This is a genomic window from Pseudaeromonas paramecii (genome assembly GCF_039540575.1).
Lineage (GTDB): Bacteria > Pseudomonadota > Gammaproteobacteria > Enterobacterales > Aeromonadaceae > Pseudaeromonas > Pseudaeromonas paramecii.
Genome location: NZ_BAABFC010000017.1, coordinates 56528 through 113464 on the forward strand (window position 1 = coordinate 56528; position 56937 = coordinate 113464).

The window sequence follows — 56937 nt, forward strand, 5'->3', positions numbered from 1 at the left end:
ATCTCGTCACCGTAGTAGATGAAGGGGGTGCCCGGCAGTGTCATCTGCCAGGTGACGGCCCGACGGATCTTGCTGTCGGCAAAGTTCAGCTCGGAGGCGATCCGGTTGCGATCGTGGTTGCCGATCACCAGGCTATCGGCAAACTCCGGGCTCACCGCGGCATAGTGCTGGCGGATGGGATTGAGGGTCGCCAGCAGATCCTTGGGCAGGCCGGCGGCGGCCGTCACCAGCTCGTTGTACAGGGGGAAATCGAAGGTGGCGTTCATGCCCGCCAGGAAGGGGGCTATCTTGTCGCTGTCCGCCGTACTGTCATAGTTCACCTCGCCGATGATGAAGGCATCGGGCTTGATGGCCTTGACGTGGGCACTGAACTCCTGCCACCAGGCCACCGAGTAGGCATCGTCGCCATCGCCAATGTCCTGGGCCACGTCCAGGCGGAAGCCGTCCACCCCCAGATCCAGCCAGAAGTCGGCCACCTGCTTGATGGCCTCCCGCACCGCTGGCTCGTCATAGTTCAGATCCGGTAGGCCGCTTTGCGGGCCGAAGGAGTAGTAGCAGTAGCGGCCCGGGGCTACCTGGCCCCAGTTGCCATCCAGTGCCTCGTCACCACAGCGGTAGAAGTTCTGGTAGTTGGCGTCGCCGGCCAGCATGGCCTTAAACCAGGGATGTTGATCCGAGGTGTGGTTGACCACCAGATCCGGGATCACCTTGATATGGTGAGCGTGGGCCGCTGCCAACAGCCCCTTGAAGTCCTCCAGGGTGCCATAGTCCGGGTTGATGGCCTGGTAGTCGGTGACGTTGTAACCGTGATAGGTGGGGCTGGGGTTGATGGGCATCAGCCAGAGGGCATCCACCCCCAGATCCGTCAGGTAATCCAGCTTCTCCGTGACGCCGTTGAGATCACCGATGCCATCCCCGTCGCTGTCGTAAAAGCTGCGCACGAAGATCTCATAGCCCACCTTCTGGTGCCAGTCATCGGTGGCCTGGGGCGTGGATGTCTCATTGGCATCGTTACAGCCGCTCAGCAGGGGCAACAGGCCCGACAGCAGGGCACAGGCTTGCATCCATTTTTGCATCTGCATTCTCCATCAGGGAAAGCAATTCCCTTATTTGAGTTGATAAAGATATTGATAAATAAAGATTAAATAAACAGAGTTGGTCATATGTTTAATATAAAGGGAAAGCGCTTTCCTTGACGGGGATTTTTCTCCCGCCAGGATGACTTGTCAATTTATGTCAGGAGAAAATGGCTAAAATGCGATCCTGGCCGCATTTGGATCGGTCATGCGGCGGCGCCGGTGGTGAGGGTTAGCGGCGGCTGCTGGCCCGGGCCTGCAGCGCCATATCCAGCAGCATGATCTGGCTGCGGTGGCCTGGATTGGCCAGTTGCAGGAAGACTTCATGGGCGGCCCGCTGTCCCAGGGCGAAGAGATCTATGTCCAGCACTGAAAGAGGAGGATCGGTCAATTGGGCGTAGGGATAGTTGTCGAAAGAAACCAGACCCAGCTCCGGCCCTATGGCGATCCCCTGGCTACGGGCCGCGGCCAACAGGCCGGCGGCCAAGGGATTGCCCGCCACCAGCAGGGCATCGGGTCTCTGGGGTTGCTGGACTATCTGCTGCCAGAGCGCTGCGCCTTCGGCCACCTCGCCGGCCTGGGCAAAGAGAGCGGGGGTCTGGGGGGCCAGCCCGGCCTCAGCAAGTGCCTGAGTGAAACCCTGCTCCCGCTGCAGGCTGATGCCATCCGCCGGGTGATTGCCGATAAACTGCAGCCGGCGATAGCCCTGCGCCAGCAGATGACGGGTGGCCAGCAGGCCGGCATGCCGGTTGTCCATGTCCACCCAGCTATGGCCTTCGCCGGGTGCCCCTCGGCCTATCACCACGAAGGGCAGCTTAAGCTGGGTAAATTGGCGAATGAAGAAGGGGGCCTGTTCGTCGGCATGCAGTATCACGGCATCCACCTTGCGCTCGGCCACCAGTTGACTCACCGCCTTGCGGTCCTGGGCCAGCCACTGGGTGTTGAGCAGGGTGACGCTGTGCTGCTGCTGGGTACAGGATTGCTCTATGCCGCTTAAGATCTCGAACCGGTAGGGGTTGTGAAACGCATGGTGGCGCCCCAGTCCCATCAGCACGCCTATGCTGTCGCTGCGATTGCGCGCCAGGCCGCGGGCATGCCGGCTGGGATGGTAGTCCAGCTGGCGCATGGCCTCACGCACCCGGGCACGGGTCTGCTCGGAGATCCGCGGGCTGTCGTTCATCACCTTGGAAACGGTGGAGATGGCCACGCCGGCCAGTTGGGCAACATCGTGAATGGTGGCGGCCATCTACTTGCGATCTCTTCCTGGGCTGTCAAAACAGCCCACAGACTACAGCAAGCCCCGGACACTGGGTAGTCCGAGGTACCTAGGTGCCGCCAGCGCTGTGCGCGAGCACAAAAGGTTCCGGTGCTGAACCCAAAAAAGACCCGCCGGCGGGCGGGTCAGGCGTTAACGGCTCGGCTGGTTCAGGCTCCGGCCAGCAGGGCGCGGGCGCGCTCCAGCACCTTATCCAGGGTGAAGCCGAACAGGCCGAGCAGCTCGCCGGCGGGGGCGGACTCGCCGAAGCCGTGCATGCCGATCACCGCCCCATCCAGCCCGGTGTAGCGATCCCAGTAATCCGCCTGGCTGGCCTCGATGGCCAGCCGGGCCCGTACCGCCTTGGGCAGCACCTGCTCGCGGTAGTCTGCCGGCTGGGCATCAAAGCGGCGGGTACAGGGCAGAGAGACCACCTGTACCCGGCGCCCCTCCTCAGCCAGCACCTTGGCCGCCGCCATGGCCAGGCCCACTTCCGAGCCCGTGGCCAGCAGCAACAGCTCCGGCGTCCCCTCACAGCCTTGCAGCACATAGCCGCCCTTGGCCACGTCCGCCAGCTGACTGGCGTCTCTGGCCTGCTGGGGCAGGGCCTGGCGGGAGAAGATCAGCGCCGAGGGGCCGTCGGTCCGCTCTATAGCTGCCTGCCAGGCCACCGCACTCTCCACCTGATCGCAGGGCCGCCAGGTATCCAGGTTGGGGGTGACCCGCAGGGCCGCCAGCTGCTCCACCGGCTGGTGGGTCGGGCCGTCTTCCCCCAGCCCGATAGAGTCATGGGTGTAGACGAAGATCACCCGCTGCTGCATCAGGGCCGCCATGCGCACCGCATTGCGGGCATATTCCATGAACATCAGGAAGGTGCCGCCGTAGGGGATGAAGCCACCGTGCAGTGCCAGACCGTTCATGATGGCGGACATGCCGAACTCCCGCACGCCGTAGTGCAGGTAGTTGCCGGTCGGGGTATCGGCGCTGAAGTCCTGGGCCTGGGCGTGACAGGTGAGGTTGGAGGGGGCCAGATCCGCCGAGCCGCCCAGCAGCTCCGGCAGCAGGGGGGCGAACTGGTTCAGGCAGTTGAGGCTGGCCTGGCGGCTGGCCAGATCCTTGGGATTGGCCTGCAGGGTCTGCAGGTAATCGGCCACGGTGGCGGACCAGTTTTCCGGCAAGGTGCCGGCCTGGCGGCGCAGCAGCTCGGCGGCCAGCTCGGGGTAGGCGCCCTGATAGGCGGCAAACTGAGCCTGCCACTGGGCCTGGGCCGCCTGGCCTTTGGCCTTGGCATCCCAGGCTTGGTAGCACGCCTCCGGGATCACGAAGGGGGCATGGGGCCAGCCGAGCCGCTCACGCACCAGGGCAATCTCGTCCTGGCCCAGGGGCGCGCCGTGGCAGTCGTGGCTGCCGGCCTTGTTGGGGGAGCCGAAGCCGATGGTGGTGCGGCAGCAGATGAGGCTGGGGTGTTCCGCATCCGCCTGGGCCTCGGCAATGGCGGCCGCCAGGGCGTCCGGATCATGGCCGTCGATGGCCGGGATCACCTGCCAGCCGTAGGCGGCGAAGCGGGCGGCCACGTCTTCGTTGAACCAGCCGTCCACCTGGCCGTCGATGGAGATGCCGTTGTCATCCCAGAAGGCGATGAGCTTGCCTAGCCGCCAGGTGCCCGCCAGGGCACAGACCTCGTGGGAGATGCCCTCCATCAGGCAGCCGTCCCCCATGAACACATAGGTGTGGTGGTCGATGATGTCGTGATTGGGGCGGTTGAACTGGGCCGCCAGCATCTTCTCTGCCAGGGCCATGCCCACGGCATTGGCGATGCCCTGTCCCAAGGGGCCCGTGGTGGTCTCCACCCCGGGGGTCAGGCCGAACTCCGGGTGGCCGGCGGTCTTGGAGTGCAGCTGGCGGAAGCGCTTGAGCTCCTCCAGCGGCAGGTCATAGCCCGTCAGGTGCAGCAGGGCGTAGAGCAGCATGGAGCCGTGGCCGTTGGAGAGCACGAAGCGGTCCCGATTCAGCCAGGTGGGATCGGCGGGGTTGTGGCGCAGAAACTGCCGCCACAGCACCTGGGCCATGTCCGCCATGCCCATGGGCGCGCCGGGATGGCCGGAGTTGGCGGCCTGCACGGCGTCCATGGCCAAAAAGCGCAGGGCGTGGGCCAGTTGTGTCTGGTTCATGCGGTCACCTCCTGTCCCAGGCGGGCCAGCAGCAGGGCTTCGAACTTCTCCTGATCCTGGGCGAACAGCCGGATCCCCTCGGCCAGTTTCTCGGTGGCCATGGCGTCCTGGTTGTGCTGCCAGCGGAAGTCCGCCTCGTCCAGCGGCGCCGGGCGGGGGCGCAGGGGCAGATCCGGGCTCAGTCTGGCCTCCAGGGTGCCGGTCTGGGCGGCCAGCAGCTCCAGCAGGGCCGGGCTGATGGTCAGTCGGTCGCAGCCCGCCAGGGCCAGCACCTGTTCGGTACTGCGGAAGCTGGCGCCCATCACCACTGTGTCGTAGCCATGCGCCTTGTAGTAGCGGTAGATGGTGCGCACCGAGTCCACGCCGGGGTCTTCGTCGATGGGGTAGCTTTGGCCCGTCTTGGCCTTGTACCAGTCGAGGATGCGACCGACGAAGGGGGAGATGAGAAACACCCCGGCCTCGGCGCAGGCCCGGGCCTGGGCGAAGCTGAACAGCAGGGTGAGGTTGCAGTTGATGCCCTCTTGCTCCAGCTGGCGGGCGGCCTGGATACCCTCCCAGGTGGCGGCGATCTTGATGAGCACCCGGTTACGGGGCACCCCGGCCTGCTGGTACAGCTCGATGAGCTTGCGGGCCTTCGCCAGGGTGGCCTCCCGGTCGAAGGAGAGGCGGGCGTCCACCTCGGTGGAGATGCGGCCGGGGATCACCCGGCTGATTTCGCAGCCGATGGCCACGATCAGCCGATCGGCGGCGTCGGCGGCCTGTTGCTGCGGGCTGCCGGCCGCGTCCACCTGGGCCAGGGCGCGCTCCAGCAGGGGGGCGTAGTCCGGCAGGCTGACGGCCTTGAGGATCAGGGAGGGGTTGGTGGTGGCGTCCTGGGGCTGGAAGCGACGGATGGCGGGCAGCTCGCCCGTGTCCGCCACGACCGTGGTCAGTGCGCTCAGTTGTTCCAGTAAGCTGCTCACGGTGACTCCTTGTGCAAAAGAGTCCCCGGCCGAAGCCGGGGAGAGGCGGGGATCAATTGAACTTGTAGTAGACGTCGTTCAGGCGGATTTGCTGGCTCAGCTCGGGGATGCGGGTGCCGGCATGGATGTGCAGGCATTCTATGCCCATCAGCTCGGCCCAGCTGCGCAGGGTCTCGGCATCCACCGCCTGGGAGAAGACGGCGTGGTGGGCGGCGCCGGCACGGATCCAGGCCTCGGCTCCCACCTCCAGATCCGGCATCGGCTTCCACAGGGCGCAGGCCACCGGCAGCTTGGGCAGGGACTGGGGCAGATCCACCACGTCCAGATCGTTGACCACCAGGCGGAAGCGGTTGCCCAGGTCGATCAGGCTGGCGTTGACCGCTGGGCCGGCCGGGGCATTGAACAGCAGGCGGGCCGGGTAGGCCTTCTTGCCGATGCCCAGGTACTGGGCATCCAGCACCGGCTTGGCGGCGGCGATGCTGGGGCAGACCTCCAGCATGTGGGCCCCCAGCACCAGCTTGTTGCCCGGCTCCAGGTGGTAGGTGTAGTCCTCCATGAAGGAGGTGCCGCCAGGCAGGCCGGCCCCCATCACCTTGATGGTGCGCAGCAGGGCGGCGGTCTTCCAGTCCCCTTCGGCGCCGAAGCCGAAGCCCTGGGCCATCAGGCGCTGACTGGCCAGCCCAGGCAGCTGGTGCAGGCCGTAGAGATCCTCGAAGGTGGTGGTGAAGGCGCCGAAGCCACCGTCCTGCAGGAAGCGTTTCATGCCCAGCTCCTGACGGGCAGCCTCCACCAGAAACTCCCGCTGGGCGCCGCCCACCTGCACCGCCTCGGTCAGGGTGTAGAGGCTCTCGTACTCGTCCAGCAGGGCATTGACGTCACCCTGAGGCACGGCGTTGATCACCTGCACCAGATCCCCCACCGGGTGGTAGTTCACCTGATAGCCGAAACGGATCTGGGCTTCCACCTTGTCCCCTTCGGTCACCGCCACGTTGCGCATGTTGTCGCCAAAGCGGGCCACCTTCATCTGGCGGCTGTCGGCGATGGCGGCGGCGATGCGCATCCAGCGGCCAATCTTGGCGTGGGCGGCACTGTCCTGCCAGTGGCCCACCACCACGCTGCGGGGAACCCCCAGGCGGGATGCCATGAAGCCGAACTCCCGGCCGCCGTGGGCGGTCTGGTTCAGGTTCATGAAGTCCATGTCGATCTCGCCCCAGGGCAGGTCGCGGTTGTACTGGGTGTGGAACTGCAGCAGTGGCTTGTTGAGCTGGCTCAGGGCCGGGATCCACATCTTGGCCGGGGAGAAGGTGTGCATCCACACCATGACGCCGGCGCAGTTAAGGTCGTGGTTGGCGTCCCGGGCCAGGGCGCTGATCTCGTCATGGGTGGTGCCGGTGGGCTTGAGCACCACCTTCAGCGGCAGGCCGGCCTCCTGGTTCAGGGACTGGGTGATGTGGTGGGCGTGATCCGCCACCTGCCGCAGGGTCTCGGCACCGTACAGGTGCTGGCTGCCTACCAGGAACCACACTTCCAGGGCTTTCATCAATTCCATCGTCTTGTCCTCGTCATTAATCAGGCCGGCTGGCCGTAGTAGGCATGCTTGCCATGTTTGCGCTGGTAGTGTTTCTCCAGCAGGTAATCGGGTAAGGGCTGGGCCTGGGGTGCCAGGCTCAGGGTGATCCAGGCCATGCGGGCCACCTCCTCCAGCACCACGGCGTTGTGCACCGCCTCGTGGGCATCCTTGCCCCAGCTGAAGGGGCCGTGGTTGGCCACCAGGGTGCCGGGCAGGGTGAGGGGGGGGACATCCCCCAGGGTTTCGATGATGACGGTGCCGGTATGGCCCTCGTAATCGGCCTCCACCTCGGCGGGGGTCAGCAGTCGGCTGCAGGGCACGGCGCCGTGAAAGTAGTCCGCCTGGGTGGTGCCCAGCAGCGGGATGGCGCGGCGGGCCTGGGCCCAGGCGGTGGCGTGGGTGGAGTGGGTATGCACTATGCCGCCCAGCTCAGGGAAGCGGCGGTAGAGCGCCAGGTGGGTAGGGGTGTCGGAGGAGGGACGCAGCTCGCCCGCCACCCGGTTGCCCTGCAGATCCAGCACCACCAGATCGCTTATGCGCATCTTGTCGTAGCTGACGCCGCTGGGCTTGATCACCACCAGGCCCTGCTCCTTGTCTATGCCGCTGACATTGCCCCAGGTAAAGGTCACCAGACCATGGCGCGGCAGATCCAGGTTGGCCTCCAGCACGGCCTGCTTGAGGTGGTTAAGCGTCATGTTGGCCTCCGGCGTTGTAGAGGGGCTCGGCGCGATGGGCCCAGCGCAGGTACTCCTGGTAGCGCAGTTCGAACTGAGCGGCGGTGGCCGGCTCCGGCTCATAGGTGTGCGCTATGGGGCTGGCCATGCGGGCCTGGGCGGCGGCGATGCTGGGGTAGATGTCGGCGGCCACCGCGGCAAACAGGGCGGCCCCCAGGGCACAGCACTGATCCGAGGCCACCACCTGGATGGGGCGGTTCATCACGTCGGCACACACCTGCATGACGGTGGGGGACTTGCGGGCGATGCCGCCCAGAGCCACCACCTGGTTGACCTCCACCTGCTGGCTGGTCATGCACTCCATGATGATGCGGGCGCCATAGGCGGTGGCGGCGATGAGGGCACCGAACAGATCAGGTGCGTCCGTGCCCAGGTTCAGGCCCGTGATGGTGCCCTGGAGGCGCTGATTGGCATGGGGGGTGCGGCGGCCGTTGAACCAGTCCAGCACCACCGGCAGCCGATCCAGCTGGCGCTGCTTGGCCCAGGCCTCGGTGAGGGCCGGCAGCAGCTGCTGCTTCTGCTGCTCCAGGGCGGTCTTGAGCTCGGGGAACTGCTCCCCCAGCTGATCCAGCGGCCAGGCCAGCAGCCGCTGATACCAGGCATAGATGTCACCGAAGGCGGATTGACCGGCCTCCAGCCCCACCATGCCCGGCACCACGCTGCCCTCCACCTGGCCGCAGATGCCGCTGATGGCCCGCTCGCCGATGGCCGCCGGGTCGGCGATCAGGATGTCGCAGGTGGAGGTGCCGATGACCTTTACCAGGGTGTTGGGGGCGGCACCGGCACCCACGGCGCCCATGTGGCAGTCAAAGGCGCCACCGGCGATGGTGATGCCCGCCGGCAGCCCCAGTCGGTCGGCCCACTCGGCGGTGAGCTGGCCCACCGCCAGATCCGCCGTCTGGCTGTCCTGAAACAGGGGGTAATCCAGATCCCGGGTCAGCAGGGGATCCAGGGCATTTAGGAAGTCGGCGCCGGGCAGGCCGCCCCAGGCGGGATGCCAGAGGGCCTTGTGGCCGGCGGCGCAGCGGCTGCGCTTGAGGCTGGCGGGGGCCTGGGTGCCGGAGAGCAGGGCCGGGATCCAGTCACACAGCTCCACCCAGTTGCAGGCGGCCTGACGCACGGCGTCATCGGCGCGGCTGACGTGCAGTATCTTGGCCCACCACCATTCGGAGGAGTAGGTGCCGCCGATGAAGCGGCTGTAGTCGGGGAAGCGTCCGCCGTGGCACAGGGCCGTGATGGCCTCGGCCTCCTCGATGGCGGTGTGATCCTTCCACAGCACGAACATGGCGTTGGGGTTGTGCGCGAACTCCTCCCGCAGGGCCAGCACATTGCCCTCGGCATCGATGGGGGCTGGGGTGGATCCCGTGGTGTCCACGCCAATGCCCCGCACCTGGGCCACCTGGTCGGCGGAGAGTTGGCCCAGGGTCTGGCGAACCGCCGACGTCATGGCGTCGATGTAGTCCTGGGGATGGTGGCGAAAGCGGTTGTGTTGCGGGTCGCAATACTTGCCTTGCTGCCAGCGGGGGTAATAGGCCACCTGACTGGCCAGCTCGGTGCCGTCGCTGCAGCGCACCGCCAGGGCGCGAACCGAGTCGCTGCCAAAATCCAGGCCGAGCACTATGGGTGCGGACATGGGGGTCTCCTCATTGAGCCTGATGGAAAGGTTGACAGGACATTAGGAGAAGCCCGCCATCTGGGGTTAGTGCGTGGCTGCTAAAGATATGGATTATTCTGCCTTGTGATTGGAAGCCTGGCCCAGTGCAAAAATCGAGATATGACCAAAATGGCTGAATGCATGGACAAACTGGTTACAAATTTAACCTGTGATCAACCTCCCGCTCCCGTGTTCTGAAACCGTATACAAATTATGCCGTCCGTAAGGTCAACGATGTAACCATGTGTTTTAACGTGCAAAAGTGAGCCGGTACTGATTCGGTATGGCGAGCAGGCCAGATTGGCGCTCACTTCTTGAACATTGAGAGAACAGCTGGAGACGACGAAATGAAAAAAATGGTTAAAAACCTGATAGCTGCTGCACTGGCATTTGGTATGGCAAATTCTGCTTTTTCTGCCGAGAAGCTGAAGCTGGGCTTTTTGGTGAAGCAGCCGGAAGAACCCTGGTTCCAGACCGAGTGGGCGTTTGCCGACAAGGCGGGCCAGGAGATGAACTTCGAGGTGATCAAGATTGCGGTGCCCGATGGTGAGAAGACCCTCAATGCCATCGACTCCCTGGCGGCCAACGGCGCCAAGGGCTTTGTCATCTGTACCCCGGATCCCAAGCTGGGCCCGGCCATCATGGCCAAGGCCAAGAGCCTGGATCTGAAGGTGGTGACGGTGGATGACCAGTTCGTCAATGCCAAGGGCAAGCCCATGGATACCGTGCCCCTGGTGATGATGGCCGCCACCAAGATCGGCGAGCGCCAAGGGGAGGAACTGTACAAGGAGATGACCAAGCGGGGCTGGGATGCGAGCCAGTCCGGCGTGCTGGCCATCACCGCCGATGAGCTGGATACCGCCCGCCGTCGGGTGGATGGCTCCATCAGCGCCCTGAAGGCCGCCGGCTTCCCGGAAGGCCAGATCTACCGGGTGCCCACCAAGAGCAACGACATCCCCGGCGCCCTGGATGCCGCCAACTCCATGCTGGTACAGCACCCCGAGGTGAAGCACTGGCTGGTGGTGGGCATGAATGACAACACGGTACTGGGGGGTGTGCGGGCCACCGAGGGGCAGGGCTTCCAGGCCGAGAACGTCATCGGCATCGGCATCAACGGGGTGGATGCGGTGAACGAACTCTCCAAGTCCAAGGCCACCGGTTTCTACGGCTCCTTGCTGCCCAGCCCGGACGTGCATGGCTACAAGAGCATCCAGATGCTGCATGACTGGGTGGTGAATGGCGCCGAGCCGGCCATGTTCACCGAGGTGACCGACGTGGTGCTCATCACCCGCGACAACTTCAAGGTCGAGCTGCAGAAGAAAGGGCTCTAAGTCCCACCCTAGATCACGGGGCGGGTGACCGCCCCCTTTGGAGAGTAAATCCATGAGTCAGTCAGCCCCCTACCTGGAGTTTTGCGGCATCAGCAAGAGCTTCCCCGGCGTCAAGGCGCTGCAAAACATCAGTTTCGGTTGCCAGCAAGGCACGGTCCACGCCCTGATGGGGGAGAACGGTGCCGGCAAGTCTACCCTGCTGAAGATCCTGAGCGGCTTTCAGCCTCCCACCGAGGGGGCCCTGCGCATCGGCGGCCAGGAGATGGTGTTTGGCAGCACGGGTGACGCCCTGGAGCAGGGCATTGCCATCATCTATCAGGAGTTGCACCTGGTGCCCGAGATGACGGTGGCGGAGAACATCTACCTGGGCCAGTTGCCCTCCCGGCACGGCTTCATCGACAAGGAGAAGCTGTATCAGGATGCCGCCCGCCAGCTGGCGCGGCTGGGCATGGACATTGCCCCGGATACCCCCCTCAAATACCTCTCCCTGGGACAGTGGCAGATGGTGGAAATCGCCAAGGCCCTCTCCCGGGAAGCGCGGATCATCGCCTTCGACGAACCCACCTCCAGCCTGTCGGCCCGGGAGATAGAGCAGCTGTTTCGGGTCATCCGCCAGCTGCGGGACGAAGGCCGGGTGATCCTGTACGTCTCCCACCGCATGGACGAGATCTTCGCCCTGTGCGACGCCATTACCGTGTTCAAGGACGGCCAGTTCGTCCGCACCTTCGATGACATGAACCAGGTGGATCATGAGCTGCTGGTGAAGACCATGGTGGGACGGGAACTCAACGACATCTATGACTACAGCCCGCGGCCCCACGGCGGTGAAGGGCTGGCGGTGCTGGGGCTCAAGGGGCCCGGCATGCGAGCCCCGGTGAGTTTCGCGGTGAAGCGGGGCGAGATCCTGGGCATCTTCGGCCTGGTGGGGGCCGGCCGCAGCGAGCTGATGAAGGTGATCTTCGGTGCCGAGCCCATGACGGACGGGGAGATCCGGGTGTGTGGTGAGACCACACCGATCCGTTCGCCCATCGACGCCATCAACAGCGGCGTCATGCTCTGTACCGAGGACCGCAAGGCCCTGGGCATCATCCCTGGCCACTCGGTGCAGGACAACATCAACATCAGCGCCCGGCGGCACAAGTCGTTCGGCGGCTTCATCATCAACCGCCGCTGGGAGGACGAGAACGCCCTGCGGCGCATCCGCGACATGCGGGTCAAGACCCCCTCGCCCCAGCAGACCATCGCCAACCTCTCCGGCGGCAATCAGCAGAAGGCCATCCTGGGCCGCTGGCTGTCCGAGCAGATGAACGTGATCCTGCTGGACGAGCCCACCCGCGGCATCGATGTGGGGGCCAAGAACGAGATTTACAACGTCATCTACGACCTGGCCAAGTCCGGGGTCGCCGTGGTGATGGTCTCCAGCGAACTGCCGGAAGTGCTGGGGGTGGCGGATCGCATCCTGGTGATGCGGGACGGCGCCGTGGCCGGTGAATTGACCCACGACGAGGCCGACGAGGTCAAGGCGCTGCGCCTGGCCATGCCGGTCAGTCAGTAACAGATCCAAGCAATGAGGACATTCGACATGACACAATCCACTGTAGCAACTCAGGTGCGGGGGCGAGCCCCGGCTGCCAGCGCCGGCAGCACCGTCTCTTCCCTGACGCGGATCTGGGATCAATACGGCATGCTGGTGATCTTCGCCATCCTGTTCGCCCTGGCCGCCCTGACCATCAACAACTTCGCCAGCCTGATCAACATGCGCGGCCTGGGCCTGGCGGTCTCCCTGTCGGGCATGGTGGCCTGCGGCATGCTGTTCTGCCTGGCCGCCGGCGAGTTCGACATGTCGGTGGGCTCCATCGTCGCCTGCTCCGGCGTGGTGTGCGCCGTGGCCATCAACCAGACAGAGAGCGTGACCCTGGGGATCCTCGCCGGCATCACGGTGGGCATCGTCTTTGGTTTCATCAACGGCTTCGTGGTGGCCAAGTTCAAGATCAACGCCCTCATCACCACCCTGGCCACCATGCAGATCGCCCGGGGCATGGGCTACATCATCTCCGACGGCAAGGCGGTGGGCATAGTCGAGGAGAGCTTCTTCGACCTGGGCAACTCCGCCCTCTTCGGCATCCCCACCCCGGTGTGGATCACCCTGGTGTGCTTCATCCTGTTCGGCCTGCTGCTGAACAAGACCACCTTCGGCCGTAACACCCTGTCCATCGGTGGCAACGAGGAGGCGGCCCGCCTGGCGGGGGTCAATGTGGTGGCCACCAAGATCATCATCTTCACCATGACGGGGGCCATCGCCGCCCTGGCCGGGGTGATCCTGGCTTCGCGGATGACCTCGGGCCAGCCCATGACCTCCATCGGCTTCGAGCTCATCGTGATCTCCTCCTGCGTGCTGGGCGGGGTCTCCATGAAGGGGGGCATCGGCAAGATCTCCTACGTCATCGCCGGGGTGCTGATCCTGGGGCTGATGGAGAACGCCATGAACCTGCTGAACATCTCGCCCTTTGCCCAGTATGTGGTGCGGGGCCTCATACTGCTGGCCGCCGTGCTGTTTGACCGCTACAAGCAGGTGCGCAAGGCACGGATCTGATCCGGAACCTGGGAGCTTGGGCCAGCGGGGGTGCTGGCCCCTTTTTGCGATGGAGGCCCGCGGTTGCCACTGGGGGGATCCGGTGGCCCGCCGGACGATTGTGATCCCATTCACCGATTCGATGGGATTTTGTTCGAGAAAACGTATTCAGCGTGGTTACATACGATGGCCCAGACCGATTTCTTCACTCAGACCCTGTTCTCCGTTATGACCAACCTGAAAAAGGAACAACCCAAACAGCTTAACCCCCTGCTGCCTGGTTATGCCTTTGATGTGTTTTTGGTATCCGGGTTGACCCCTATCGAGAAGGGGGGGGCGCTGGACTTCATGATCGACCGTCCCAACGGCATGAAGGGCTACATCATCAACCTGACGGTGCAGGGGGAGGGCCGGGTGTTTTACGGTCCCCATGCCTTCACCGTCAAACCGGGGGATCTGCTGCTGTTTCCGCCCGAGGCGGTGCACTACTACGGCCGCGCCGAGAGCAGCGACAGCTGGTATCACCGCTGGGTCTACTTCCGTCCCCGGGCCTACTGGGCCGACTGGCTCAAGTGGCCGGACGCGGTGCAGAAGGTGGGCCGGCTGTGTCTGAGTGATCCTGCCTGTTTCGAAGAGTTTGACCAGCTGTTTCAGACCATAGAGCTGACCCACAAGCAGGTGCGTCCCATGTCCGAACAGCTGGCCATGAACCAGCTGGAACAGCTGCTGATCCGCTGCTTCGAGCTCAGCTCCCTGGCGGAGCGGGTGCCCATGGATCACCGGGTGCTGGAGGCCTGCCAGATCATGAGCAGTGCCCTGGGGGAGGAGATCAGCATCGAGGGGCTGGCGGAGCGGGTGTTCCTGTCGCCGTCCCGGCTGGCCCACCTGTTCCGGGAGCAGATGGGGGTGAGCATAGTGCGCTGGCGGGAGGATCAGCGGATCATCCGGGCCAAGCAGCTGCTGCACACCACACTGCTGCCCATCGCCGTCATCGCCCAGCAGATTGGCTATGACGATCAACTCTACTTTTCCCGGGTGTTCAAGAAGCGGGTAGGGGTCAGCCCCAGCGAGTACCGCAAGAGCAGCAGCCTGCTCTAGGCGCCCCGGCTGACCCACCAGTCGGGCAGCGCCCCTATGTCCGGGAGGCTGACATCCGGCTGGATGCCGCTGTTGGCCACCGTCTGCGGGCGGTACTTGCCGGTGCGCACCAGTATGCCGGTCAGGCCGCTTTGCTGGGCGCCGTCGATGTCCGAGAAGATGTCATCCCCCACCATGGCCACCTCGCTCGCCGGCAGCTGCAACCTGGCCAGGGCGGCGGCGAAGAAGTCGGGATTGGGCTTGCCAATCACCACTGCCTCACAGGGGGTGGCGTACTCCAGGGCGGCGACGAAGGCGCCGATGTCCAGCATCAGCCCCTGTGGCGTCTGCCAGCTGCGATTCTTGTGAATGGCCACCAGACGCGCCCCCTGCTGCAGGCAGGTAAAGGCGCGGTTGAGCAGGGCATAGTCCCAGACCGGTCCTATGTCGCCGATCAGCAGCGCCTGGGGCGTCTGTTCATCCGATGTGAAGTCCGCCAGATCTGCCAGCACCTGTGGCTTGACCAGGGGCCAGATCCGCGTCAGGCCCTGCTGCCGTAACCAGTGGGCGGCAGCCTGGGGGGCACAGAAGATTTGCTCAGCCCCGATGGCCAGCCCCATGGCCTGCAGGCGCTGGCTCAGGCCGGCGAGACTCTGGGTGGAGGTGTTGGTGACAAACAGGTGGGGGATCTGCTGCGCCTTGAGCCAGGCCAGGGTTGTCTGTGCCCCCGGCAGCACCTGCTCGCCGGTATGCAGTACCCCATCCAGATCCAGTAACAGGCCCTTGAGCATGGGAGACCTCCTTGATGCACAGGCAGGGAACGTCTGTTTGAGTTATCCGGCTCAGCGACGAAAAAATCAACCTCAGGTTGATGGTCTCCGGTGTTATGCGGTGGGTTGGATCCGGCTGGGGAGGGGGCTACCCGGGGCCAGTTCAGCGCTCCAGCTGCGCTCCAGCCGCAGCCGGGCACAGGCCGGGGCCAGGGGCACCGGCAGGCCCCGATCCAGTCGGCAACTGGCTTCGATGGCCAGCTCAATGGCCAGCAGACCCATCCAGACCGGTGGTGGACACAGGGGATGGGGTGGCGCGGGCAGGCGCTGACGCCCCGAGGGATCCGCCAGGTAGTAGCAGAGGGCGCCATCGGGCTGCACCAGGGGCAGTAGGGCGGGCACCCCCAAGCGTTGCGCTTGTATCGCCGCCAGGCGCCAGGCCGGATGGCTGACCGGCAGGCCCAGGATCAGGCGATCCACCTGTCGCAGGGCCGCCTTGAGCAGGGGGGCGCTTAAGGGGCCGGGCAGGCAAGTGAGTTGCACCGGGCCCGCCAGCGGCGGCAAGGGCGGCATCTTCTGGCTGTGCAGCAGGATCAGCTGATGGTAACCGGCGGCCACCGCCTGCTCCACCAGGGGCTGGGCCCACTCATCGGCAATCAGCAACAGGTGGGCACGAGCCGGGCTCTGGACGGCGGGGTCTGTCTGTAGAAAGGCGGGGCACAGGGCGCGGCGACGCTCGGTGATCAGCAGCTGGCAGGGTTGGCTGAGCTGGCCTTGAAAGTAACCGTATTCCCCCAGGCTGTAGAGGGGCAAACCAAAGCGGCGTAGCCGGCGCTGCAGGCGATCCGGCAGCAGCATCAGCAGCCGCTGTATGCCCTGGCGTCGGGCGTATTGTTCCAACTGCTGCACCAGCTGCCGCAGCAGGCGACCATCTCGCACCTGGGGCAACAGGGCCAGCCGGGAGACTTCGGCGCAGCCGCCGGGCAGTTGCCCGGCCATGTGGGGGTGACTGGTGATGGGCAGACCCAGTGGACAACGGCCTTCGCTGATGAGGCGCACGCAAGCAAGCAGGTTGCCCGCCTCATCCTGGGCCACCAGATGGCTGGCATAGTCGTCATAGGCATCCTGCTCCAGCCGGCTGGGGAAGTCCTCGGCATTGAACCAGCCCTTTTCCAGGCAGAAGACCCGGTAGCGCAGTCGGTAGATCTGCTCCAGGGTGTCCGCATCCTCTGCCCAGCGCCATTGAATCGTCACAGCCACCTCTCGTATACGTTCGAAACCAATTGCTCGCCCCCCTTAAGGTAGAACATGGACGGCGGTCCTGTGGCTGCGCCGGGGGAAGTGTGAGCCAATTCGCGCCCCGACGCGGCGTAGGGCATGTTATGCTGCCCTTTCTTGCGTCGGTTACTGGCTGGCGCGACATCCACTCTTATGACACTGGAGCCCCCTATGCAGATCTCCCAAGACATGGTCGTGACCCTTCAATATCGCCTGTTCGATGCCGACGGCCAATTGCTGGATCAGACCCGTGAACCCCTGGCTTACCTGCACGGTGGCTATGGCAATGTGCCGCCCAAGCTGGAGTCCGCCATGTTGGGTAAGCAGGTGGGGGACAAGGTGGAGGTGACCCTGCTGCCGGCCGACTCCTTCGGCGAATATGACGAGTCCCTGGTGCGCGAGGAGCCCAAGACCCTGTTCCCGGCCGAGGTGGCCGAAGGCATGGTGTTCCAGGCCCAGGATCCGCAAAGCGGCCACACCCTATTGTTCCGGGTGGTTTCCCTGACGGATGACCAGGTGACACTGGATGGCAACCATCCCTTCGCCGGCATGACGGTGCGCTTTGAGGTGGAGATCCAGGAGGTGAGAGCCGCCAGCGACGAGGAGAAGGCCCACGGTCACGTGCACGGCGCGCACGGTCATCATCACTGAGATGTCATTGCATCGGTAGGGGGCCAAAGGCCCCCTTTTTCATGCCCGTCGCCTTGGGTCTGACTACACTTCGGTTGGTGTTTCAACCCAGACAGGAGTGACGAAGATGATCAAGTTGGTGGTGGTGTACCACAGCGGCTATGGCCATACCGAGCAGCAAGCCAAGGCGGTGGCCGAGGGCGCCCGGGCTGAGGAGGGGGTGCAGGTGGAGGTGATGAAGATCAGCCCAGAGGGGGATCTGTCGGATGATCAGTGGCAGGCGCTGGGGCAGGCCAAGGCCATCATCTTCGGCTCCCCGACCTACATGGGCTCCGTCTCCTGGCAGTTCAAGAAGTTTGCCGATGCCTCCAGCAAGCCCTGGTTTGGCGAGCAGTGGAAGGACAAGCTGGCGGCGGGCTTTACCAACTCCGCCAGCATGAACGGCGACAAGCTCTCCACCCTGCATTATCTGTTCACCCTGGCCATGCAGCACGGCATGCTGTGGGTGGGGCTGGGCCTGCTGCCGGCCAATCGCCAATCCTCCGGTCGCAACGATCCCAACTGGCTGGGCAGCTTCTGTGGCGCCATGGCCCAGAGCCCATCGGATGTGGGACCCGACGAGGGGCCGCTGCCCGGCGATCTGGCCACCGCCAAGCTGCTGGGGGCCCGGGTGGCCCAGCAGGCCAAGCGGTTGGGCTGATGCCAGCACGATAGACACGGGCCCGCCTTCTGGCGGGCTTTTTCTTGTCTCGCCTGCGCTGGATCATGCCCTGTGAGGTGACGAGTGACTAGAATGCCCGCCTGCAAAAAACGGAGGGCCTATGGAACTGCATCAACAGGTGAACATGCTGGGACAGGATCTGCAGCGCCGCTATGGCGAGAAGATCCACAAGCTCTCCTTGCATGGTGCCTTCACCTGTCCCAACCGGGATGGCACCCTGGGCCGCGGCGGCTGCACCTTCTGCAACGTGGCCTCCTTTGTGGATGAGTCCGCCCAGGTGCTGCCCATCGCCCAGCAGCTGCAGGCCCGCGCCAAGGAGGCGGACCGCGCCCGCCGCTACCTGGCTTATTTTCAGGCCTACACCAGTACCTATGCCGAGGTGGCCTACCTCAAGCAGATGTACGAGGAGGCCCTGGGGGCGGCGGACATGGTGGGGCTGTGTGTCGGCACCCGGCCCGACTGTGTGCCGGATGCGGTGCTGGATCTGCTGGCCGGCTACCAGGCCCAGGGCTTCGAGATCTGGCTGGAGCTGGGGCTGCAAAGTGCCAACGATGCCACCTTGCACCGCATCAACCGGGGTCATGACTACCGGGCCTATGAGAGCGCCGTGCTGCGGGCCCAGGCCCGCGGCCTCAAGATCTGCACCCACCTCATCGTCGGTCTGCCCGGTGAGCAGGCCATGGACAGCCTGGCGACCCTCAAACAGGTGGTGAGCACCGGCACCCAGGGCATCAAGCTGCACCCGCTGCACGTGGTGGCGGGCAGCACCCTGGCCAAGGCCTGGCAGGCCGGGCGGCTGCCGGTGCTGAGCGAAGCGGAGTACGTGGAGGCCGCCTGCGCCATGATTCGTCATACCCCGCCGGAGGTGGTCTATCACAGGGTGTCGGCCGCCGCCCGGGCCCCCACCTTGCTGGCGCCGGCCTGGTGCGAGAACCGTTGGAGCGCCATGGTGGCCATCAGCCGCGCCTTGGCGCAACAGGGGCCGCAGGGCAGCGCCCTGGACCGCCCCTTCGTCTTTACCCCGGTTCCCCGCCGCCAAGCTTGATCCAGCCTCGGCTTTTGCGATAACACCACAGTCAGGTGTCAGGCGGCCTGCTATCATGTCCGCTTTGCCAAGCCTTTCGTTATTGTCGGGATCCGAGCATGAAAACCTGGGCGCAGTATTACGTTAATGGCCTTACCCGGTTAGGCATCATCCGTTTCAGTCTGCTGTTGGCCTCCTTTGTCATCCTGTTGGCGGTGATGATCCAGGTGGGGGTAACGCTGTTGTTACGGGGCACGGTGGAGTTTGTGGATCTGGTGCGCTCCATCTTCTTCGGCCTGCTGGTGACCCCCTGGGCCGCCTACTTTCTGACCGCGGTGGTGGATGAGCTGGAAGACTCCCGTCAGCGGTTGAAGGACATGGTCAACAAGCTGCAGGAGATGCGGGATCGGGACAAGGCGCTCAATGAGCAGCTGCAGCTCAACATCAGCCAGCTGCACCAGCAGATGGATGAGACCCGGCGGGCCGAGATCGCCCAGGAGCGGGCCATGGAGGAGCTGGAGGCGGAGGTGCTGCGCCGGGAGGCCGCCCAGCGCGAGCTGCAATCCCGCGGGGCCCTGTGGCGCTCCTTCATCGATAACTCACCGGATCTGGTTTACTACCGCAACGAGCACGGCCGCTTCTCCGGCTGCAACCGGGCCATGGAGCAGCTGGTGGGCCTGTCCGAGGCCCAGCTCATCGGCATGCTGCCCCATCAGATCTACCCTCGTGAGGTGGCGGAGAAGGTGGTGGAGACCGACCGTCAGGTGCTGGAGAAGAAGGAGGCGGTGACCTACGAGCAGTGGCTCACCTTCCCCAACGGCCGCAAGGCCTGCTTCGAAATTCACAAGCTGCCCTTCTATGACGAGAAGGGCCATCACCTGGGCCTGCTGGGGTTTGGCCGGGACATCACTGAGCACAAGGCCTATCAGGATCAGTTGGAGAAGGCCAGCCGCGACAAGACCAGCTTCATCTCCACCATCAGCCACGAGCTGCGCACCCCGCTCAACGGCGTGGTGGGCTTGAGCCGCATCTTGCTGGATACCGAGCTGACCCCGCTGCAGCGTCAGCACCTGAACACCATCCACCTCAGCGCCGTCACCCTGGGCAACATCTTCAACGACATCATCGACCTGGACAAACTGGACCGGCATCGCCTGGAGATAGCCCCGGCGCCGCTGGACTTGTCCATGTTCCTGCAGGATATCGAGAGCCTGACCCGACTGATGGCCGAGCAGAAGGGGCTCTACCTGCACTTTGATGTGGATGGCGAGATCCCCGAGCGGGTCAACGCCGACGGCACCCGGCTGCGGCAGATCCTGTGGAACCTGGCCGGCAACGCCATCAAGTTCACCGAGCAGGGCGGTATCACCTTGCGCATCCTGTTCCACCCCCCCCAGGATGATCATATCAAGGTGCGCATCGAGGTGGAGGACACCGGCATCGGCATACCGGCCAGCGAGCTGGATAACATCTTCGCCATGTATTACCAGCTCAACGGCGAGAAGCACGCCACCGGCTCCGGCATCGGCCTGGCGGTGACCCGCCAACTGGTGCTGGCCATGGGCGGCGATATCGGGGTGGATAGTGAGCTGGGGCAGGGGGCCTGTTTCTGGGTCGAGCTGGACTTGCCACTGCTGACCGAGCTGCCGATGGAGATAGAGGAGAGCGGCGAGGTGCCGCCTCTCAACATACTGCTGGTGGAGGACGTGGAGCTGAACATCACGGTGGCCACCGCCCTGCTGCACAAGTTCGGCCATGAGACGGTGGCGGCCCGTACCGGCGCCGAGGCCCTGGCCCTGTTCAAGCCAGAGGCGTTTGACCTCTTGCTGCTGGATATTCAGCTGCCGGACATGACCGGCTTTGACATCGCCGATGAGTTGCTGCGGCGGTACGATCGCAAGCAGTTGCCGCCCATGGTGGCCCTGACGGCCAACCTGGTGCGGGACAAAGCAGTGTATGCCGCGCACGGCATCTGCGATGTGATAGGCAAGCCCATGTCGGTGAGCAACCTGGCGGAGACCTTGAGCCAGCTGTTTGCCCCGCGTAAGCCGGCGGAGCCGCTGCCCCCGCCGCCGCCTGCGGGCAACCGGGAGAAGGTGCTGGATCTGACCTTCCTCAACGAATATGCCCAGATGGTGGGCAAGCCGGTGCTGGGCCAGGCGGTGAGCCTGTTCGAGCAGATGCTGCCGGATTACCTGGCTCACCTGGCCACCAATCTCACCGCCAAGGATCAGAAGGGCATCGTCAGCGAGGCCCACAAGCTCAAGAGTGCCGCCGGCGCCATTGGCCTCAAGCGGCTATTTGATCTGGCGCAGCAGGCCCAGAGCCCGGATCTGCCGGCCTGGTGGGAAAATATCGGCGACTGGATCGACACCATCAAGCGCACCGCCCCCAAGGATCTGGCCCTGTTGCAGCAGTGGCTCAAGGAGTAGGCCATGTCCACGAATCCCGCCGCACTGCTGGAGGCCTATGGCCGGCTGATCCGCGCCAGCCGCGACAGCGGTGGTGCCGAGGAAACCCTCTGGGTGGCCACCGAGCGAGACCGGGCGCGGATCGTGCAGAGCTCACCGGTGCGCCGCCTGCAGCAGAAGACCCAGGTGTTTGCCCTGGACGTCAAGGCCTCGGTGCGCAGCCGCCTCACCCACTCCCTGGAGGTGCAGCAGGCCGGCCGCCAGCTGCTGCGGGCCATCGTCGATCGCCAGGCCTGGATGCGGCCCCTGGCCACGCCCTTGCAGGATCTGCTGGAAATGGCCTGTTTGCTGCACGACGTGGGCAATCCGCCCTTCGGCCACTTCGGCGAGGCGGTGTGTCGTCACTGGCTGGCCAGTCACCTGGATAACCTGGCCGGCCAGGCCTTGCCAACGGCACGGTCGGCCCAGTGGCCTGTGCTGCGCGCCGATCTGCTGGCGTTCGACGGCAATGCCCAGAGCCTGCGGCTGGTACACAGCCTGCAGCAGCTGGATCTCACCTACAGCCAGCTGGCGGCGCTGATCAAGTATCCCTATCCCGCCGGGGCAGGCAGCAAGGCCGGTTACTTCTACAGCGAAGCGCCCCTGATGGCGCGACTGCAGCAGGCCCTGGGGCTGCGCGACGGGGTGCGCCATCCCCTGGTCTACCTGATGGAGCTGGCCGACGACATCTCCTACTGCATCGCCGACCTGGAAGATGCGGTGGACCGGCGGCTGCTGAGCCAGGCCCGCCTGCTGGCGCACCTGCAGGACGGCGAGTGCGAGCCTTATCTGGCTGACCTCTTGCATTCCGCCAACCAGGCGCCGGAAGGTTTCTTTCCGGCGTTTCGTCGTCAGCTCACCGAGGAGCTGGTGGTGCTGGCCAGTGAGGGGTTTGTGCAGCAACAATCACAGCTGTTGGCGGGCGAGGCGGTGGCCGGCTTGCTGCGTGACTCTCCGGCGGCCCGGGTGCTGGCGCGCCTCAAGCAGGTGGCGCGCCAGCAGGTGTTCAGCCAGCGTGAGGTGGAGGCGCTGGAGCTGCAGGGGCATGCCGCCATCGGCGGTGTGTTGGATCACTATGCCTGCCTGCTGGCCATGCCGGCGGCCGACTTTGCCGCTTTGGCCCTGGGCGGCGGCGAGCCGGCCCATCCGCTGGCACTACGCTTGTATCACCGGCTGCCGCCGCGCCATCTGGCGGCCTATCGCCGGGCGCTGACCGAGGCGCTGCCGAACTTTGACTGCTCGGCCGAGCAGGAGTGGTATTATCGAGTCCGGCTGATCCTGGATTTTGTCAGCGGCATGACGGATACCTATGTGCTGGAGGAGTACCGGCTGCTGCGAGGTATCTAGCGGAGGCCTGTGATGAAACGACTATGGGGGGCCGGGTGCTTGTATGGGCTCAGCTTGAGCCTGATGGCCAGCCCCTTAAGCGGTGAACGGTTGCAGCCTCACCAGGTGGTGGCCGGGGAGACTTGGGCCAGCCTGGCCCAGGAAAAGCACCTGAGCGTGCTTCGCCTGCAACAACACTACAATGCCGAGTTGGGCTCGCGCGCTCTGCGGGCCGGTGATCTGGTCTGGTTGCCGGTGCGGGCCCGCGGCCCTGTCGATTCCGTGGTGCTAAAGGCACCGCGCCCCGCGCCTCGTCAAGATGCCAGCCGTACGACCATGAAAGAAGCCGGCCGCTATGCCCACAAGCGGGGTTTCGTGCTGGATCCGGATCAGCAGAAGGCCAAGAACGCCAGCGTCAAGTTGATGGATGGCTACATGAGTGAGCTGCTGCAATTCTGGGTGCCGCAGGAAGAGCCATCGGTCAGCTATGTGCAGACCGATTATCAGCTGCCGCTGTTTGGCGCCCTGCCGCATTTCAGCCTGGATGGGGTGGATCCCAGCATCCGCTGGCGCAGCTGGTGGCCGGAGTACGGGGTGCATTATGAGCGCGAGCGACTCTCCAGCAATCTTGGGGTCACTTGGCAGCCTTGGCAGCAAGCGATGGATCTGTGGCGGCTCAACGGTAGTCTGGATTACCAGGTGGAATCTGAGCACCGGCGACTCAGTCTGGGGTCGGCCTGGCAATTGGGGGGCTTGGACCTGGTGGTGAATCGCTATGCGCCCCTGGGACCCGGTCGTTGGGTGGATCAGACCCAGCGTTGGGAGCGCCCGGCGAGCGGTCAGGAGTGGCGACTGAGCGGTCGTTTGCCTTTTTATCCTCATCTGAGTCTGGTGGCCCGTTATTACAGCTGGCAGGGGCAACGTCTGTCACTGTTCGGCAGTGGTGATGGTCATAATGCCGCCGCCGCTACCCAATATGGCTTCACTTACACCCCCATCGACAGCCTGACGTTAAGCTGGCAGCAGGAGCGCAACAGCAAGGGCTGGTTTCATCAGCAGTGGCAACTGGGTGTGAGTCTGCCGCTGGATGGCCGTTGGCAGGCGCTGTTCGAATTTAGCCAGCCGCACATAGAACAGGAGCTCTGCCGCCCCTTCTGGCGGCAGAGCATCATAGCGGTACAGCGCTAGGCCAGACGGCGAAAGCTGCGGTTGCAGAAGCTCTTGCTCACATCCTGGTTGAGCAGCTGCAGCAAGAGAATGGAGCGGCGCTCGCCGTCAGGCTCCTGATAGATGGCCTGCAGCCCGCTGAAGGGGCCTTCCTCGATGGTGACGGTTTCCCCCTGGCGGGGCAGCTGGTTCAGGTGCTCCCGGGCCTCATCGTTATTCTCGTGGCGCATCAGATCGATGATGAGCGGCTGTGGCACCGTCTGCCAGTGCTCGCCATAGGTGATGATGCGGCGCAGACCGCGGGTGGATTTCAGCCGACTGGCGGAAAATTCCTCCAGATCCACGTGCACGAACAGGTAGCAGGGAAACATGGGTTCACTGACTTGGCGGACCTGTCCTCTTACCAACTTTTCCACCTGCACCTGGGGATAGTAGCTGTCCACCCCCTGGTTACGCAGGTGCAGTCTGGCGCGTTCTTCTTCTTTGCATTTGCAATAGGCCAGATACCAGGTACGCATCTTATTATTTATCCCGTGTTGCTCTTTTCCGGCTCGAGTCTAACCGGCAGGCATAAAAAAGGCCACGATTGCCGTGGCCTTGTCACTGTGTCGGGATCCAGTGCGCAGTTTACCAGCCCTTCACCAGACCGCCGTTGAACAGCTTGTAGGCCGCCTGATAGACCTCTTCGCTTTGGTAGGCCTGAACGAACTGTTTGACCTTCTCGTCGTTCTGGTTGTCTTCACGGGCCACGATCAGGTTGACGTAGGGGGAGTCCTTGTCTTCCACGAACAGACCATCCCGATCAGCCTGCAGATCCACCTGGGAGGCGTAGGTGTTGTTGATGATGGCCAGATCCACGTCTTCCAGGGAGCGGGGCAGCTGGGCGGCTTCCAGCTCGACGATCTTCAGTTGCTTGGGGTTGTCCACGATATCCAGCACGGTACCGTTCAATCCCACGTTGTCTTTAAGCTTCAGCAGGCCCTGTTTTTGCAGCAGCAGCAGGGAGCGGCCCAGGTTGGTAGGATCGTTGGGGACGGCCACCTGAGCACCATCGGCCAGCTCGGCCAGGGACTTGATCTTCTTGGAATAGCCGGCGATGGGGTAGACGAAAGTGTTGCCCACTGCCACCAGCTTGAAGCCGCGATCCTTGATCTGGGCGTCCAGGTAGGGCTTGTGCTGGAAGGCGTTGACGTCGATGCTGCCGTCGTTCAGCGCCACGTTGGGGGTGACATAGTCACTGAAGGGCACGATTTCCACTTCCAGGCCGTACTTTTCCTTGGCCACTTGCTTGGCCACTTCCACCACTTGGGCTTCGGCACCGGCGATGGCACCCACCTTGATGTGGTTATCCGCCTTTTGCTCACCGCAACCGCCCAGCAGCAGGGCGCCTAACAGAACGACGGCGGTGGATTTGAATGATATTGCCATGATGACTCCTTGATAGGCGGGCGTAGGCCCTTACAGTGTTAGCGGTGATCGACCCGTTTGACCAGGTATTCCCCCAGGCTTTGGATCAACTGAACCAGGGCGACCAGGATGAGCACAGTGATCAGCATGATGCTGGGATCGAAGCGCTGGTAGCCGTAACGGATGCCTACATCCCCCAGGCCACCGCCACCAATGGCGCCCGCCATGGCTGAATAGTTGACCAGGGTGACTAGGGTGATGGTGATGCTGTTGATGATGCCGGGCAGGGCCTCGGGCAGCAGCACCTTGGTGATGATCTGCCGGGGCAGGGCACCCATGGCCTGGGCGGCCTCCACCAGGCCGGCGGGCACCTCCATCAGGGCACCTTCCACCAGACGGGCGACAAAGGGGACGGCCGCCACCGTCAGGGGCACTATGGCCGCCGTGGTCCCGATACTGGTACCTGTGATCAGCCGCGTCAGGGGGATGATGGCCACCATCAGTATGATGAAGGGCACGGAGCGCCCCAGGTTGACCAGCATGCCCAGCAGCCGGCTCAGCTGAGGCCTCGCCAGCACCTGGCCGGGTTTGGTGATGTGCAGGGCGATGCCCAGTGGCAGGCCCAGCAGTGTGCTGAAGGCTGCCGAGCCCAGCACCATGTAGAGGGTTTCTCCCAGGGATTGCCAGAGCAGATTAATCATGGCTGCGGACATGGCCCAGCACCTCCACTTGAATGTGATGTTCGCGGAAATAGGCAATGGCTTGCTCGGTCTGGCCCGGTTCACCCTGCAGTTCCGCCAGCAGGAAGCCGAACTTGACACCACCGGCGTACTCGATGTCGGCGCTGAGAATGCTCACATCCACGGCAAACTGGCGGCTCACCTGGGAGATGAGCGGGGCGTCCACGCTCTGGCCGGTGAAGCCCAGCCGCAGCAGCGGCTGGCTGCCCGGTGTGGCGTCGGCGCTGAGGCGGCACTGATACTCTTCCGGGATCGGCAGGTGAATGGTGGAGCGGATGAACTCCCGGGCCAGCTCGGTCTGGGCATGGCTGAAGAACCAGGCCACCTCGCCCTGCTCGATCAGCTCCCCATTACTGATGATGGCCACCTTGTCACAGATGCTTTTGACCACCTCCATCTCATGGGTGATGAGCAGTATGGTCAACCCCAGCCGCTGATTGATCTCCTTGAGCAGCGCCAGGATGGACTGGGTGGTCTGGGGATCCAGGGCCGAGGTGGCCTCGTCACACAGCAACACCTTGGGCTCCGGGGCCAGGGCCCGGGCGATGGCCACCCGCTGTTTCTGGCCACCGGAGAGCTCAGACGGGTAAGCCTGGGCTCGGCCTTCCAGCCCCACCAGCTTGAGCAGCTCGGTGACTCGGGCGCGGATCTGGGCCTGGGTCTGACCCGCCAGCTCCAGCGGCAGGGCCACGTTCTGGAACACGGTGCGGGAGGAGAGCAGATTGAAGTGCTGGAAGATCATCCCGATCTTGCGACGGGCCAGGGTCAGCTCCCGCTCACCCAGTTCGGTCAGGGTGATGCCATCCACCACCACACTACCCTGGGTGGGACGTTCCAGCAGGTTGACGCAGCGGATCAAGGTGCTCTTGCCGGCGCCGGAGGCACCGATGACACCAAAGATTTCCCCCTGGTGTACCTGCAGATCCACCGGCTTAAGCGCCTGGACTGCCGAGGCGCCTGCCCCATAGGTCTTGGCGACGGCATTCAGTCTTATCATAGGGTAGGTTCCGATCTATCTAGGGCCGATAAGCAGCAATGGGCCGATAAGCAGCGATGGCGGCCGGTGCGTGTTTATGGCCGATAACTGGCCAGTGGATGCCCAGGCTTACAGCGATAGTCGCTAAAGTATGCCTTGGATGACAGGGGATGATGCTAAGAAGATCACGCCTGGGTGTCAATGGACTTTTTTATGTCTGGATGGCTAAACGGCTCATGTGCGCTGGGGCTGAAACAAACAAGGCGCCTGGTGGCGCCTTGTTTTGGTCGTCGACAGCCTCATGCCGTCTCCAGCGTACCGCAGAAGCGGTAGCCTTCGCCGTGGATGGTGGCGATGATCTCCGGCGTTTCAGTGAAGGACTCAAAATGCTTGCGGATGCGTCGAATGGTCACGTCCACCGTACGGTCGTGGGGCTTGAGTTCGCGGCCGGTCATCTTCATCAGCAGTTCGGCGCGGGTCTGGATCTGGCCCGGATTCTCGCAAAAATGCAGCATGGCGCGGAATTCGGAGCGGGGCAGCCGTATGGTTTCGCCGGCCGGGGTGATCAGCGCCCGGCTATTGATGTCCAGCACCCAGCCGTTGAAGCAATATTGATCCACCTGGGCGCCGTCTTGATTGGCCGCGTCGGAGCGCATGGTGCGGCCCAGCAGGTTGCGGGCACGGATGGTCAGCTCCCGGGGATTGAACGGCTTGGTGATGTAGTCATCGGCACCGATCTCCAGGCCGAGGATCTTGTCCACCTCGTTGTCGCGGCCGGTCAGGAACATCAGGGCCATTTCACCCCGCTCGCGGATTTCCCGGGCCAGCAGCAGGCCGTTTTTGCCCGGCAGGTTGATGTCCATGATCACCAGATCGATGGGATGTTCCTTGAGGGCTTCATGCATCTCTTCGCCATCGTTGGCTTCTTGAACCTGATACCCTTCGGCTTCAAATATACTTTTTAAGGTGTTGCGGGTGACCAGTTCATCTTCGACGATCAAAATCTGCGCTGTATGCATGGCGTTACCCAATTACGAATAATTATGTTGAGCAAATGTTAATGCTTTTTTTAGCCCGCTTTTGCGTGCGTGGCAATCACAACCAGAGGGTAAGAGCATGGGAAGTGGCAAACCCAGACGGGCGTCACGTGAAGCATGCTACATCCGACCCGCTGTTATCATGAGGGGCAAGGAAGGCAGCAAATGTATCAGTTGAGGACAACATCTCAATACATTTGGTACAAAACCATAACACTTTCAGCCGGATGATTGATATTGATCAACCCGCTTTCGGCGGTGGGTTTTTAGGCGGACTCAGAAGCGATAGAGGATACCGAGGTCAAGCTGTTGTTGCGGTTCGCTGCCCGGCAAGCTGCTGGGAGATTGCAGCCGGTAATGGGCCTGTAACTGCAACGCGGGTGTGAAGCCATAGGCTGAGCCCAGTTGCCAGAAGAGGTGACGGTAGGGCGTGCCCTGCAACTGGTGCAGACTGCTGCTGATGGCCAGCCCGAAGGGCAAGGTCACCTCCAACCCCGAGGTCAGGTGATGGGTCAGTGCATCATATCTATGCTGCCAGAACCATTGGGTTTGGATGGGCTGATCGGCCAGCTTTGAGGACGGGGGAGCCAGGTACTCCTGATCATCGGTCCAATACCAGGTTTCTCCCAAGGTGGTCTTGCCCGCGAGATCGGCCGCGTAGATATGGGGAGCCAGACTCAGCATCAGCAGCCAACGCAGCGAGGTTGTTACCATGTTAGCCCTCCGTTCAGTACACCACCGAGGCTAAGCATGACACAGGGGGGACGGCTGTAAAGCCAGCTGTGCAAAAAATGCGCGGCAATCGCCCTGGCACAGGGCACTGGGGCAAGGTAGATTGTCCACCGCAACAAGGGAGGTATTTTTGGATATTTATTTTGTGCTTATGTCGCCAGCCCGAGCGGAAAACGTGGGGGCCGCGGCCCGTGCCATGAAAACCATGGGCTTTAGTCGGCTGCGGGTGGTCAACAGCCTGGTGCATCAGGAGGCGGCGGCTGGTTGGGTGGCCCACGGTGCCCAGGAGATACTTGCAGAAGCAGAGCATTTTGTGGATCTGCCCAGCGCCCTGGCAGACATGGATCTGGTGGTGGCTACCACGGCCCGTCGCCGGGGACATCAGCAGATCTACCTGACGGCCGATGAGCTCAAGGTGCAGTTGCAAGGCAAGCCGGATCTGCGACGGGTGGCCATCTTGTTCGGCTGTGAGGAGTCCGGCCTGTCCAACGAGCAGTTGGCCCAGGCGGATCTGGTCAGTTATCTGCCGCTCAAGGTGGATTACCCCTCCTTGAACCTGGGGCAGGCCATCATGTTGTATGCCTACGAGCTCAGCCGCCTTGCATTGCCCGTCACGGCGCCAAGCGAAGTTATGCCGGCCGAGGCCCAGGTGCGGGCCCTGAAACAGCGAATTTGTGGATTATTTGGTGAGATAGACATTTCACCGGATGAAAAGCTGGCGCAGTGGGTGATATCAGGGGTTCCCTTGCTTAAGCAGCGGGATTTAAACCTTTTGCATCTGTTGTGCAAAGACCTGGAACGGGCCCTGAACCGGGGCGAAGGTTGACAGGGGCGGCCTCATCCGGTATTGCTAAGCGCGTTTACCCACACAGGTTTTGTAACATGCTGTCTTTTGGTACCCGCATCACCACCACCATTACTATTACCGGCACCACCTTGGGTGGTTTCGGGGCGGGCTGATGCACTGACAGTAGGTTCAGTAAATTTCAAAGGCCCGTACCCTACCAGGTACGGGCCTTTTCGTTACAGGGAGAGGTAGTATGCGTGTTCTGAAGTTTGGAGGCTCATCGCTGGCGGATGCCGAGCGTTTCTTGCGGGTGGGCGACATCGTCGTCAACACCCAGCAGCAGGCCCAGGTGGCCCTGGTGCTGTCCGCGCCGGCCAAGGTGACCAATCACCTGGTGGCCCTGGCCGAGCAGACCGGGCAGGGTCTGGACGCCAGCGGTACCTTGGCGGAGATTGAAGGCATCTTCACCCGTCTGATTGCGGGGCTCAAGGCCAAGTATCCGGCGCTGGATGATGCGCAGCTCAAGGCCCGACTGGCCCAGGAGCTGGGTCAGGTGCGTCGCCTGATGGATGGCATACTGCTGCTGGGCCAGTGCCCGGATAACATCCAGGCCAAGATCCTGAGCCGCGGCGAGGCGCTCTCCATCGCCTGCATGGAGCAGTTGCTGAAGACCCGCGGTCATCATGTGGAGCTGATCAATCCGGTCAGCATGCTGCTGGCCGAAGGTGGCTTCCTCGAATCCCACGTCAACATCGATGTTTCTCGCGCCCGCTTCGCCGAGCAGGGCATCAAGCCCGATTGCATCTACCTGATGGCCGGCTTCACCGGCGGCAACGAACAGGGTGAGCTGGTGCTGCTGGGCCGCAACGGTTCCGATTACTCCGCCGCCGTACTGGCCGCCTGTGTGGATGCCGAATGTTGCGAGATCTGGACCGATGTGGACGGTGTCTACAGCTGCGATCCGCGCCTGGTGCCGGATGCCGTGCTGCTTAAGCGCATGTCCTACAAGGAGGCCATGGAGCTCTCCTACTTTGGTGCCAAGGTGCTGCACCCCAGAACCATTGCCCCCATCGCCCGCTTCCATATCCCCTGCCTCATCAAGAACAGCTTCAACCCGCAAGGCGAGGGCACCCTGATCGGTCCCGAGCAGGACGACGAGTACCCGGTGAAGGGCATCTCCGATCTGGGTGGCATCTCTATGATCAACGTCAGCGGCCCGGGCATGAAGGGCATGGTGGGGCTGGCCGGACGCCTGTTCACCACCGTCTCCCGCGCCGGCGTCTCCGTGGTCCTCATCACCCAGTCCTCCTCCGAATACAGCATCAGCTTCTGTATTCACACCTATGATGCCGAGAAGGCACGCAAGGCGCTGGAGCAGGAGTTTGCCCTGGAGATGAAGGCCGGCATGCTGGAGCCCATCGAGATGCGCCACGACCTGGCCATCCTCTCCCTGGTGGGGGACGGCATGCGTACCCTGAAGGGCATCGCCGCCCGCTTCTTCACCTCCCTGGCTCAGGCGGCCATCAATATCGTCGCCATCGCTCAGGGCTCCAGCGAGCGCTCCATCTCCGCCGTGGTGGCTAAACACAAGGTGGCCGAAGGTATCAAGGCCTGCCACCAGAACATCTTCGGCAGCCAGCAGTTCATCGACATCATTCTGGTGGGCCTGGGTGGCGTCGGCGGTGCCTTGCTGGAGCAGATCCGTCGTCAGCAACCCGTGCTGGTGGAGCAGGGTATCGGTCTGCGGGTGGTGGGCCTGGCCAACTCCCGTCAGCTGCTGCTGAACAAGGACGGCATCGACCTGGCTCACTGGCGCGACGAGCTGGGTCAGGCCCAGCAAGCCTTCAGCCTGGAGGCGGTATGCAAGCTGGTGGAGGACAGTCACCTCATCAACCCGGTGATCGTGGACTGTACCTCCAATGAGGAGGTGGCCAGCCAGTATGCCGACTTCCTGGCGGCCGGTTTCCACGTGGTCACCCCCAACAAGAAGGCCAACACCAGCAGCCTGGCCTATTACCGCGAGCTGCGCCGTACGGCCCTCTTGACCCGCCGCAAGTTCCTCTATGAGACCAACGTGGGCGCCGGTCTGCCGGTTATCGAGAACCTGCAGAACCTGATCAAGGCCGGCGACAAGCTCAAGGCCTTTGCCGGCATCCTGTCCGGCTCCCTCTCCTTCATCTTCGGCAAGCTGGATGAGGGCTTGAGCTTCTCTGAGGCCACTCTGATCGCCAAGGGCAACGGCTTCACCGAGCCGGATCCGCGGGATGATCTCAACGGCATGGACGTGGCGCGTAAGCTGCTGATCCTGGCCCGGGAGGCCGGCATGGCGCTGGATCTGTCCGACGTGCAGGTGGAGCAGGCGCTGCCGCCTGGTTTCGATGCCTCCGGCAGTGCCGAGGACTTCCTGGCGCGTCTGCCCGAAGCCGATGCCTGGTTCCGCGAGCGTTGCGCCGAGGCCAAGGCCGAGGGTAAGGTACTGCGCTACGTCGGCACCATCGAAGACGGCCAATGCCGGGTGGCCATCAAGGCCGTGGATGGTAACGACCCCTTGTACAAGGTGAAGGACGGTGAGAACGCCCTGGCCTTCTTCTCCACCTATTATCAGCCGATCCCCCTGGTGCTGCGTGGCTACGGGGCCGGTACCGAAGTAACCGCTGCCGGTGTGTTCGCCGATCTGCTGCGGACCCTGAACTGGAAGCAGGAGGTTTAAGCCATGACAGTGGTGGCATACGCACCCGCCTCAATCGGCAACGTAAGCGTCGGTTTTGACGTACTGGGCGCCGCGCTGGCGCCCATCGACGGCACCCTGCTGGGTGACCGGGTAGAAGTCAGCGCCGCTGAGCAGGCGTTCTCTTTGGGCTGCCAGGGGCGGTTCGCCCACAAGCTGCCTGCCGAGGCAGACAAGAATATCGTCTATGCCTGCTACCAAGGCTATGGCGAGGCCCTGCGCAAGAAGGGGCTGAGTATCAAGCCGCTGCACATGGTGCTGGAGAAGAACCTGCCCATCGGCTCCGGCCTGGGCTCCAGCGCCTCCAGCATAGTGGCCGCTCTGGAAGCGCTGAACGCCTTTCATGACTACGCTCTCGACAAGGATGAGCAACTGCTGCTGATGGGCGAGCTGGAAGGCCGCATCTCCGGCTCAGTCCATTATGACAACGTGGCGCCCTGCTACCTGGGTGGCATCCAGCTGATGGTGGAGGAGGCGGGTATCATCAGCCAGTCCATCCCGGCGTTTGAACACTGGTACTGGGTGGTTTGCTACCCGGGGATCAGCATCAGCACCGCCGAGGCCCGCGCCATTCTGCCGGCCCAATACCGCCGCAGCGACTGCCTGACCTACGGTCGTCGCCTGGCCGCCTTCGTCCATGCCAGTCACAGCGGTCAGGAGGCCCTGGCCGCCGCCGTGCTCAAGGATGTGATCGCCGAACCCTATCGTCAGGCGTTGATCCCGGGCTTTGCCCAGGTGCGCCAGCACGCCGAACTCTCCGGCGCCCTGGCCACCGGTATCTCAGGCTCTGGCCCCACCGTCTTCGTGGCCATGACCGACAAGCAGCAGGCGCTGCGCATGAAGGAGTGGATGGAGCAGCACTTCATCCAGAATCAAGATGGTTTCTGCCATGTCTGTCATATCGACACCCAAGGCACCCAGGTAACAGGACAAGGATTATGAAGTTATACAACATCAAGGACCATACCGAGCAGGTGAGCTTTGCCCAGGCGGTGAAGCAGGGTTTGGGTCGCGGGCAGGGGCTCTTCTTCCCCGAGCAAATCCAGCCCTTCGCCGACATCCATGGCTTGCTGGAGAAACCCTTCGTCGAGCGCTCGGTGGAGATCCTCCATCACCTGATCGGCGATGAGCTGACCAAGGCGCAGCTGGCCCAACTGGTACAGACGGCGTTTGTCTTCCCAGCACCCTTGGTGAAGGTGAGTGACAACCAGTATGCCCTAGAGCTGTTCCATGGTCCGACCCTGGCCTTCAAGGACTTCGGTGGCCGCTTCATGGCCCAGTGCCTGACCGCCTTCAGCCAAGGCGAGAAGATCACCATTCTCACCGCCACCTCCGGCGATACCGGGGCTGCGGTGGCACATGCCTTCTATGGCCTGCCCAACATCGAGGTGGTGATCCTCTATCCCAAGGGCAAGATCAGCCCGCTGCAGGAGAAACTGTTCTGCACCCTGGGCGGCAACATCCGCACCGTGGCGGTGGACGGCGCCTTCGATGACTGCCAGGCCCTGGTGAAACAGGCCTTCGATGACGAGGAGCTCAAGGCGGCCATCGGCCTCAACTCCGCTAACTCCATCAACATCAGCCGACTGCTGGCCCAGGTCTGCTACTACTTCGAGGCGGTGGCCGAGCTGCCGCTGGAGCAGCGTGCCGAGGCGGTGATCGCCGTGCCGTCCGGCAACTTCGGTAACCTGACCGCAGGTCTGATTGCCAAGGCCCTGGGGCTGCCGGTGAAGCGCTTTGTGGTGGCCACCAACGCCAACGATACGGTGCCGCGTTACCTGGCCGCCGGTCAGTGGGATCCCAAGACCACGGTGGCTACTCTGTCCAACGCCATGGATGTCAGCCGTCCCAACAATTGGCCGCGGGTGGAAGAGCTGTTCAAGGTCAAGGGCTGGTCCCTGTCCGAACTGGGCTATGGTGCCCGTGATGATGTGCAGACCGAGGACGCCCTCAAGCGTCTGCATGCCCAGGGTTACCTGTGCGAACCCCATGGCGCCATCGCCTGGGATGTGCTGCAGGCTCAGCTGAGTGACGAGGAAGTGGGTATCTTCCTGTGCACCGCCCATCCTGCCAAGTTCCAGGAAAGCGTGGAGCGGATCCTGGATCTCAAGCTGGAGTTGCCGGCCCCGCTGGCCGAGCGTGCGGATCTGCCGCTGCTCTCCGACAACCTGCCGGTGGACTTTGCCGCCATGCGCCAGTACCTGCTCAAGGCCTAAGCCTGAAGAGGTAGACCCAAACGCCGCTCTAATGAGCGGCGTTTTATTTTGGATAGTGGTTCCATTCGGTGGCCTTTGCTACCCTAGCCAGACTCTTCGTCGTTGAGATTTGCTTATGAGTCATGTTCTTAATGATTTGCTCTCCCTGTTGGCCCTGGAGCCCATCGAAGCGGGCCATTTTCGCGGCCAGAGCCAGGATTTGGGCTTTGGTGCAGTGTTCGGGGGCCAGGTGATGGGGCAGGCTCTCTCAGCTGCCCATCAAACCGTGGAGTCGGATCGCAGTGTTCACTCGCTGCATTGCTATTTCTTGCGGCCCGGTGATGTGCGGCAGCCCATCCTTTACGAGGTGGAGCAGATCCGCGACGGACAGACGGTTTCCACCCGGCGGGTGCAGGCCATTCAGCATGGCAAGCCGATCTTCTACCTCACCGCCTCGTTTCAGGTGGAGGAACCGGGGTTGGAGCATCAGGCACCCATGCCCCAGGTGGCGGGACCGGAGGGGCTTACCTCAGAGCTGGAGTGGATCCATGCCCTGAAGGCGCATATTCCCGATGCACTGCATGACAAGTTCCTGTCCGAAAAGCCCATCGAGATGCGCCCCGTGACCTTCATCAACCCGCTCAAGGCGGCACCCTGCGAGGCCAAGCGCTACGTCTGGTTCAAGGCCAACGGCCAGATGCCGGATGTGTCGGCGGTGCATCGCTATTTGCTGGCCTATGCGTCGGATTTCAATTTCCTACCGACGGCGCTACAACCCCACGGGCTGAGCTTCTTCACGCCCGGTTTGCAGGTGGCGACCATAGATCATGCCATGTGGTTTCATCGCGATTTTCGGCTGGACGACTGGTTGTTGTACGCGGTGGAGTGTCCCACCACCAGTGGTGGGCGCGGGTTGGTGCGGGGCCAGTTCTTCACGCAGGATGGGCGCTTGGTGGCTTCGACCATCCAGGAGGGCGTGGTGCGACAGCGGCCGTTGGGCGCCTGAACCGGGCGGCAGGCAATAAAAAAGCTCGCCGATCGGCGAGCTTTTTTTATCGAAGCTGGGCTTACTTCTTGATACGCATAACCGGGGTTTCACCCACGGTGACCGCGCCGCTCAGCTTGGTCAGGACCTTGATGTCATCCATGTTGGAGATGACCACCGGAGTCAGGGTGGACTTAGCCTTGGCTTCCAGCACCGCCAGATCGAACTCGATGATGGTGTCGCCCTTCTTCACTTGCTGGCCTTCGGCCGCGATGCGAGTGAAACCTTCGCCCTTGAGCTCAACGGTATCGATACCGAAGTGTACAAACAGCTCGATACCGGTATCAGACTCGATAGAGAAGGCGTGGTTGGTTTCGAAAATCTTGCCGATGGTGCCGTCGCAGGGGGCAACCATCTTGTTGCCGGCCGGCTTGATGGCGATGCCATCGCCCACGATCTTCTCGGCAAACACCACATCCGGTACGTCTTCGATCGGTACGATCTCGCCAGACAGAGGTGCGAAGATTTCGATGCCGCCGTTATCACTGCTATCGTCGGACACCAGTTTTTTCAGTTTGTCGAACAAACCCATGGCTTTTGCTCCTGAGAGTTGTTTTTTAGCTGTTTATCCGCAGATATTAACAGACAGCCTTACGCTTAACAAAGTTGTCAATCACGGCTTCTACTTCCGCGATGGTGGCACTGGCCAGCGCCTGTTCGGCCATGGCCTTCACCTCAGCATAGTTGCTGCTGCGGATGATCTGCTTGACGCGCGGGATTGACATGGCACTCATGGAGAATTCGTCCAGCCCCATGCCCAGCAGCAGCAGGGTTGCTCTGTCATCGCCTGCCAGCTCGCCACACATGCCGGTCCACTTGCCTTGGGCATGGGAGGCATCGATGACCTGCTTGATCAGGTTCAGAACAGACGGCGACAGGGGGTTGTACAGGCCGGAGATCAGCTCGTTACCACGGTCTACAGCCAGGGTGTACTGGGTCAGGTCGTTGGTGCCGATGGAGAAGAAGTCCGCTTCTTTGGCCAGGTGATTGGCGATGATGGCAGCCGCGGGGGTTTCAATCATCACGCCCACTTCGATGTTCTCATCGAAGGCATGGCCTTGAGTGCGCAGCTCTTCCTTCAGCTCGGCGATCTCCTGCTTCAGGGCGCGGAGTTCTTCCACAGAGATGATCATGGGGAACATGATGCGCAGCTTGCCATAGGCGGAAGCGCGCAAAATGGCCCGCAGCTGGGTGTGCATGATGTCCTTGCGGTCAAAGAAGATCCGCACGGCACGCCAGCCCAGGAAGGGGTTCATCTCCTTGGGGAACTTCATGTAAGGCAGTTCCTTGTCACCACCTATGTCCATGGTACGGACAATGATGGGGTGATCCGGCATGGATTCAGCCACTTCCTTATAGGCCTGATACTGCTCCTCTTCGGAGGGCAGGGCATCACGGTCCATGAACAGGAATTCGGTACGGTACAGACCAACACCTTCGGCGCCATTGCGATGGGCGCCATCCATGTCCTTGATGGTCCCAATGTTGGAGCACACTTCAACTCGGTGACCATCCAAAGTCACGGCTGGCAGCTCACGCAGCTTGGCCAGTTCCGCCTTTTCATCCTGGTACTTTTGCTGGGCAGACTGCAGCTTGGCCAGCTCTTCCTCGGACGGGTTGATGTACACCTTGTTGTGCAGAGCGTCCAGCACCAGGAAATCCCCGGTTTTGACCAGCTCGGTCACATTGTTGGTGCCCACGATGGCCGGCAATTCCAGGGAGCGCGCCATGATGGAGGTGTGAGAGGTACGACCGCCGATGTCGGTAACGAAACCACGTACATAGTTGAGGTTGATCTGGGCGGTCTCAGAAGGTGTCAGATCCTTGGCTACCAGGATGACTTCTTCATCAATGGTGCTGAGGTTGACGATATCCATGCCCAGGGCATTCTTAACCAGACGCGTACCGATATCACGGAAGTCGGTGGCCCGCTCACGCAGATAGGGATCATCCAGCTCAGCCATCATGGCTGCGTACTGCTCGATCACTTGGTGAATGGCCTTGTCAGCGCTGACCAGTTCATCCCGGATCAGGGACAGGATGTCGCCTTCCAGCTCTTCATCTTCGAGCAACATGATGTGCCCTTCGAAGATGGCTTCCTTCTCTTCACCGAAGGTTTTGCCAGCCATCTCTTTGATGGCATGCAGTTGCTGGGAGGATTTAGTGCGGGCATCGTAGAAACGCGCCACTTCACCGTCGACTTGCGCCGCAGTGATAGGGGTTTGGTTGATAACGATTTCATCTTCTTTCAGAAGAAGGGCCTTCGCAAATGCGATGCCTGGCGATGCCAAGATACCAGTGATCATAGCCGTACCTGCTAGATTGAGAACAACGACAAAGGACGAGATAAAGGAAGAGCTGGAATTATTCCAGCTCAGCCATCAGGGCAACCAGTTTTTCAACGGCTTTCTGGGCGTCGGGGCCGTCAGCCTGGATGGTCACGTTGGTACCCTTGGTCAGCCCCAGGGTCTGCAGCTTGAACAGGCTCTTGGCGCTAGCAGACTTGCCGCCGCTGATGACATTGATGTCGCTTTGAAACTCTTTGGCTTCCTTGACGAACTGGGCAGCCGGACGAGTGTGGAGACCGTTTTCAGCAGTAATGACGACAGATTTCTCAAACATGTGTTCACCCCAATGTTGATGATGACAGTCGTAGTGGTCAGTGCCTTCACCACGACAGCGTTGCGTTAAAAAGCGTCTCTGGTGTCTTGGGTTGGTTTGTGCGATTTGTAAAGTAGTAGGTAATAACCAACCCGCCAGTAGCTCGGGATTATGCCCTGCCAGCCCTAGCGGCAAAAGCGCCCCCCCCCTGTTTGCAACAAAAAATAGCCGGTAGTTACTTTTTGATACGATGGATTCAGCTTTGTTCAGCTTACTGGCCGGATCCTCGTATCCACGCGTCGTTTTATGGGTTTTTTCTACTTAAGAGCCTAGTTCAGATAATAAAAAAAGAGCGCCAACCAGGGGCGCTCTGTTTGCGAGATAAGACACAGTTTCGGATTATTGCTGGTTTTCCTGCTCGGAGAAGATCCCCTGGAACAGGGCGGTAGACAGATACCGCTCGCCAGAGCTGGGCAGGATCACCACTATGGTCTTATCGGCAAATTCCGGCAGCTCGGCAATCCGATTGGCGGCTACCACGGCGGCGCCTGAGCTGATCCCCGCCAGTATGCCTTCTTCTTCCATCAGACGACGGGCCATGGCGATGGCGTCATCGCTGGCGACTTGCTCGACGCGATCCAGCAGGCTCAAATCCAGATTGCCCGGGATAAATCCGGCACCGATGCCCTGGATCTTGTGTGGGCCAGGCTTGATCTCCTCGCCGGCCAGTTTTTGGCTGATGACTGGAGACTCTTTGGGTTCTACCGCCACGCTGGTGATGGCTTTGCCCTGGATCTGCTTGATGTAGCGCGAAACACCCGTGATGGTACCGCCGGTGCCGACACCTGCGACTATCACATCGACTTCGCCGTCTGTGTCTTCCCAGATCTCCGGACCCGTGGTCTTGACATGGATTTCCGGGTTGGCCGGGTTTTCGAACTGTTGCAGCAGCAGGTAGCGTTCTGGGTTGGCGTCACGAATTTCCTCCGCCTTGGCCACGGCACCTTTCATGCCCAATGCGGCCTCGGTCAGCACCAAGTTGGCACCCAGCGCCTTGAGCAGCTTGCGGCGTTCCAGACTCATGGAGGCCGGCATGGTCAGGGTGATGGGGTAACCGCGAGAGGCCGCTACGAAGGCCAACGCAATACCGGTGTTGCCGCTGGTGGGTTCAATGATTTCCTTGCCCGGACCCAGCAGGCCTTTTTGCTCGGCATCCCAAATCATGTTGGCACCGATACGGCATTTGACGCTGAAGCTGGGGTTACGGCTTTCGACCTTGGCCAACACGCGGCCCTTGCTGACACGGTTGAGTTTGACCAGTGGGGTATGGCCTATGGTCAAGGAGTTGTCTTCGTAGATCTTGCTCATGACTCGCTGTCCCTTTCATCTCGTCGGTTGATGTTTGTTAGATTAATCATAAAAACACCAAGAGGAAGTGACTTTTTGTTATATCAATATGTAATTGCAGACTATACCAGCCTGAATTCCGCCCCCTTGCGAAAAAGTCTCAATTGACTCAGCATGTCCATCTTGGTGACTTGTGGCCAACGGCCTCCTTTCCATTCAATGGCTCAGGGGCGGATTTGCTAACACAGATGTTGTCAGCATGGTGAAACGGCGCTGCTACAGGCAAAATAGCGCCAATCTATCCCTGTGATGGGGATTGGCGTAGATGGAGAACTTAAGATGCGTGTTTGGATGCAGTCGCTGACGTGTTTTGTGCTGCCTGTGATGATGCTGTGCTCGGGTAGCGCGGTGGCTAGCCAGGCGGCGGTGAGCGAGACCCGCCCGCAGCCGGCACTGGCCATGCCGCTGCCGTCGATCGCGGAGCGGGAGGAGCTGGCACAGCAACTGCTGGAGCTGGCGTTGGCCGATGTGCATCCCAAGTTCAATCAGCTGTGGTTGCAACTGGTTTCGGGGCAGCATGGTCAGGATGCCCAATGGTATGCCGATCTGTACGGCGTCATGGCCCAGTTTCGCCGCCAGTGGCACGGGATCGATTGGCAGCGGCGGGAGCGTCTCGAGCTGACCGGGCTGGATTTAACCGTCAACCCCGACGATCTGGCGCGATACCAAAGGGCACTGCAGGCTGGGCAATTGACACCCCTGCTGGATGAGAGCCAGCCCCAGGTTGCCAATTACCAGGCCATGCGAACTAATCTGCTGCGTCTGCTGGACATGGCCAGGCAAGGGGCTTGGCCGGTCACCGCAGGTAAAACCTTGCATCCTGATGAAGCGGACACCCTGGTACCGCAGCTCAAGTATCTACTGGCGCGTACCGGTGATTTGCCCTCAGCCGATCAAGATATTCTCTACGATGCCGCGACGGTGGAGGCGGTGAAGGCATTTCAGCGTCGCCACGGTCTGGCGGTGGATGGCGTGGTGGGGAATCACACCTGGTTCTGGCTCAACGTCAAGCCCCAGGAGCGTGCCGTGATCCTGGCGCGAACCCTGCTGCGGCGTGACATGGGGCCATTGAGTTATCCTCGCTACATTCTGGTTAACCTGCCGGAATACCGGCTGCGTCTGTTGCAGGACGGGCAGCCGCTGATGACCAGTCGGGTGATTGTCGGTCAGGTCAAGCGCCAGACGCCCATCCTCTCCAGCCAGATCGCCAGTGTGGTGGTGAATCCGGCCTGGCATGTGCCGCGCAGCATTCTCAAGAAGGACATAGTGCCCAAGTTGGCTAGGGATCCGTCCTACCTCGAGAAGGAGCAGTTTGATGTCATTGACTATGAGGGGGCTCAGGTCCCGCCTGACAGCATTCCCTGGGAGCATGCCCTGGCGGCCGGTTTTCCCTATCAGCTGCGGCAGCGGCCAGGGGACCACAACGCCTTGGGGCGCTATAAGTTCTACTTGCCCAATAATGACGATATCTATTTGCACTCCACCTCATCGCCCCGCCTGTTCAATAAAGACAGTCGGGCCATCAGCTCTGGCTGTGTGCGGGTAGAGCAGGCGGCTGAATTGGCTCACCTGCTGTTACAAGGTTCCGCTTGGACCGATGAGCGGTTGGGCAACCTTCTTGAAGAAACCACCACCAAGTGGCTGCCGTTGCGCAACCCTGTGCCGGTGTTTACCGTCTATTGGCGCAGTTGGTTGGATGACCAGGGACAGTTGCAGTTCCGCGATGACATCTATGGCTTTGATGCCGGATCACGGATGGGGGATAGCCAGGTGATGGCCAGCCTGTTGGCGGTGCAAAAAAGTTAACTGTCTCGATTGGCTATCTCAACCTGTGAGTCAGTGCAAAGAAATAACAATTTATGCTGATTATCGGGGCCAATTGAGATTTGTCTGCTACTAAGGGTTTGACATCCCCCCCTGAACCTGTGACTTTCCCCAAGTTGCCTGCCTGTTGTGTGACGGGCGGCTGTGGGCAAATGACGTTCTGGTATGGGGTGAAAGCAGATGGAACAGTGTGATATCAGTAGGCGACGTTTGCTACTGGGCGCCGGTTGCCTGTTGGCGAGCAGCCTGTTGCCGGTGAGTGCCTTGGCCAGCCAGACCGCACCTGTGCGTAAGTTGCGCCTGTACAATCCGCATACCGGCGAGCGTGTCAGTGCGGCCTATTGGGAAAACGGTCATTACGATCACGGTACCCTCAAAGAGTTCAGTCATCTGATGCGCGATTATCGTGCCAATCAGCTGCACAACATAGACCCCAAGCTGTTTGACCAGCTGTTCGAGCTGCAGCGCAAGCTGGGCTCCTCAAAAGACATTCATGTGATCTGCGGGTATCGCTCGCCGCATACCAATGCGGTATTGCGTAGCAAGAGCAAGGGCGTCGCCAAGAAGAGCCTGCATATGACGGGGCAGGCCATCGATCTGGCCATTCCGGGCGTCAACTTGGCGCGTGTTCGCCAAGCGGCCTTGTCCCTCAAAGCGGGGGGCGTGGGTTACTATCCTCGTTCCGGGTTTGTGCATGTGGACACAGGTCAGATACGTCATTGGTAACCAATTGGATAGAACACAAAAGGCGCCGTCGGCGCCTTTTGTGTTCTTCGGGTGGGATTAACGGCCAGACAGCATGCCGTCTCTGTGCTGCTCTACCCACATGAGGGTTGCTCCGCAGACGGCGATGGGCATCACCACCAGATTGAGCAGGGGAACCGTGGTGACCAGAGTCACAACGGCGCCAAAGCCCAATGTGCTGATACGACGCTGCCCCAGCGCTTGGCGCATCGTGTTGAAGGGGATCTTGTGGTTATCGAAGGGGTAATCACAGTACTGGATACTCATCATCCAGGCGCCAAACACAAACCAGAGAACAGGGGCCAGAGTCTGCCCGACCACGGGAATGAAAAACAGCACCAGACAGCCCAACGCTTTGGGCAGGAAGTACTTAAATTTCAGCCACTCCCGTTTGAAGATCCGCGGCAGATCCTTGATGAGTGCCGTCACGCTGGTGTCCGGCAGGGCTTGCCCGGTGAGGTGCTGCTCTACTCGCTCCGCCAGCAGGCCATTGAAGGGGGCGGCAATCCAGTTGGCTAGGGTGCCGAACAAGATGGCGACGCACAGCAAGAGGACCAGGATGGCCAGCGGCCAGAGCAACCAGCTAAGCCAGCTTAGCCAGTGGGGCAGGCCGTTTTCCAGCCAGTGATTGAGATTGCCTATCTGATAAACGGCGGCCCACAGTGCCAGGGAGAAGAGGACGATATTGGCGAGCAAGGGCAGCAAGACGAACTGCCGCAGGCCAGGCTGGACGATCAATTTGGCGCCGGTGAGAAAATAGCCTAGACCGCTTCGGCGGGACAGATTTTGGATCATCTTGATTTCCAATAGATTGGTTGTCAGCCAGATATTACAAACAGCCGTAGGTTTTGGTAAAGTCAGCACTGTTTTGCAACATCCTATTCCCGACTGGGGCAAGGGTCGACGAGCTGGTTCTGGCCGTACCAGACAGTCAGGGCCTGACGTAGTAAGATGTAGCAACTGACTCCCGTTTCGAGCTGTGCTCAAACGTGGACACACTTGGATTGGAATGAGACTCTGCAATGCAGGATTTGCGAATCGTATTAGTCATCATCGGCGCCTTGGCCATTGCCGCCTTGGTGATCCATGGACTCTGGACCAGCCGCAAGAATCGTCGCTCGCCCATCAAGGAGAAACCCTTGGGCAAGATGATGCAGGAGCCCAAGCTGGCTCAGGGCACCAAGGACGTGGATGGTTTTGACCAGGACGGCATCGGCAAGGTTCGCATCATCTCCCGTCGCGGCGAGCCCGTCGGGGCGGCTGATCCCCTGGTGGATGAGGCGCTGCCCGGCCTGAGTGCCGATGAGCGCATCGAGCCCATGGTGGCGGCTGAGCCTGTAGTGGCCGCCATGCCTGAGACACCGCCATCGGTGCAGACTCCGTCTCCCAGTCACCCGAGCCACCACACCGAGTGGCGGCAACCGACCTATGCCCAGTGGCAGGACGTTTACGTCATCAACGTCATGGCTCGCGGTGAACAGCAGATCCCCGGTGTGAAACTGGCCGAGGTGCTCAAGCTGTTGGGCTTCTGCTACGGCGAGATGTCCATCTACCATCGTCATCTGGAGATGAACGGTCAGGGCGAGGTCCTCTTTAGCCTGATCAACATGGTCAAGCCAGGCACCTTCAATCCTGACAGCATGGCGAGCTTCCAGACCCCCGGCATTTCCTTGTTTATGCAATTGCCGGCCAAGGGGCGTGGTTTGGCGCATTTCGAGCTGATGCTGCGGGCGGCGGACAAGCTGGCCAGTGAGCTGGATGGCATTCTCTGTGATCAGGGCCGTCAGCCGCTGACTGAAGACAGTCTGAACCGTTATCGCGATCAGCTGCGCAGTTACGACAGCCATTGAGCCGTGGCCACAAGACAACCTAGGTGCGGCTTGAGGCCGCACTTTTTATTGGTAGCACTCAGATGAACGAGATCCAAGCACGCATTACGGCCCTGCGGGGGCAACTTAGTCGCTGCGAATACGAGTATTACGTGCTGGATGCGCCCTCCTTGCCGGATGCCGAGTACGATCGCCTGTTTCGTGAGCTGGCCATGCTGGAGGCCGCGCATCCGGAATACCTGGATGCCAGCTCCCCCACACAACGGGTGGGGGGCAAGCCTGCCGAGGGTTTTAGCCAGGTCAGTCATGCCATTCCCATGCTGTCACTGGATAACATCTTCGATGATGAGGGGCTGGTGGCCTTCTGTCGGCGGATTGGCGAGCGGCTGGGCAGCCAGGCGCCGTTGACCTTCTGTGCCGAGCCCAAGCTAGATGGACTGGCGGTCAGCCTGCTGTACGAGGAAGGGCGCCTGACACGGGGAGCCACCCGGGGTGACGGCAGCACAGGGGAAGACATCACCCTCAACGTGCGTACCGTGCGGGCGATCCCCTTGCAGCTGCAGGGGGAGGGGTGGCCACGACGGCTGGAGGTGCGGGGCGAAGTCTTCATGCCCAAGGCGGGGTTTGCGGCCTGGAATGCCCAGGCCTTGGCCCAGGGGGGCAAGGTCTTTGCCAATCCGCGTAACGCGGCGGCAGGGAGCCTGCGCCAGCTGGATCCGGCCATCACCGCCAGCCGGCCGTTGGCCTTTTACGCCTACGGTATCGGTCTGTGTGAGCCGGATGAGCTGGGGGGCTCCCATTATCAGCGCCTGCAGCGACTCAAGTCCTGGGGCCTGCCGGTGTGCGATCGGGTGCGGCCTGTGCTGGATGCGGCCGGTTGCCAAGCCTATCACGATGAGATACTGGCTGGCCGTGATGGCTTGCCGTTCGAAATTGATGGCGTGGTGTTCAAGGTGGACGATCTGAGCCAGCAGGCCCAGCTGGGTTTCGTGGCGCGGGCGCCGCGCTGGGCGGTAGCCCACAAGTTCCCAGCCCAGGAGGAGATCACCCAAGTCAAGGACGTGGAGTTTCAGGTCGGTCGTACCGGCGCCATTACGCCCGTGGCCCGACTCGATCCCGTCTTCGTGGGGGGGGTGACCGTCTCCAATGCCACCTTGCACAATGCCGACGAGATAGCCCGGTTAGGCTTGCTGATCGGTGACAGTGTCATCATCCGCCGTGCCGGGGATGTCATACCCCAGATCGTCGCCGTGGTGTTAGAGCAGCGGGATATTGAACAATGTCGGGAGATTCTGTTCCCTGAGGTCTGCCCTGTGTGTGGCTCTGAGGTCGAGCGGCTGCCTGGCGAGGCGGTGACCCGTTGCAGTGGCGGTCTCTACTGCGCCGCCCAGCGCAAGGAGGCCCTGCAGCATTTCGTGGCGCGTCGCGCCATGGACATTGAAGGGCTGGGGGAGAAGCTCATCGACCAGCTGGTTGACCAGGCATTGGTGCACAATCCGGCAGATCTGTTCCGCCTGACGCTTGATGCCTTGCTGGGCCTGGAGCGGATGGGGGAGAAATCGGCCAACAAGTTATTGGCGGCCATCGACCAGGCCCGCCTCACCAGCCTGCCCCGTTTTCTGTTTGCATTGGGGATTCGGGAGGTCGGGGAGGCCACCGCACTGGGGCTGGCCCAACATTTTCGCTCGCTTGAGGCCATTACCGAGGCATCAGTGGAGCAGCTGCTGCAAGTGCCGGATGTGGGGGAGGTGGTGGCCAAGCATGTCTACTACTTCTTCCGGCAACCCCACAATCAGGAGGTGCTGTCGGCCCTGTGTCTGCCCAAAGAGCAAGGCGGCGCGGGGATCCACTGGCCGGCCATGCCGGAGCGGGCGGCCTCAGCCCAACCGCTGGCGGGCAAGACGGTCGTACTGACAGGCACCTTAACTCAGATGAGTCGGGATGAGGCCAAGCAGGCGTTGCAGGCCCTGGGGGCCAAGGTGGCGGGCTCGGTATCGGCCAAGACCAGTGCCGTGGTGGCAGGGGAGGCCGCCGGCTCCAAGCTGGCCAAGGCCCAGGAACTGGGCATTCCCGTGTTTGATGAGGCAACCTTGATTGCCTGGCTGGCGGATCCGGCCAGTGTGGCGTTGTGAGGCGACCAAAATAAAAAAGCGCCGTTGGGCGCTTTTTTTATCGCGGGCGATGGGAGAGCCCCGGCAGAACAGCTGTGGCTTACAGGCTCTGGGTAAAGGTACGGGTGATGACGTCCCGTTGCTGTTCCGGGGTCAGGGCGTTAAAGCGCACGGCATAGCCGGACACGCGAATGGTCAGCTGCGGATACTTTTCCGGATTGGCCACGGCATCTTCCAGGGTTTCACGACGCAGTACATTCACGTTGAGGTGCTGACCACCTTCGAGCTTGGGCTCGAGCTTCACCGGAATTTCGCGGTATTCAATCTGTCCCAGGGTATTGATGGCCACCACCTGATCTTCGGTGTAGTCGCCCTTGGCACACAGGCAACGCGCCTCTTGATTGGCATCGTCCAGCAACCAGAAAGAGTTGACCAGTGCATCGTTGGCCGCTTGAGTGATTTGGATACCCTTAACCATGATAGTGCTCCTATGGATTTGAATGGTGGCGCATCCGGTTTCAGCTATCGACAGCTGGGTCCATACGCCAGGACAAAGATGGCGGCACCTGGGCGCCGTCAATCATGTATCTATGATGCTACATTAGTAAATTTACGAACATGCCGCAAGAGTCAATGGCCACATAAGTCCCATGGAATAGGTCGAATTTATTGATCTAAGTCAATAAATATCCAGTTTCATGATTCTAATCAACTCGCGACATCCATCAGAAATCACCAATCTAGTAATTTTACTACAAATCACGGTTGTGACCTGGGTCCTTGCCTGGGGCTGTCGGTCTGTCTATTCTGTGTGCCATTGTTTTTCTTAGTGAATCCTCTGTTATGACCGTATGGCGTGATGTGATCGGTGTAGAAAAGGCTCAGCCCTATTTTCAGGAGACCCTGGAGTTTGTGCGGCGGGAGCGGGAGCTGGGCAAGGTGATCTACCCGCCGGCGGCGGACGTGTTCAATGCCTTCAAGTTTACCGAGTTCGATCAGGTCAAGGTGGTGATCCTGGGGCAGGATCCCTACCATGGCCCCAATCAGGCGCACGGCCTCTGTTTTTCTGTGCTGCCGGGGGTACCCGCGCCACCCTCCTTGGTGAACATTTATAAGGAGCTGGCACGGGATCTGCCCGATTTTCAGATCCCTAACCACGGTTACCTGGCCAGTTGGGCGCAGCAAGGGGTGCTCTTGCTCAATACTGTGCTGACGGTGGAGGCGGGTAAGGCCCACTCTCATGCCGCCTTGGGCTGGGAGACCTTCACCGATCGCGTGATTGCCGCGTTGGATGCCCAGCGTAGCGGCATCGTCTTTCTGCTGTGGGGGGCCCACGCCCAGAAGAAGGGGCGCATCATCGACCGGCAGCGCCATCATGTGCTGACGGCACCCCATCCCAGCCCCTTGTCAGCCCACCGCGGCTTCATCGGTTGTGGCCACTTCACCCAGGCCAACGCCCTGTTGAGTGCCCAGGGTTTGAGCCCCATCGATTGGCATCTGCCACGGCAGGTGACGGCCCTGTCGGGTTCGTGACCCAGGTTGCGCTTTTTGGCGAGGGCGGCACGCCTCCCAGTCAAGGGCGCTATACTGGCGGGGTGATCACAGAGCCAACGTGAGGAGCCCCCATGCTGGATGGTTTGCACCAAGAACATATCAATATGGCACGCCTGCTGCGTGATGTGCTGAGCTACCTGAGCGAGGTGTCGGACAGGCAGCACCATCCCAAGGAAGACGTCATCTACGACTACTACCTCAAGTATCGCTGTCAGGATCCTGACATGCCCACCCAACTGCTGGAGGAGCACCAGAAGCTGATCACCGCCGGTGCCGAGTTGCGGGAGCTGGTGGAGATGATTCTGATGGATGCGGTGATACCGCAGGATCAGATGGCGGCCAAGCTGGAGCAGTTTATCGTGCTGCAACAGCGACACCTGGATTATGAGGAAAAAGAGGTCTTTCCTTTGCTGCGTCAATCCCTCACCGAGGATGATTGGCGGCACATAGAGCAGAGCTGGCACAACTCCGGCGCCGAAGATCCCCTGTTTGGGCATCAGGTCGCCGAGCGCTACCGGGATCTGTTCGAACGGCTGCAGCACAACCACGACTGAACGGCTGCTTCGCCAGAAGGCAATAAAAAAGCGGCGCCATGGGCGCCGCTTTTTATCTTAGAAATCGAGGTCTCCTGCCAGAACATCGAAGCCGATGTCGATCTCCTGGAGCTCCTTCTTGAGTCGGAACTTCTCCTTGAGGGTTTCAATTTCGCGCCAGCGTCGTTTGCCCGCCGGGGCGCCACGACCGCGTGACTCAGTATCAACAACTACGCTTTCTTCAACATCCAGATCGAACCTTTCCATGGCTCCTCCTTTACCGCTGTGTAGTTATCGAGATGGGATATATCACACTCCTGGCGAGAATAAAATCGCTATAAGACGTCCTCGTGACACTCTTGGAAAAGAAAAATGACAGCCTCGTTCAGGGCTGATTTTTGTCCAGTCGTTGTTGCAGCAGGGACTCCAACTTGAGCTGATCCTGGGCAAACAGCCGGATGCCTTCCGCCAACTTGTCGGTGGCCATGGCATCCTGGTTGAGCTGCCAGCGAAACGCCGCTTCACTCAGGGGCTCGGGCCGAGGCTGGGGGGCGTGCCGAGGTTGCAGTTGACGGGGCAGCGGTTGCTGCAGGTTAGCCAGCTCATCCAGCAGCGCCGGGCTGATGGTGAGACGGTCACAACCAGCCAGGGCCATGATCTGCGCCACACTGCGGAAGCTGGCCCCCATCACTATGGTGGGGTAGCCATGGGACTTGTAGTAGTCGTAGATGCGGCGTACCGATAGCACACCCGGATCCTGCTCGGCCGGATAGTCGCCCTGAGGCTGATGCTGTTTGTACCAATCCAGGATGCGACCGACGAAGGGGGAGATGAGATAAGCGCCGGCTTCAGCGGCCGCCTGCGCCTGGGCGAAACAGAACAGCAATGTCAGGTTGCAGCGGATCCCCTCCCGCTCCAGCACCTCGGCGGCGCGGATTCCCTCCCAGGTGGCGGCCAGCTTGATCAGCACCCGTTCCTTGTCGATGCCGGCGGCCTGATAGCGGGCGATGAGCCGGCGGGCCCGGGCCACGCTGGCCTGGGTATCGAAGGAGAGGCGAGCGTCCACCTCGGTGGAGACGCAACCGGGGATCTGGCGCAGTATCTCGCTGCCCACTAGCACCGCCAGCTGGTCGCAGGCCAGGGCCAGAGTCTCTTGTTCGTGGGGTGCCCCTTGTTGCCGGGCCCAGGCCATCGCCTGCTCCAGCAGCGGGGCACAGCGTTCACTCTGGGCGGCCTTCAGCAGCAGGGAGGGGTTGGTGGTGGCATCTTGGGGGTGAAGGCGGGCGATGGCATCCACATCGCCGGTATCGGCCACCAGGGTGGTCATCTGTTGTAACTGGGATAATACGCTTTGCATCGATAGGTCCTTATGCGCTTGGCTTCCCTCGGGGCTCTCAGTTAACGAATCTTTGACATATAAAGCAAATCCAGCTAACAAATAGGCGGGGGCAAGCGATTTTTTCACCGGCTAAACTGCCTTGGCATACGCTGGGCAGGCGGGGGATCGCCCGCTGTGGTAGAGTCCCTCCCTTAATTGGCCGCCGGGCTCAGGCCAGGTCGGCAACAGCGAACCTAGGATTAGAGGACGCCTGTCAGATGGACAACATCATCAATTTCATCAACGACCTGATGTGGGGCACTGTGCTGGTGTACCTGCTCATCGGTGTCGGTCTCATGTTCACCATTCGCCTGGGCTTTATTCAGTTCCGGCATTTTGGCCACATGTTCAGTGTGCTGCGGCACAGCCGGGTGGCAGATACCTCCGGCATCTCCTCCTTCCAGGCGCTGTGTACTGGCCTGGCGGCGCGGGTGGGGACCGGCAACCTGGCGGGGGTGGCCGTGGCCATCTACCTGGGCGGACCTGGGGCCATCTTCTGGATGTGGATGATCGCCCTCATCGGCATGGCCACCGCCTTCGTGGAGAGCACGCTGGCCCAGCTGTACAAGGTGAGGGATGACAAGGGCATCTATCGGGGCGGGCCGGCCTACTACATGGAGCGGGGCCTGGGGGCGCGCTGGATGGGGGTCATGTTCTCCCTCTTTCTGATCCTGGCCTTTGGTCTGGTGTTCAACGCCGTACAGGCCAACTCCATCAGTGCCGCCATGACCGAAGCCTTCGCCGTGCCGACCTGGGCGACGGGACTGGCCCTGGTGCTGCTCACGGGTCTTATCATCTTCGGCGGTATCCGGGCCATCGCCCGTTTCTCCGAGTTGGTGGTGCCCTTCATGGCGCTGGCCTATATCCTGATGGCCCTGGTGGTGGTGCTGATGCACCTGCCGCAGCTGCCGGGCGTCTTCCTGCTGGTGGTAAAGTCAGCCTTTGGTCTTGAGCAAGCGGGCTCCGGTGCCGTGGGCTATGCCATCTCCCAGGCCATGATGCAGGGCATCAAGCGCGGGCTCTTCTCCAACGAGGCGGGCATGGGCTCGGCGCCCAACACCGCCGCCACCGCCAGCCCCTATCCGCCGCACCCGGCCTCCCAGGGCTATGTACAGATGCTGGGGGTGTTCCTGGATACCCTGGTGATCTGTACCGCCACCGCCGCCATAGTGCTGCTGTCGGATCAGGTACAACCGGGCTCCGGGGTGACGGGCATCGCCCTGACCCAGAAGGCGCTCACCAGCCACATCGGCGGCTTTGGCAATTACTTCATCGCCATCTCGCTGTTCTTCTTCGCCTTCACCTCCATAGTGGCCAACTATGCCTACGCCGAGAACAACCTCATCTTCCTCGAGCACAACCACCTGGCGGGCATGACACTGTTCCGCCTGTTCGTGCTGGGGATGGTGATGTTTGGCGCCGTGGGTGAGCTGCCTCTGGTGTGGGCCATGGCGGACGTCTCCATGGCACTGATGGCGGTGACCAACCTGGTGGCCATCTTGCTGCTCTCCGGGGTGGCCATCAAGCTAGCCAAGGATTACAACCTGCAGCGGGATAGTGGTCGCCTGCCGGTGTTTGATGTCAATAAATTCCCCGAACTCAAGCAGCAGATCGAGCCAGGAATTTGGGATGGTCAAGATAGATAATAATCCGCATCTCAGCAAACAATAAAAAAGAGGCCAAGCGCCTCTTTTTTATTTCCAGTGAAACCTGCCTGTTTTTATATTTCCATTCACTCAGTCATTAAAATAACCTAATTCAAAAATAAAAACAAAATATCAAGTAAAACAGTGATTTGAATTTATCCTCCCGGTCGATCATATATTGAATAAATTCCCATCAGGCCATGGGTTTGATTCTGTGCTGGTGAACGGGTATCATAAAAATAAATCACACCATCAGGAGATTAAAACGGTCACCCCATGCATTCAAGATGTGGGTAATTAAAATTAACAGGAGAGTTTAAATATGGAAATTTTAGGCAAATCGATTTCTGCGGCCATTTTCGATATGGATGGCACCATGCTGGATACCGAGCGACTGCGCTTTGTCATGCTCAAGCAGGCCTCGGCCGAGTTGTCAGGGCAGAGCATGAGCGAAGCCTTGTTGCTGGACTCGCTGGGACTGAGCGCCGTGCGGGCCGAGGCCCTGGCCAAGGCCCTGTATGGCAAGGCCTATCCCTACGCCCAGATCCGTGCCCGGGCCGACGAGCTGGAGCTGGAGTATGTGCGCCAGCATGGCGTACCGGTGAAAGAGGGTTTGATAGACGTGCTCGAGCGGCTCAAGAAAAACGGCATCCTGCTCGCCGTGGCCACCTCCAGCCGACGGGCTATCGCACAGGAATACCTGCAACGGGGCAATCTCAGCAAGTATTTCGATGCGGTGGTCTGTGGTGATGAGGTCAGCCAGGGCAAGCCGGATCCCGAGATCTTTGTCGCCGCCGCCGAGCGGCTGACCTGCCCACCGGAGCAGTGCCTGATGTTCGAGGATTCGCAAAACGGGCTGCGTGCGGCCATCGCAGCCGGCGGTCAGCCGGTGTATATCAAGGACATCAAGGATCCCGATCTGTGTTATCGCCAGCAGGCCCTGTTCGCCGGTGAGACGCTGAATGACTTCCTGGCGGAACTCATGCCGGTGACCCGTCGATACCCCATGCCCCGACTCAACGAGCGCTTTCCCCAGAGTTGCAACCAGCTGAGTGTGGGGATCCACGGCTTCGGTGCCATGGGCGGCGGCTATCTGAGCCAGGTGTTGTCCCATTGGGATGGCTATACCCGCCCGGCGCGCATCATAGGGGTCACCGGCAATGCCTTGCTGCGCAATCTGGTCAACGCCTTCGGCCAGTTCACCGTCAACTACGAGCGCCTGGCCTTCGAGCAGACCATCAAGCGGGTGGAGCTCATCGATGCGGCAGACGAGGCGGCCATCTTAGGCATGTACCGTGCCTGTCCCCTGGTGGCCCTGTGCCTGCCGGAGTCGGCTCTCCGCCAGCAGGCGGATCTGCTGGCCCGTGCGCTGCTGGCCCGTCAGGCGGTGGCTGCCGGGCCCCTGACCCTGCTCATCGTGCTCAACAAGGTGCGTGCCGGCCAGTTTGTCCGGCAACAGATCCAGGAGGCCCTACTGCGCCGGGTCAGCCAGGCCGAGGCAGAGGCGGCGCTGGGGCAGGTCTATTTCTGCGAGACTGTGGTCAACCGCATGGTGTCCCGTCTTTCCAAACGGGCCCTGCTCAAGGCAATCCAGCACCGGCTGGCTCGACTGGATGAGACCCCGGCTCTGCCGGCCCATGCCGACGAATCCACCGGAGCTAGCGGCACGGGGGCATCGCTGAGCCTGCCGGCCATCACGGCCGTGCTGGGGGACCTGTCGGCCATCCAGCAACGGCTCGCCCGCATCAACCTGGTGTTGTTTCACAGCGAGCCGGACATGCCGCTGTACGTGAGCGATGCCAGTCCCCTGCTGGCACGGCTGCGCCAGGTCAGGGTGGTGGCGGACATCGCCAGCCTGCAGGTGATCAAGAACCGCCTGTCCAATGGCACCCACGCCATCCTGGCCTGGTTCGGCAGTCTGCTGGGTTATCAGACCATAGGGCAGGCCATGGGGGATGAGCGGGTGCAGCGCCTGGTGGAGCGCCTGCTGCGGGAGGAGATACAGCCGCTGCTGCGCTCCCGCTGGCCGCAGCATGCCGATTACATGGCGGATTTCATCCCGGCCTTCGTGCAGCGTTGCCGTCTGTCGTTCAAGGATCCCTGTGCCCGGGTGGGACGGGATCCCATTCGCAAGCTGCAGCAGGGGGAGCGGGTACTGGCCACGCTGGCCCTGGCCCAGGAGCAGGGGCTGGCCACCCCCATGCTGGAGTTGGGGTTGGCGGCGGGGTTGCTCTGGGCCCTGCAAGGGGTGGAACCGGCGGACGAGGAGGGGCGTCAGCTGCGGCAGTGGTATGCCCAAAGCGGCAGTCTGGCGCGGCTGTTGAGTCAGCGCTGGCAGTTGGCGGGCAAGTCGGTACGCTTTTGCGGTGCGGAGCAAGGCGCCCTGCTGGCTCGGCTTACCGACTTGCAGACGGAGTTTGAACAGCAGCCGGAGCGCTTCTTCGCCCGTCCCTTGGCGCCGTCGCCACAGTCACTGCTGACGGAGCCCACCCAAGATACCTTGGTTTCGGTAGAGGGCTGACGCCCCTCGGCGTAGCGGTGCCCTTAGCCCTGGGGCGCCGCCAGCCAGGATTCGAGGATCAGCTGGGCGGAGAGGGCGTCCACCTTGCCCTTCTCCAGGGCGCGGTAGCCGCCGGCCTCAAACAGCCGGGCCTTGGCATCCGTGGTGGTGAGCCGCTCATCCTGCAGGGCGATGGGCAGGTTGAAGCGGCCATGCAGGCGGTTGGCGAACTTGCGGGCCCGCTGGGTCAGGGGCTGCTCGGTGCCGTCCATGTTCAGGGGCAGGCCGATGACCAGCAGATCCGGCTGCCACTCCTTGATGAGCTTGCCGATGTCGTCCCAGTTGGGGATGCCGTCATTGGCCTTGCAGGAGCCCAGGGGGCGGGCGGAGCCGGTGATCTCCTGGCCCACCGCCATGCCTATGCTCTTGGTGCCGAAGTCAAAACCCAGCAGGGTACGCTGGCCAACCGGCTTCATGCGTGACCTGCCTGTTGCGGCATCTGCCAGATGTTGATGCCCAGGGTGGCGGTGGCGGCCTGCCACAGATCCACCATGGGGGTGTCAAACAGCAGATCCAGGCTGGCGGGTACCGTCAGCCAGCTGTTCTCCAGCAGCTCTTGCTCCAGCTGGCCGGCCTCCCAGCCGGCGTACCCCAGGGTCACCAGATACTGCTCCGGCGCGGCGTCGGTGCCCAGGGTGCTGAGGATATCCAGGGAGGTGGTGATCATCAGCTCGTCGGAGAGCTGGCGGGAGGAGTGAAAGCCCGGCTGGGGGCTGTGCAGCACGAAGCCCCTGTCGTTGTGCACCGGGCCGCCGGCCAGCACCGGCACCTCTTTCAGGTGCTCGCTGGGCTCGGGCAGTTTCATCTGTACCAGCAGATCGTACAGGTTCAGCTCCAGCGGCACATTGAGGGTCAGCCCCATGGCGCCCTCCTCGTTGTGCTCGCACAGGTAGATGACGGAGCGCTCGAAGAAGGGATCTTCGAGGCTGGGCATGGCGATGAGTAGATGATTCTGCAGATAGCTCATGAAGGGCAGTGTGTCCTTATGCTGGGGTGGGCGACCAGGCCTGGGCCAGGCGCCGCTCGATGGCGTCCATCAACTGGCCGGCGATGTTCACCGGGTAGACGGCCTCGATCTCGCGAATACAGGTGGGGCTGGTGACGTTGATCTCGGTGAGACGGTCACCAATGATGTCCAGGCCGACAAACAGCAGCCCCTTGGCCTTGAGCACCGGGCCTACCGCCCGGGCGATGGCCCAGTCGGCCTCGCTCAAGGGGCGCGGCTCGCCGCGGCCGCCGGCCGCCAGGTTGCCGCGGGTCTCTCCTCTGGCGGGGATGCGCGCCAGGCAGTAGGGCACCGGCTCGCCGTCGATGACCAGAACCCGCTTGTCGCCATCCTTGATGGCCGGCAGGTAGGTTTGGGCCATGCAATAGCGCTGGCCGTGTTCGGTCAGGGTCTCGATGATCACCCCCACGTTGGGGTCGTCGGCCTTGATGCGGAAGATGGAGGCGCCGCCCATGCCGTCCAGGGGTTTCAGGATCACATCCTGGTGCTGGCGGTGGAAGGCCCGCAGCCGCTGGGCGTTGCGGGTCACCAGCGTGGTGGGGGTGTGCTCGGCAAACCAGGCGGTAAACAGCTTCTCGTTGGCATCCCGCAGGCTCTGGGGCTTGTTCACCACCAGCACGCCGGCCTCTTCGGCCCGTTCCAAGATATAGGTGGCATAGATGTATTCGGTGTCAAACGGCGGATCCTTGCGCATCAGCAGGGTATCCAGCATGGCCAGGGGGGCATCCTCCGGCTCACCCAGGGTATACCAGCCGTTAGGATCCTCCTTGACCGTCAGGCGGCGCAGGCTGGCTCGGGCCTCGCCCTCTTCCAGATAGAGATCGCCCATCTCCATGTAGTAGAGCTCATAGCCCCGCCGCTGGGCTTCCAGCAGCATGGCGAAGCTGGTGTCCTTCTTGATCTTGATGCCCGCGATGGGGTCCATGACGATGCCGAGTTTGATGGTCATTGGGCTTCCTTATGCCAGATCGCCGAAGCGACATTGAAGGGCTGTGATGGCGGTGAGGGCCGCGGTTTCGGTGCGCAGCACCCGGGGGCCCAGCAGCACATCCACAAAGCCGGCGTTGCCGGCCTGCTGTATCTCCTCATCCGACAGGCCGCCCTCCGGACCGATGAGCAGCCGCACGCCGTGGGCCGGCACCGGCAGGGTGTTGATGCTGTAGGCGGCGCGGGGATGCAGGTTAAGCTTGAGCTCATCGCCGGGTTCGGCCAGCCAGTTGCCCAGGGCCTGCACCGGCCGGATCTCCGGCACCCGGTTGCGACCGGATTGCTCGCAGGCGGCGATGGCAATCTTCTGCCACTGTTCCACCTTCTTGTCGAACCGCTCGCCGTTTAAGCGCACGCCGCAGCGCTCGGAGATGAGGGGGGTGATGATCTGTACCCCCAGCTCCACCGACTTTTGGATGGTGAATTCCATCTTCTCGCCGCGGCTCACCACCTGGCCCAGGTGCAGGGCCAGAGGTGACTCGCATTCGTGGGCATCAAAGGCCTCGATGACGACCTCCACCTGACGCTTGCTCACCGCGCTGATGGTGGCGGCATACTGGCCGCCCTCGCCGTTAAACAGTACCAGGGACTGACCCGGCTGCATGCGCAGCACCCGACCGACATGGTTGGCGCCGTCCTCCGACAGGGCCAGCGGCTGGCCGGGGGAGAGGGGGGCGGGCTCGTAAATTCTGGGCACTCGCATCAGGGACATTGCTCCGTGATAAAGGGGTTGGCCTGGCCCTGCAACTGGGTGATGCGGCGGTTGCGCTGGCATTCCCAGGCGTCCGCCGGATATTGCTTGTTCCAGGCGTTGAACAGTTTCAGCTGTTGCTCGGCGATGCGCAAGTCGTAGCGCTGGGCCATGTACAGATAGGCGCGGGCGATGGCGCCGCGACTCGCCTCCGGCGGCTGCACCCGGCGCTTGGCAAAGTCCACCACCATGGGGCATGCACCGTACTGGTTGGCTTCGGCATTCCACTGCTGGAAGCGGTAGTTGGCCCTGTCGCCGTTCACCTCACCGATGGCGGGCACCAGGTTGTGCAGATCCCCCTCCATCTGGCGAAAGCCGGCATCGCTCTGGGCGCAGTTCTTGCGACCGCCTTGCTGCCAGCACTGGCGCTGGTGGCCGAATTCCCAGGCCGGCATCAGGTGCTCCCACTCGATGCGGGCTGCCCGCTTGGGCTGCTTGCGGGGGGCGTAGCCGCAGCTGTCCCACTCCGGCAGCATGCGCTTGCCCTCGTAACGAATGGCACAGCCGCAATAGAAGGTCACCGGATGGTCGCGATACAGGCTGACGGCCTGGCGCTTGGCCTGATTGAAATCCTGACCAACGGCCGGGAAG

At 62.0% G+C, this 56937-nt stretch carries 51 protein-coding genes (2 of these 51 only partly in view); 23 read left to right on the top strand and 28 right to left on the bottom strand.

Going from position 1 to position 56937, the window contains the following annotated elements; translation table 11 throughout:
* From ABD847_RS12820 to ABD847_RS12850, 7 genes are all read right to left on the bottom strand, one after another.
* A protein-coding gene (locus tag ABD847_RS12820; RefSeq protein WP_345013621.1) for an alpha-amylase family glycosyl hydrolase crosses the window boundary here: on the bottom strand, positions 1-1076 show its 5' portion. 862 nt of this gene lie to the left of the window's left edge; the window shows 1076 of its 1938 coding nt (coding positions 1-1076); its start codon is at positions 1074-1076; its stop codon lies off the left edge, out of view.
* A 232-nt stretch (positions 1077-1308) separates the two neighbouring features.
* Positions 1309-2322 (bottom strand): LacI family DNA-binding transcriptional regulator, encoded by a 1014-nt coding sequence (locus ABD847_RS12825; protein WP_345013623.1) that lies wholly within the window; start codon positions 2320-2322, stop codon positions 1309-1311.
* Between the two features lie 179 nt (positions 2323-2501).
* The gene (gene tkt, locus ABD847_RS12830) at positions 2502-4502 is read right to left on the bottom strand and encodes a transketolase (RefSeq protein ID WP_345013625.1); all 2001 of its coding nucleotides are present in this window, start codon (positions 4500-4502) and stop codon (positions 2502-2504) included.
* Positions 4499-5464: a transaldolase gene (gene tal / locus ABD847_RS12835; protein ID WP_345013627.1), complete on the bottom strand. Its 966-nt coding sequence runs from the start codon at positions 5462-5464 to the stop codon at positions 4499-4501. The genes tkt and tal (ABD847_RS12835) overlap by 4 nt, the downstream gene beginning before the upstream one ends.
* A 52-nt stretch (positions 5465-5516) precedes the next feature.
* The gene (gene araA, locus ABD847_RS12840; RefSeq protein ID WP_345013630.1) at positions 5517-7013 is read right to left on the bottom strand and encodes an L-arabinose isomerase; all 1497 of its coding nucleotides are present in this window, start codon (positions 7011-7013) and stop codon (positions 5517-5519) included.
* 20 nt (positions 7014-7033) lie between these two features.
* Positions 7034-7729: an L-ribulose-5-phosphate 4-epimerase gene (locus ABD847_RS12845; protein WP_345013633.1), complete on the bottom strand. Its 696-nt coding sequence runs from the start codon at positions 7727-7729 to the stop codon at positions 7034-7036.
* Positions 7719-9401, bottom strand: coding sequence for a ribulokinase (locus ABD847_RS12850; RefSeq protein WP_345013635.1), 1683 nt, complete (start codon positions 9399-9401; stop codon positions 7719-7721). Before ABD847_RS12850 ends, ABD847_RS12845 begins: the two co-directional genes overlap by 11 nt.
* A 368-nt stretch (positions 9402-9769) precedes the next feature.
* Here ABD847_RS12850 and ABD847_RS12855 point away from each other — a divergent pair, with 368 nt between their 5' ends.
* From ABD847_RS12855 to araC, 4 genes are all read left to right on the top strand, one after another.
* Complete coding sequence (locus ABD847_RS12855) at positions 9770-10753, top strand: arabinose ABC transporter substrate-binding protein (protein ID WP_345013637.1); 984 nt, start codon at positions 9770-9772, stop codon at positions 10751-10753.
* A 52-nt stretch (positions 10754-10805) separates the two neighbouring features.
* Complete coding sequence (gene araG / locus ABD847_RS12860; RefSeq protein WP_345013639.1) at positions 10806-12308, top strand: L-arabinose ABC transporter ATP-binding protein AraG; 1503 nt, start codon at positions 10806-10808, stop codon at positions 12306-12308.
* Between the two features lie 27 nt (positions 12309-12335).
* Positions 12336-13346: an L-arabinose ABC transporter permease AraH gene (araH, locus tag ABD847_RS12865; protein ID WP_345013641.1), complete on the top strand. Its 1011-nt coding sequence runs from the start codon at positions 12336-12338 to the stop codon at positions 13344-13346.
* Positions 13347-13511: 165 nt separating this feature from the next.
* Positions 13512-14423 carry an arabinose operon transcriptional regulator AraC gene (gene araC, locus ABD847_RS12870; protein WP_345013643.1) on the top strand — a complete coding sequence of 304 codons (912 nt, stop codon included), beginning with the start codon at positions 13512-13514 and terminating at the stop codon, positions 14421-14423.
* On the opposite strand, the gene ABD847_RS12875 is transcribed toward araC, so the two are convergent.
* Positions 14420-15193, bottom strand: a complete 774-nt coding sequence (locus tag ABD847_RS12875) for a TIGR01458 family HAD-type hydrolase (RefSeq protein ID WP_345013645.1) — start codon at positions 15191-15193, stop codon at positions 14420-14422. The two genes, araC and ABD847_RS12875, sit on opposite strands and share 4 nt — an antisense overlap.
* A gap of 93 nt (positions 15194-15286) precedes the next feature.
* On the bottom strand, positions 15287-16426 hold the full coding sequence (locus ABD847_RS12880; RefSeq protein WP_345013647.1) for an acyl-homoserine-lactone synthase: 1140 nt from the start codon (positions 16424-16426) through the stop codon (positions 15287-15289).
* Between the two features lie 195 nt (positions 16427-16621).
* Between ABD847_RS12880 and ABD847_RS12885 the strand changes: the two genes are divergently transcribed.
* The 6 genes from ABD847_RS12885 to ABD847_RS12910 all read left to right on the top strand — a co-directional run bounded on the left by ABD847_RS12885 (position 16622) and on the right by ABD847_RS12910 (position 23789).
* Positions 16622-17101, top strand: a complete 480-nt coding sequence (locus ABD847_RS12885; protein WP_345013649.1) for an FKBP-type peptidyl-prolyl cis-trans isomerase — start codon at positions 16622-16624, stop codon at positions 17099-17101.
* Between the two features lie 106 nt (positions 17102-17207).
* Positions 17208-17780 carry a flavodoxin family protein gene (locus ABD847_RS12890; protein ID WP_345013650.1) on the top strand — a complete coding sequence of 191 codons (573 nt, stop codon included), beginning with the start codon at positions 17208-17210 and terminating at the stop codon, positions 17778-17780.
* Positions 17781-17901: 121 nt separating this feature from the next.
* On the top strand, positions 17902-18846 hold the full coding sequence (gene mnmL / locus ABD847_RS12895; protein ID WP_345013651.1) for a tRNA modification radical SAM protein MnmL/YtqA: 945 nt from the start codon (positions 17902-17904) through the stop codon (positions 18844-18846).
* Between the two features lie 98 nt (positions 18847-18944).
* A complete protein-coding gene (gene arcB, locus ABD847_RS12900) occupies positions 18945-21257 on the top strand; it encodes an aerobic respiration two-component sensor histidine kinase ArcB (protein ID WP_345013654.1) in 2313 nt (770 codons plus the stop codon).
* Between the two features lie 3 nt (positions 21258-21260).
* Positions 21261-22622 carry a dGTPase gene (gene dgt / locus ABD847_RS12905; protein WP_345013656.1) on the top strand — a complete coding sequence of 454 codons (1362 nt, stop codon included), beginning with the start codon at positions 21261-21263 and terminating at the stop codon, positions 22620-22622.
* A gap of 12 nt (positions 22623-22634) precedes the next feature.
* Complete coding sequence (locus ABD847_RS12910; RefSeq protein ID WP_345013658.1) at positions 22635-23789, top strand: inverse autotransporter beta domain-containing protein; 1155 nt, start codon at positions 22635-22637, stop codon at positions 23787-23789.
* On the opposite strand, the gene rfaH is transcribed toward ABD847_RS12910, so the two are convergent.
* The 6 genes from rfaH to ABD847_RS12940 form a co-directional block, all read right to left on the bottom strand.
* Complete coding sequence (gene rfaH / locus ABD847_RS12915; protein ID WP_345013660.1) at positions 23786-24286, bottom strand: transcription/translation regulatory transformer protein RfaH; 501 nt, start codon at positions 24284-24286, stop codon at positions 23786-23788. The genes ABD847_RS12910 and rfaH overlap by 4 nt on opposite strands.
* A gap of 109 nt (positions 24287-24395) precedes the next feature.
* The gene (gene metQ / locus ABD847_RS12920) at positions 24396-25196 is read right to left on the bottom strand and encodes a methionine ABC transporter substrate-binding lipoprotein MetQ (protein WP_345013662.1); all 801 of its coding nucleotides are present in this window, start codon (positions 25194-25196) and stop codon (positions 24396-24398) included.
* Between the two features lie 38 nt (positions 25197-25234).
* The gene (locus tag ABD847_RS12925; protein ID WP_345013664.1) at positions 25235-25888 is read right to left on the bottom strand and encodes a methionine ABC transporter permease; all 654 of its coding nucleotides are present in this window, start codon (positions 25886-25888) and stop codon (positions 25235-25237) included.
* Positions 25869-26912 carry a methionine ABC transporter ATP-binding protein MetN gene (gene metN / locus ABD847_RS12930; protein ID WP_345013666.1) on the bottom strand — a complete coding sequence of 348 codons (1044 nt, stop codon included), beginning with the start codon at positions 26910-26912 and terminating at the stop codon, positions 25869-25871. The genes ABD847_RS12925 and metN overlap by 20 nt, the downstream gene beginning before the upstream one ends.
* A gap of 278 nt (positions 26913-27190) precedes the next feature.
* The gene (arcA, locus tag ABD847_RS12935) at positions 27191-27910 is read right to left on the bottom strand and encodes a two-component system response regulator ArcA (RefSeq protein WP_345013668.1); all 720 of its coding nucleotides are present in this window, start codon (positions 27908-27910) and stop codon (positions 27191-27193) included.
* A 294-nt stretch (positions 27911-28204) separates the two neighbouring features.
* Entirely contained in the window at positions 28205-28642 is a 438-nt protein-coding gene (locus tag ABD847_RS12940; protein ID WP_345013670.1) for a hypothetical protein, read from the bottom strand.
* Between the two features lie 148 nt (positions 28643-28790).
* On the opposite strand from ABD847_RS12940, the gene ABD847_RS12945 reads away from it, so the two are divergent.
* From ABD847_RS12945 to tesB, 5 genes are all read left to right on the top strand, one after another.
* Positions 28791-29486, top strand: coding sequence for a tRNA/rRNA methyltransferase (locus ABD847_RS12945; RefSeq protein WP_345013672.1), 696 nt, complete (start codon positions 28791-28793; stop codon positions 29484-29486).
* Positions 29487-29700: 214 nt separating this feature from the next.
* Positions 29701-32157: a bifunctional aspartate kinase/homoserine dehydrogenase I gene (gene thrA / locus ABD847_RS12950; protein WP_345013674.1), complete on the top strand. Its 2457-nt coding sequence runs from the start codon at positions 29701-29703 to the stop codon at positions 32155-32157.
* Between the two features lie 3 nt (positions 32158-32160).
* A complete protein-coding gene (thrB, locus tag ABD847_RS12955; protein ID WP_345013676.1) occupies positions 32161-33117 on the top strand; it encodes a homoserine kinase in 957 nt (318 codons plus the stop codon).
* The gene (gene thrC, locus ABD847_RS12960; protein WP_345013678.1) at positions 33114-34391 is read left to right on the top strand and encodes a threonine synthase; all 1278 of its coding nucleotides are present in this window, start codon (positions 33114-33116) and stop codon (positions 34389-34391) included. Before thrB ends, thrC begins: the two co-directional genes overlap by 4 nt.
* A gap of 115 nt (positions 34392-34506) precedes the next feature.
* Positions 34507-35376 (top strand): acyl-CoA thioesterase II, encoded by an 870-nt coding sequence (gene tesB, locus ABD847_RS12965; RefSeq protein ID WP_345013680.1) that lies wholly within the window; start codon positions 34507-34509, stop codon positions 35374-35376.
* A 61-nt stretch (positions 35377-35437) separates the two neighbouring features.
* On the opposite strand, the gene crr is transcribed toward tesB, so the two are convergent.
* The 4 genes from crr to cysK all read right to left on the bottom strand — a co-directional run bounded on the left by crr (position 35438) and on the right by cysK (position 39384).
* Positions 35438-35947, bottom strand: a complete 510-nt coding sequence (crr, locus tag ABD847_RS12970; protein ID WP_345013682.1) for a PTS glucose transporter subunit IIA — start codon at positions 35945-35947, stop codon at positions 35438-35440.
* 46 nt (positions 35948-35993) lie between these two features.
* Entirely contained in the window at positions 35994-37721 is a 1728-nt protein-coding gene (gene ptsI, locus ABD847_RS12975; protein ID WP_345013684.1) for a phosphoenolpyruvate-protein phosphotransferase PtsI, read from the bottom strand.
* A gap of 58 nt (positions 37722-37779) precedes the next feature.
* A complete protein-coding gene (locus tag ABD847_RS12980) occupies positions 37780-38037 on the bottom strand; it encodes an HPr family phosphocarrier protein (RefSeq protein ID WP_345013686.1) in 258 nt (85 codons plus the stop codon).
* A gap of 378 nt (positions 38038-38415) precedes the next feature.
* The gene (gene cysK, locus ABD847_RS12985; protein ID WP_345013689.1) at positions 38416-39384 is read right to left on the bottom strand and encodes a cysteine synthase A; all 969 of its coding nucleotides are present in this window, start codon (positions 39382-39384) and stop codon (positions 38416-38418) included.
* A 318-nt stretch (positions 39385-39702) separates the two neighbouring features.
* Here cysK and ABD847_RS12990 point away from each other — a divergent pair, with 318 nt between their 5' ends.
* Together ABD847_RS12990 and mepK are read left to right on the top strand one after the other, a co-directional pair.
* Positions 39703-41229 carry a L,D-transpeptidase family protein gene (locus ABD847_RS12990; RefSeq protein WP_345013691.1) on the top strand — a complete coding sequence of 509 codons (1527 nt, stop codon included), beginning with the start codon at positions 39703-39705 and terminating at the stop codon, positions 41227-41229.
* 198 nt (positions 41230-41427) lie between these two features.
* Complete coding sequence (mepK, locus tag ABD847_RS12995) at positions 41428-41973, top strand: peptidoglycan L,D-endopeptidase MepK (protein ID WP_345013693.1); 546 nt, start codon at positions 41428-41430, stop codon at positions 41971-41973.
* Between the two features lie 57 nt (positions 41974-42030).
* Here mepK and cysZ read toward each other — a convergent pair whose 3' ends face one another.
* Complete coding sequence (gene cysZ / locus ABD847_RS13000) at positions 42031-42786, bottom strand: sulfate transporter CysZ (protein ID WP_345013695.1); 756 nt, start codon at positions 42784-42786, stop codon at positions 42031-42033.
* 227 nt (positions 42787-43013) lie between these two features.
* On the opposite strand from cysZ, the gene zipA reads away from it, so the two are divergent.
* Both zipA and ligA read left to right on the top strand, forming a co-directional pair.
* Complete coding sequence (gene zipA, locus ABD847_RS13005) at positions 43014-43841, top strand: cell division protein ZipA (RefSeq protein ID WP_345013697.1); 828 nt, start codon at positions 43014-43016, stop codon at positions 43839-43841.
* Between the two features lie 62 nt (positions 43842-43903).
* Complete coding sequence (gene ligA / locus ABD847_RS13010) at positions 43904-45952, top strand: NAD-dependent DNA ligase LigA (RefSeq protein ID WP_345013699.1); 2049 nt, start codon at positions 43904-43906, stop codon at positions 45950-45952.
* 79 nt (positions 45953-46031) lie between these two features.
* Here ligA and grcA read toward each other — a convergent pair whose 3' ends face one another.
* Entirely contained in the window at positions 46032-46409 is a 378-nt protein-coding gene (gene grcA, locus ABD847_RS13015) for an autonomous glycyl radical cofactor GrcA (protein WP_345013701.1), read from the bottom strand.
* Positions 46410-46774: 365 nt separating this feature from the next.
* Between grcA and ung the strand changes: the two genes are divergently transcribed.
* Both ung and ABD847_RS13025 read left to right on the top strand, forming a co-directional pair.
* Positions 46775-47464, top strand: coding sequence for a uracil-DNA glycosylase (ung, locus tag ABD847_RS13020; RefSeq protein ID WP_345013703.1), 690 nt, complete (start codon positions 46775-46777; stop codon positions 47462-47464).
* 92 nt (positions 47465-47556) lie between these two features.
* Positions 47557-48039 (top strand): hemerythrin domain-containing protein, encoded by a 483-nt coding sequence (locus ABD847_RS13025; protein WP_345013705.1) that lies wholly within the window; start codon positions 47557-47559, stop codon positions 48037-48039.
* A gap of 57 nt (positions 48040-48096) precedes the next feature.
* Here ABD847_RS13025 and ABD847_RS13030 read toward each other — a convergent pair whose 3' ends face one another.
* Positions 48097-48285 carry a DUF3545 family protein gene (locus ABD847_RS13030; RefSeq protein ID WP_345013707.1) on the bottom strand — a complete coding sequence of 63 codons (189 nt, stop codon included), beginning with the start codon at positions 48283-48285 and terminating at the stop codon, positions 48097-48099.
* 118 nt (positions 48286-48403) lie between these two features.
* Positions 48404-49375 (bottom strand): transaldolase, encoded by a 972-nt coding sequence (gene tal / locus ABD847_RS13035; protein ID WP_345013709.1) that lies wholly within the window; start codon positions 49373-49375, stop codon positions 48404-48406.
* A gap of 239 nt (positions 49376-49614) precedes the next feature.
* Between tal (ABD847_RS13035) and ABD847_RS13040 the strand changes: the two genes are divergently transcribed.
* Both ABD847_RS13040 and mtlD read left to right on the top strand, forming a co-directional pair.
* On the top strand, positions 49615-51042 hold the full coding sequence (locus ABD847_RS13040) for an alanine/glycine:cation symporter family protein (RefSeq protein ID WP_345013711.1): 1428 nt from the start codon (positions 49615-49617) through the stop codon (positions 51040-51042).
* A 322-nt stretch (positions 51043-51364) separates the two neighbouring features.
* Positions 51365-53563, top strand: coding sequence for a bifunctional mannitol-1-phosphate dehydrogenase/phosphatase (mtlD, locus tag ABD847_RS13045; RefSeq protein WP_345013713.1), 2199 nt, complete (start codon positions 51365-51367; stop codon positions 53561-53563).
* 23 nt (positions 53564-53586) lie between these two features.
* Here the strand turns inward: mtlD and ruvX are convergent, their stop codons facing one another.
* The 5 genes in view from ruvX to ABD847_RS13070 are tightly spaced (at most 16 nt apart) and all read right to left on the bottom strand, a layout consistent with a single transcriptional unit that may run on beyond the window.
* Positions 53587-54018, bottom strand: a complete 432-nt coding sequence (gene ruvX, locus ABD847_RS13050) for a Holliday junction resolvase RuvX (RefSeq protein WP_345013715.1) — start codon at positions 54016-54018, stop codon at positions 53587-53589.
* Complete coding sequence (locus tag ABD847_RS13055) at positions 54015-54569, bottom strand: YqgE/AlgH family protein (protein WP_345013717.1); 555 nt, start codon at positions 54567-54569, stop codon at positions 54015-54017. Before ABD847_RS13055 ends, ruvX begins: the two co-directional genes overlap by 4 nt.
* A gap of 16 nt (positions 54570-54585) precedes the next feature.
* A complete protein-coding gene (gene gshB, locus ABD847_RS13060) occupies positions 54586-55557 on the bottom strand; it encodes a glutathione synthase (RefSeq protein WP_345013719.1) in 972 nt (323 codons plus the stop codon).
* 9 nt (positions 55558-55566) lie between these two features.
* The gene (rsmE, locus tag ABD847_RS13065) at positions 55567-56298 is read right to left on the bottom strand and encodes a 16S rRNA (uracil(1498)-N(3))-methyltransferase (protein ID WP_345013721.1); all 732 of its coding nucleotides are present in this window, start codon (positions 56296-56298) and stop codon (positions 55567-55569) included.
* Positions 56298-56937, bottom strand: partial view of an endonuclease gene (locus ABD847_RS13070; RefSeq protein WP_345013722.1) — the 3' portion only. Its footprint extends 50 nt past the window's final position; 640 of the gene's 690 nt are visible here — the last part of the coding sequence; its start codon lies off the right edge, out of view — the gene reads right to left on this strand; its stop codon occupies positions 56298-56300. Before ABD847_RS13070 ends, rsmE begins: the two co-directional genes overlap by 1 nt.

What these genes read in the sequence shown, in the direction of transcription:
- dgt (WP_345013656.1), top strand. Translation starts at nt 21,261, where the DNA reads ATGTCCACGAATCCCGCCGCACTGCTGGAGGCCTATGGCCGGCTGATC.
- ABD847_RS12990 (WP_345013691.1), top strand. Translation starts at nt 39,703, where the DNA reads ATGCGTGTTTGGATGCAGTCGCTGACGTGTTTTGTGCTGCCTGTGATG.
- zipA (WP_345013697.1), top strand. Translation starts at nt 43,014, where the DNA reads ATGCAGGATTTGCGAATCGTATTAGTCATCATCGGCGCCTTGGCCATT.
- ABD847_RS13025 (WP_345013705.1), top strand. Translation starts at nt 47,557, where the DNA reads ATGCTGGATGGTTTGCACCAAGAACATATCAATATGGCACGCCTGCTG.
- arcA (WP_345013668.1), bottom strand. Translation starts at nt 27,910, where the DNA reads ATGCATACAGCGCAGATTTTGATCGTCGAAGATGAACTGGTCACCCGC.
- ABD847_RS12885 (WP_345013649.1), top strand. Translation starts at nt 16,622, where the DNA reads ATGCAGATCTCCCAAGACATGGTCGTGACCCTTCAATATCGCCTGTTC.
- araG (WP_345013639.1), top strand. Translation starts at nt 10,806, where the DNA reads ATGAGTCAGTCAGCCCCCTACCTGGAGTTTTGCGGCATCAGCAAGAGC.
- ruvX (WP_345013715.1), bottom strand. Translation starts at nt 54,018, where the DNA reads ATGAAGCCGGTTGGCCAGCGTACCCTGCTGGGTTTTGACTTCGGCACC.
- ABD847_RS12855 (WP_345013637.1), top strand. Translation starts at nt 9,770, where the DNA reads ATGAAAAAAATGGTTAAAAACCTGATAGCTGCTGCACTGGCATTTGGT.
- ABD847_RS12845 (WP_345013633.1), bottom strand. Translation starts at nt 7,729, where the DNA reads ATGACGCTTAACCACCTCAAGCAGGCCGTGCTGGAGGCCAACCTGGAT.
- araC (WP_345013643.1), top strand. Translation starts at nt 13,512, where the DNA reads ATGGCCCAGACCGATTTCTTCACTCAGACCCTGTTCTCCGTTATGACC.
- ABD847_RS13055 (WP_345013717.1), bottom strand. Translation starts at nt 54,569, where the DNA reads ATGAGCTATCTGCAGAATCATCTACTCATCGCCATGCCCAGCCTCGAA.
- mepK (WP_345013693.1), top strand. Translation starts at nt 41,428, where the DNA reads ATGGAACAGTGTGATATCAGTAGGCGACGTTTGCTACTGGGCGCCGGT.
- gshB (WP_345013719.1), bottom strand. Translation starts at nt 55,557, where the DNA reads ATGACCATCAAACTCGGCATCGTCATGGACCCCATCGCGGGCATCAAG.
- tal (WP_345013709.1), bottom strand. Translation starts at nt 49,375, where the DNA reads ATGCAAAGCGTATTATCCCAGTTACAACAGATGACCACCCTGGTGGCC.
- araH (WP_345013641.1), top strand. Translation starts at nt 12,336, where the DNA reads ATGACACAATCCACTGTAGCAACTCAGGTGCGGGGGCGAGCCCCGGCT.
- rfaH (WP_345013660.1), bottom strand. Translation starts at nt 24,286, where the DNA reads ATGCGTACCTGGTATCTGGCCTATTGCAAATGCAAAGAAGAAGAACGC.
- metN (WP_345013666.1), bottom strand. Translation starts at nt 26,912, where the DNA reads ATGATAAGACTGAATGCCGTCGCCAAGACCTATGGGGCAGGCGCCTCG.
- ligA (WP_345013699.1), top strand. Translation starts at nt 43,904, where the DNA reads ATGAACGAGATCCAAGCACGCATTACGGCCCTGCGGGGGCAACTTAGT.
- mtlD (WP_345013713.1), top strand. Translation starts at nt 51,365, where the DNA reads ATGGAAATTTTAGGCAAATCGATTTCTGCGGCCATTTTCGATATGGAT.
- ABD847_RS12825 (WP_345013623.1), bottom strand. Translation starts at nt 2,322, where the DNA reads ATGGCCGCCACCATTCACGATGTTGCCCAACTGGCCGGCGTGGCCATC.
- cysK (WP_345013689.1), bottom strand. Translation starts at nt 39,384, where the DNA reads ATGAGCAAGATCTACGAAGACAACTCCTTGACCATAGGCCATACCCCA.
- crr (WP_345013682.1), bottom strand. Translation starts at nt 35,947, where the DNA reads ATGGGTTTGTTCGACAAACTGAAAAAACTGGTGTCCGACGATAGCAGT.
- ung (WP_345013703.1), top strand. Translation starts at nt 46,775, where the DNA reads ATGACCGTATGGCGTGATGTGATCGGTGTAGAAAAGGCTCAGCCCTAT.
- ABD847_RS12940 (WP_345013670.1), bottom strand. Translation starts at nt 28,642, where the DNA reads ATGGTAACAACCTCGCTGCGTTGGCTGCTGATGCTGAGTCTGGCTCCC.
- rsmE (WP_345013721.1), bottom strand. Translation starts at nt 56,298, where the DNA reads ATGCGAGTGCCCAGAATTTACGAGCCCGCCCCCCTCTCCCCCGGCCAG.
- ABD847_RS12875 (WP_345013645.1), bottom strand. Translation starts at nt 15,193, where the DNA reads ATGCTCAAGGGCCTGTTACTGGATCTGGATGGGGTACTGCATACCGGC.
- tesB (WP_345013680.1), top strand. Translation starts at nt 34,507, where the DNA reads ATGAGTCATGTTCTTAATGATTTGCTCTCCCTGTTGGCCCTGGAGCCC.
- thrB (WP_345013676.1), top strand. Translation starts at nt 32,161, where the DNA reads ATGACAGTGGTGGCATACGCACCCGCCTCAATCGGCAACGTAAGCGTC.
- arcB (WP_345013654.1), top strand. Translation starts at nt 18,945, where the DNA reads ATGAAAACCTGGGCGCAGTATTACGTTAATGGCCTTACCCGGTTAGGC.
- ABD847_RS12850 (WP_345013635.1), bottom strand. Translation starts at nt 9,401, where the DNA reads ATGTCCGCACCCATAGTGCTCGGCCTGGATTTTGGCAGCGACTCGGTT.
- ABD847_RS12890 (WP_345013650.1), top strand. Translation starts at nt 17,208, where the DNA reads ATGATCAAGTTGGTGGTGGTGTACCACAGCGGCTATGGCCATACCGAG.
- grcA (WP_345013701.1), bottom strand. Translation starts at nt 46,409, where the DNA reads ATGGTTAAGGGTATCCAAATCACTCAAGCGGCCAACGATGCACTGGTC.
- mnmL (WP_345013651.1), top strand. Translation starts at nt 17,902, where the DNA reads ATGGAACTGCATCAACAGGTGAACATGCTGGGACAGGATCTGCAGCGC.
- cysZ (WP_345013695.1), bottom strand. Translation starts at nt 42,786, where the DNA reads ATGATCCAAAATCTGTCCCGCCGAAGCGGTCTAGGCTATTTTCTCACC.
- ABD847_RS12980 (WP_345013686.1), bottom strand. Translation starts at nt 38,037, where the DNA reads ATGTTTGAGAAATCTGTCGTCATTACTGCTGAAAACGGTCTCCACACT.
- ptsI (WP_345013684.1), bottom strand. Translation starts at nt 37,721, where the DNA reads ATGATCACTGGTATCTTGGCATCGCCAGGCATCGCATTTGCGAAGGCC.
- ABD847_RS12910 (WP_345013658.1), top strand. Translation starts at nt 22,635, where the DNA reads ATGAAACGACTATGGGGGGCCGGGTGCTTGTATGGGCTCAGCTTGAGC.
- tkt (WP_345013625.1), bottom strand. Translation starts at nt 4,502, where the DNA reads ATGAACCAGACACAACTGGCCCACGCCCTGCGCTTTTTGGCCATGGAC.
- ABD847_RS12925 (WP_345013664.1), bottom strand. Translation starts at nt 25,888, where the DNA reads ATGTCCGCAGCCATGATTAATCTGCTCTGGCAATCCCTGGGAGAAACC.
- thrC (WP_345013678.1), top strand. Translation starts at nt 33,114, where the DNA reads ATGAAGTTATACAACATCAAGGACCATACCGAGCAGGTGAGCTTTGCC.
- ABD847_RS13030 (WP_345013707.1), bottom strand. Translation starts at nt 48,285, where the DNA reads ATGGAAAGGTTCGATCTGGATGTTGAAGAAAGCGTAGTTGTTGATACT.
- araA (WP_345013630.1), bottom strand. Translation starts at nt 7,013, where the DNA reads ATGGAATTGATGAAAGCCCTGGAAGTGTGGTTCCTGGTAGGCAGCCAG.
- metQ (WP_345013662.1), bottom strand. Translation starts at nt 25,196, where the DNA reads ATGGCAATATCATTCAAATCCACCGCCGTCGTTCTGTTAGGCGCCCTG.
- thrA (WP_345013674.1), top strand. Translation starts at nt 29,701, where the DNA reads ATGCGTGTTCTGAAGTTTGGAGGCTCATCGCTGGCGGATGCCGAGCGT.
- ABD847_RS13040 (WP_345013711.1), top strand. Translation starts at nt 49,615, where the DNA reads ATGGACAACATCATCAATTTCATCAACGACCTGATGTGGGGCACTGTG.